52 protein-coding genes, 1 pseudogene and 1 riboswitch (2 of these 54 cut by a window edge) are annotated in these 55,968 nt (G+C 60.3%); of the genes and pseudogenes, 37 read left to right on the forward strand and 16 right to left on the reverse strand.

Annotation, left to right across the window (positions count from 1 at the left end; translation table 11 throughout):
- The 8 genes from ORL50_RS23470 to ORL50_RS23505 form a co-directional block, all read left to right on the forward strand.
- Positions 1 to 1,292, forward strand: the 3' portion of a protein-coding gene (locus ORL50_RS23470) for a 2-oxoglutarate dehydrogenase E1 component (protein ID WP_266018442.1). 1,540 nt of this gene lie to the left of the window's left edge; the window shows 1,292 of its 2,832 coding nt (coding positions 1,541-2,832); its start codon lies off the left edge, out of view; its stop codon occupies positions 1,290 to 1,292.
- A gap of 42 nt (positions 1,293 to 1,334) precedes the next feature.
- Entirely contained in the window at positions 1,335 to 2,558 is a 1,224-nt protein-coding gene (odhB, locus tag ORL50_RS23475) for a 2-oxoglutarate dehydrogenase complex dihydrolipoyllysine-residue succinyltransferase (RefSeq protein ID WP_266018444.1), read from the forward strand.
- Between the two features lie 97 nt (positions 2,559 to 2,655).
- Positions 2,656 to 4,092 (forward strand): dihydrolipoyl dehydrogenase, encoded by a 1,437-nt coding sequence (gene lpdA, locus ORL50_RS23480; RefSeq protein WP_054049464.1) that lies wholly within the window; start codon positions 2,656 to 2,658, stop codon positions 4,090 to 4,092.
- Between the two features lie 199 nt (positions 4,093 to 4,291).
- Complete coding sequence (gene sucC, locus ORL50_RS23485; RefSeq protein WP_045057762.1) at positions 4,292 to 5,458, forward strand: ADP-forming succinate--CoA ligase subunit beta; 1,167 nt, start codon at positions 4,292 to 4,294, stop codon at positions 5,456 to 5,458.
- Entirely contained in the window at positions 5,458 to 6,339 is an 882-nt protein-coding gene (sucD, locus tag ORL50_RS23490; RefSeq protein ID WP_150816155.1) for a succinate--CoA ligase subunit alpha, read from the forward strand. Before sucC ends, sucD begins: the two co-directional genes overlap by 1 nt.
- A 388-nt stretch (positions 6,340 to 6,727) precedes the next feature.
- Complete coding sequence (brnQ, locus tag ORL50_RS23495) at positions 6,728 to 8,041, forward strand: branched-chain amino acid transport system II carrier protein (RefSeq protein WP_205893843.1); 1,314 nt, start codon at positions 6,728 to 6,730, stop codon at positions 8,039 to 8,041.
- Between the two features lie 222 nt (positions 8,042 to 8,263).
- Entirely contained in the window at positions 8,264 to 9,001 is a 738-nt protein-coding gene (locus ORL50_RS23500) for a DUF599 domain-containing protein (RefSeq protein ID WP_266018452.1), read from the forward strand.
- Complete coding sequence (locus ORL50_RS23505) at positions 9,001 to 9,402, forward strand: MAPEG family protein (protein WP_266018455.1); 402 nt, start codon at positions 9,001 to 9,003, stop codon at positions 9,400 to 9,402. The genes ORL50_RS23500 and ORL50_RS23505 overlap by 1 nt, the downstream gene beginning before the upstream one ends.
- 76 nt (positions 9,403 to 9,478) lie before the next feature.
- Here the strand turns inward: ORL50_RS23505 and ORL50_RS23510 are convergent, their stop codons facing one another.
- Positions 9,479 to 9,715, reverse strand: a complete 237-nt coding sequence (locus tag ORL50_RS23510; protein WP_266018457.1) for a hypothetical protein — start codon at positions 9,713 to 9,715, stop codon at positions 9,479 to 9,481.
- Between the two features lie 157 nt (positions 9,716 to 9,872).
- Here ORL50_RS23510 and ORL50_RS23515 point away from each other — a divergent pair, with 157 nt between their 5' ends.
- From ORL50_RS23515 to htpG, 3 genes are all read left to right on the forward strand, one after another.
- On the forward strand, positions 9,873 to 10,349 hold the full coding sequence (locus tag ORL50_RS23515) for a PaaI family thioesterase (RefSeq protein WP_266018459.1): 477 nt from the start codon (positions 9,873 to 9,875) through the stop codon (positions 10,347 to 10,349).
- Entirely contained in the window at positions 10,346 to 10,798 is a 453-nt protein-coding gene (locus ORL50_RS23520; RefSeq protein WP_266018461.1) for a PaaI family thioesterase, read from the forward strand. The genes ORL50_RS23515 and ORL50_RS23520 overlap by 4 nt, the downstream gene beginning before the upstream one ends.
- 81 nt (positions 10,799 to 10,879) lie before the next feature.
- Positions 10,880 to 12,784 carry a molecular chaperone HtpG gene (gene htpG / locus ORL50_RS23525; protein WP_266018463.1) on the forward strand — a complete coding sequence of 635 codons (1,905 nt, stop codon included), beginning with the start codon at positions 10,880 to 10,882 and terminating at the stop codon, positions 12,782 to 12,784.
- A gap of 176 nt (positions 12,785 to 12,960) precedes the next feature.
- On the opposite strand, the gene ORL50_RS23530 is transcribed toward htpG, so the two are convergent.
- Positions 12,961 to 13,821: a pirin family protein gene (locus ORL50_RS23530; RefSeq protein WP_266018465.1), complete on the reverse strand. Its 861-nt coding sequence runs from the start codon at positions 13,819 to 13,821 to the stop codon at positions 12,961 to 12,963.
- Between the two features lie 61 nt (positions 13,822 to 13,882).
- A complete protein-coding gene (locus tag ORL50_RS23535; RefSeq protein WP_266018467.1) occupies positions 13,883 to 14,299 on the reverse strand; it encodes an OsmC family protein in 417 nt (138 codons plus the stop codon).
- Positions 14,300 to 14,452: 153 nt separating this feature from the next.
- Here ORL50_RS23535 and ORL50_RS23540 point away from each other — a divergent pair, with 153 nt between their 5' ends.
- Positions 14,453 to 15,463 carry an amidohydrolase family protein gene (locus tag ORL50_RS23540; RefSeq protein ID WP_416236042.1) on the forward strand — a complete coding sequence of 337 codons (1,011 nt, stop codon included), beginning with the start codon at positions 14,453 to 14,455 and terminating at the stop codon, positions 15,461 to 15,463.
- A 68-nt stretch (positions 15,464 to 15,531) separates the two neighbouring features.
- Here the strand turns inward: ORL50_RS23540 and ORL50_RS23545 are convergent, their stop codons facing one another.
- From ORL50_RS23545 to purM, 3 genes are read right to left on the reverse strand one after another with little or no spacing between them, the layout of a single operon-like run.
- Positions 15,532 to 16,245 carry a DUF3108 domain-containing protein gene (locus ORL50_RS23545; RefSeq protein WP_266018469.1) on the reverse strand — a complete coding sequence of 238 codons (714 nt, stop codon included), beginning with the start codon at positions 16,243 to 16,245 and terminating at the stop codon, positions 15,532 to 15,534.
- 8 nt (positions 16,246 to 16,253) lie between these two features.
- Positions 16,254 to 16,904 (reverse strand): phosphoribosylglycinamide formyltransferase, encoded by a 651-nt coding sequence (gene purN, locus ORL50_RS23550; RefSeq protein WP_008039219.1) that lies wholly within the window; start codon positions 16,902 to 16,904, stop codon positions 16,254 to 16,256.
- Positions 16,904 to 17,962, reverse strand: coding sequence for a phosphoribosylformylglycinamidine cyclo-ligase (gene purM / locus ORL50_RS23555; protein ID WP_266018472.1), 1,059 nt, complete (start codon positions 17,960 to 17,962; stop codon positions 16,904 to 16,906). Before purM ends, purN begins: the two co-directional genes overlap by 1 nt.
- A 382-nt stretch (positions 17,963 to 18,344) precedes the next feature.
- Here purM and ORL50_RS23560 point away from each other — a divergent pair, with 382 nt between their 5' ends.
- From ORL50_RS23560 to ORL50_RS23580, 5 genes are all read left to right on the forward strand, one after another.
- The gene (locus tag ORL50_RS23560) at positions 18,345 to 19,406 is read left to right on the forward strand and encodes a DUF2066 domain-containing protein (protein ID WP_266018474.1); all 1,062 of its coding nucleotides are present in this window, start codon (positions 18,345 to 18,347) and stop codon (positions 19,404 to 19,406) included.
- A gap of 33 nt (positions 19,407 to 19,439) precedes the next feature.
- Positions 19,440 to 20,513: an AI-2E family transporter gene (locus ORL50_RS23565; protein ID WP_266018476.1), complete on the forward strand. Its 1,074-nt coding sequence runs from the start codon at positions 19,440 to 19,442 to the stop codon at positions 20,511 to 20,513.
- A gap of 228 nt (positions 20,514 to 20,741) precedes the next feature.
- A complete protein-coding gene (hda, locus tag ORL50_RS23570; protein ID WP_266018478.1) occupies positions 20,742 to 21,446 on the forward strand; it encodes a DnaA regulatory inactivator Hda in 705 nt (234 codons plus the stop codon).
- 213 nt (positions 21,447 to 21,659) lie between these two features.
- Complete coding sequence (locus ORL50_RS23575) at positions 21,660 to 22,301, forward strand: C40 family peptidase (RefSeq protein ID WP_266018480.1); 642 nt, start codon at positions 21,660 to 21,662, stop codon at positions 22,299 to 22,301.
- A gap of 165 nt (positions 22,302 to 22,466) precedes the next feature.
- Positions 22,467 to 23,009 carry a C40 family peptidase gene (locus ORL50_RS23580; protein WP_266018482.1) on the forward strand — a complete coding sequence of 181 codons (543 nt, stop codon included), beginning with the start codon at positions 22,467 to 22,469 and terminating at the stop codon, positions 23,007 to 23,009.
- Between the two features lie 55 nt (positions 23,010 to 23,064).
- Here ORL50_RS23580 and ORL50_RS23585 read toward each other — a convergent pair whose 3' ends face one another.
- Positions 23,065 to 24,378, reverse strand: a complete 1,314-nt coding sequence (locus ORL50_RS23585; RefSeq protein WP_266018484.1) for a PQQ-dependent sugar dehydrogenase — start codon at positions 24,376 to 24,378, stop codon at positions 23,065 to 23,067.
- A gap of 129 nt (positions 24,379 to 24,507) precedes the next feature.
- A riboswitch (cobalamin riboswitch) is annotated at positions 24,508 to 24,741 on the forward strand.
- 81 nt (positions 24,742 to 24,822) lie between these two features.
- Between ORL50_RS23585 and cobO the strand changes: the two genes are divergently transcribed.
- From cobO to ORL50_RS23655, 14 genes are all read left to right on the forward strand, one after another.
- Positions 24,823 to 25,434, forward strand: a complete 612-nt coding sequence (cobO, locus tag ORL50_RS23590) for a cob(I)yrinic acid a,c-diamide adenosyltransferase (RefSeq protein ID WP_266018486.1) — start codon at positions 24,823 to 24,825, stop codon at positions 25,432 to 25,434.
- Positions 25,431 to 26,831: a cobyrinic acid a,c-diamide synthase CobB gene (locus ORL50_RS23595; RefSeq protein ID WP_266018488.1), complete on the forward strand. Its 1,401-nt coding sequence runs from the start codon at positions 25,431 to 25,433 to the stop codon at positions 26,829 to 26,831. Before cobO ends, ORL50_RS23595 begins: the two co-directional genes overlap by 4 nt.
- On the forward strand, positions 26,828 to 27,478 hold the full coding sequence (bluB, locus tag ORL50_RS23600; RefSeq protein WP_266018490.1) for a 5,6-dimethylbenzimidazole synthase: 651 nt from the start codon (positions 26,828 to 26,830) through the stop codon (positions 27,476 to 27,478). The genes ORL50_RS23595 and bluB overlap by 4 nt, the downstream gene beginning before the upstream one ends.
- Positions 27,475 to 28,383 carry an adenosylcobinamide-phosphate synthase CbiB gene (gene cbiB, locus ORL50_RS23605; RefSeq protein WP_266018491.1) on the forward strand — a complete coding sequence of 303 codons (909 nt, stop codon included), beginning with the start codon at positions 27,475 to 27,477 and terminating at the stop codon, positions 28,381 to 28,383. The genes bluB and cbiB overlap by 4 nt, the downstream gene beginning before the upstream one ends.
- Entirely contained in the window at positions 28,376 to 29,368 is a 993-nt protein-coding gene (gene cobD / locus ORL50_RS23610) for a threonine-phosphate decarboxylase CobD (RefSeq protein WP_266018493.1), read from the forward strand. Before cbiB ends, cobD begins: the two co-directional genes overlap by 8 nt.
- A gap of 8 nt (positions 29,369 to 29,376) precedes the next feature.
- Positions 29,377 to 30,837, forward strand: a complete 1,461-nt coding sequence (locus ORL50_RS23615; protein ID WP_416236043.1) for a cobyric acid synthase — start codon at positions 29,377 to 29,379, stop codon at positions 30,835 to 30,837.
- Between the two features lie 132 nt (positions 30,838 to 30,969).
- The gene (cobU, locus tag ORL50_RS23620) at positions 30,970 to 31,491 is read left to right on the forward strand and encodes a bifunctional adenosylcobinamide kinase/adenosylcobinamide-phosphate guanylyltransferase (RefSeq protein WP_266018495.1); all 522 of its coding nucleotides are present in this window, start codon (positions 30,970 to 30,972) and stop codon (positions 31,489 to 31,491) included.
- A complete protein-coding gene (gene cobT / locus ORL50_RS23625; protein WP_266018497.1) occupies positions 31,488 to 32,543 on the forward strand; it encodes a nicotinate-nucleotide--dimethylbenzimidazole phosphoribosyltransferase in 1,056 nt (351 codons plus the stop codon). Before cobU ends, cobT begins: the two co-directional genes overlap by 4 nt.
- Positions 32,540 to 33,115 carry an alpha-ribazole phosphatase family protein gene (gene cobC / locus ORL50_RS23630; protein ID WP_266018499.1) on the forward strand — a complete coding sequence of 192 codons (576 nt, stop codon included), beginning with the start codon at positions 32,540 to 32,542 and terminating at the stop codon, positions 33,113 to 33,115. Before cobT ends, cobC begins: the two co-directional genes overlap by 4 nt.
- A gap of 2 nt (positions 33,116 to 33,117) precedes the next feature.
- Positions 33,118 to 33,849: an adenosylcobinamide-GDP ribazoletransferase gene (locus ORL50_RS23635; protein ID WP_266018500.1), complete on the forward strand. Its 732-nt coding sequence runs from the start codon at positions 33,118 to 33,120 to the stop codon at positions 33,847 to 33,849.
- A gap of 151 nt (positions 33,850 to 34,000) precedes the next feature.
- Entirely contained in the window at positions 34,001 to 34,405 is a 405-nt protein-coding gene (locus ORL50_RS23640) for a MarR family winged helix-turn-helix transcriptional regulator (RefSeq protein ID WP_247294763.1), read from the forward strand.
- A gap of 52 nt (positions 34,406 to 34,457) precedes the next feature.
- Positions 34,458 to 35,666 carry an MFS transporter gene (locus ORL50_RS23645; protein ID WP_266018502.1) on the forward strand — a complete coding sequence of 403 codons (1,209 nt, stop codon included), beginning with the start codon at positions 34,458 to 34,460 and terminating at the stop codon, positions 35,664 to 35,666.
- Positions 35,663 to 35,785 (forward strand): hypothetical protein, encoded by a 123-nt coding sequence (locus ORL50_RS23650; protein ID WP_266018504.1) that lies wholly within the window; start codon positions 35,663 to 35,665, stop codon positions 35,783 to 35,785. The genes ORL50_RS23645 and ORL50_RS23650 overlap by 4 nt, the downstream gene beginning before the upstream one ends.
- Positions 35,786 to 35,870: 85 nt before the next feature.
- Positions 35,871 to 36,422 carry a glutathione peroxidase gene (locus ORL50_RS23655; protein WP_266018506.1) on the forward strand — a complete coding sequence of 184 codons (552 nt, stop codon included), beginning with the start codon at positions 35,871 to 35,873 and terminating at the stop codon, positions 36,420 to 36,422.
- Positions 36,423 to 36,499: 77 nt separating this feature from the next.
- Here ORL50_RS23655 and ORL50_RS23660 read toward each other — a convergent pair whose 3' ends face one another.
- The 3 genes from ORL50_RS23660 to ORL50_RS23670 form a co-directional block, all read right to left on the reverse strand.
- The gene (locus ORL50_RS23660; RefSeq protein ID WP_266018508.1) at positions 36,500 to 37,771 is read right to left on the reverse strand and encodes an OmpP1/FadL family transporter; all 1,272 of its coding nucleotides are present in this window, start codon (positions 37,769 to 37,771) and stop codon (positions 36,500 to 36,502) included.
- Positions 37,772 to 37,917: 146 nt separating this feature from the next.
- Positions 37,918 to 38,400: a hypothetical protein gene (locus ORL50_RS23665; RefSeq protein WP_045060574.1), complete on the reverse strand. Its 483-nt coding sequence runs from the start codon at positions 38,398 to 38,400 to the stop codon at positions 37,918 to 37,920.
- A gap of 275 nt (positions 38,401 to 38,675) precedes the next feature.
- Positions 38,676 to 38,900: a hypothetical protein gene (locus ORL50_RS23670; protein WP_008031832.1), complete on the reverse strand. Its 225-nt coding sequence runs from the start codon at positions 38,898 to 38,900 to the stop codon at positions 38,676 to 38,678.
- A 969-nt stretch (positions 38,901 to 39,869) separates the two neighbouring features.
- Between ORL50_RS23670 and ORL50_RS23675 the strand changes: the two genes are divergently transcribed.
- Together ORL50_RS23675 and ORL50_RS23680 are read left to right on the forward strand one after the other, a co-directional pair.
- Positions 39,870 to 40,193: an SEL1-like repeat protein gene (locus tag ORL50_RS23675; protein ID WP_266018515.1), complete on the forward strand. Its 324-nt coding sequence runs from the start codon at positions 39,870 to 39,872 to the stop codon at positions 40,191 to 40,193.
- Between the two features lie 175 nt (positions 40,194 to 40,368).
- Positions 40,369 to 41,733, forward strand: a complete 1,365-nt coding sequence (locus ORL50_RS23680) for a DNA recombination protein RmuC (RefSeq protein ID WP_266018537.1) — start codon at positions 40,369 to 40,371, stop codon at positions 41,731 to 41,733.
- Between the two features lie 62 nt (positions 41,734 to 41,795).
- On the opposite strand, the gene ORL50_RS23685 is transcribed toward ORL50_RS23680, so the two are convergent.
- Complete coding sequence (locus tag ORL50_RS23685) at positions 41,796 to 45,266, reverse strand: hybrid sensor histidine kinase/response regulator (RefSeq protein ID WP_266018516.1); 3,471 nt, start codon at positions 45,264 to 45,266, stop codon at positions 41,796 to 41,798.
- Between the two features lie 333 nt (positions 45,267 to 45,599).
- On the opposite strand from ORL50_RS23685, the pseudogene ORL50_RS23690 reads away from it, so the two are divergent.
- Positions 45,600 to 46,682, forward strand: a pseudogene (locus ORL50_RS23690) (TDT family transporter); the annotation flags it as partial.
- Between the two features lie 183 nt (positions 46,683 to 46,865).
- Positions 46,866 to 48,740 (forward strand): MFS transporter, encoded by a 1,875-nt coding sequence (locus ORL50_RS23695; RefSeq protein WP_266018539.1) that lies wholly within the window; start codon positions 46,866 to 46,868, stop codon positions 48,738 to 48,740.
- 45 nt (positions 48,741 to 48,785) lie between these two features.
- On the opposite strand, the gene ORL50_RS23700 is transcribed toward ORL50_RS23695, so the two are convergent.
- The 5 genes from ORL50_RS23700 to ORL50_RS23720 all read right to left on the reverse strand — a co-directional run bounded on the left by ORL50_RS23700 (position 48,786) and on the right by ORL50_RS23720 (position 53,723).
- The gene (locus ORL50_RS23700) at positions 48,786 to 49,712 is read right to left on the reverse strand and encodes a GGDEF domain-containing protein (protein ID WP_266018517.1); all 927 of its coding nucleotides are present in this window, start codon (positions 49,710 to 49,712) and stop codon (positions 48,786 to 48,788) included.
- Between the two features lie 373 nt (positions 49,713 to 50,085).
- Positions 50,086 to 50,826, reverse strand: coding sequence for a YciK family oxidoreductase (locus ORL50_RS23705; protein ID WP_266018519.1), 741 nt, complete (start codon positions 50,824 to 50,826; stop codon positions 50,086 to 50,088).
- Positions 50,827 to 50,956: 130 nt separating this feature from the next.
- Complete coding sequence (gene mupP, locus ORL50_RS23710; RefSeq protein WP_266018520.1) at positions 50,957 to 51,628, reverse strand: N-acetylmuramic acid 6-phosphate phosphatase MupP; 672 nt, start codon at positions 51,626 to 51,628, stop codon at positions 50,957 to 50,959.
- A gap of 4 nt (positions 51,629 to 51,632) precedes the next feature.
- The gene (gene ubiG, locus ORL50_RS23715; RefSeq protein WP_266018523.1) at positions 51,633 to 52,331 is read right to left on the reverse strand and encodes a bifunctional 2-polyprenyl-6-hydroxyphenol methylase/3-demethylubiquinol 3-O-methyltransferase UbiG; all 699 of its coding nucleotides are present in this window, start codon (positions 52,329 to 52,331) and stop codon (positions 51,633 to 51,635) included.
- 57 nt (positions 52,332 to 52,388) lie between these two features.
- On the reverse strand, positions 52,389 to 53,723 hold the full coding sequence (locus ORL50_RS23720) for a TRZ/ATZ family hydrolase (protein WP_266018525.1): 1,335 nt from the start codon (positions 53,721 to 53,723) through the stop codon (positions 52,389 to 52,391).
- Positions 53,724 to 53,830: 107 nt separating this feature from the next.
- Here ORL50_RS23720 and mtnA point away from each other — a divergent pair, with 107 nt between their 5' ends.
- Together mtnA and gyrA are read left to right on the forward strand one after the other, a co-directional pair.
- Positions 53,831 to 54,907 (forward strand): S-methyl-5-thioribose-1-phosphate isomerase, encoded by a 1,077-nt coding sequence (mtnA, locus tag ORL50_RS23725; RefSeq protein ID WP_266018526.1) that lies wholly within the window; start codon positions 53,831 to 53,833, stop codon positions 54,905 to 54,907.
- A 431-nt stretch (positions 54,908 to 55,338) separates the two neighbouring features.
- Positions 55,339 to 55,968 carry the 5' end (the start) of a DNA gyrase subunit A gene (gene gyrA, locus ORL50_RS23730; RefSeq protein WP_266018528.1) on the forward strand. Its footprint extends 2,028 nt past the window's final position, so only the first 630 of its 2,658 coding nucleotides appear in the window; the start codon lies at positions 55,339 to 55,341; its stop codon lies beyond the right edge, outside the window.

Below are 55,968 nucleotides of genomic sequence, written 5' to 3' on the forward strand. Positions count from 1 at the left end.
AATACCGCAACGCGTTGGACAACGGCCTGCATGTAGTAAAAAGCCTGGTCAAAGAGCCGAACAAAGAGTTGTTCGTGGACTGGCGTCCGTATCTGGGACACGCCTGGACCGCGCGTCACGACACTCGTTTCGACCTGAAGACCCTGCAGGAACTGTCCGCCAAGCTGCTGGAAATTCCGGAAGGCTTCGTGGTTCAGCGCCAGGTGTCGAAGATCTACGAAGACCGTCAGAAAATGCAAGCCGGCGGCCTGCCGATCAACTGGGGTTACGCCGAAACCATGGCGTACGCGACCCTGGCGTTCGAAGGTCACCCGATTCGCATGACGGGTCAGGACATCGGTCGCGGTACGTTCTCGCACCGTCACGCTGTCTTGCACAACCAGAAAGACGCGGGCACCTACATCCCGCTGCAGAACCTGTACAACGGCCAGCCACGTTTCGACCTGTACGATTCGTTCCTGTCCGAAGAAGCCGTGCTGGCGTTCGAATACGGTTACTCGACAACCACGCCTGATGCGCTGGTTATCTGGGAAGCCCAGTTCGGCGACTTCGCCAACGGTGCCCAGGTGGTTATCGACCAGTTCATCACCAGTGGCGAGCACAAGTGGGGCCGTCTCTGCGGTCTGACCATGCTGCTGCCGCACGGTTATGAAGGTCAGGGTCCGGAGCACTCTTCGGCTCGTCTGGAGCGTTACCTGCAACTGTGCGCCGAGCACAACATCCAGGTAGCGGTACCGACCACGCCGGCCCAGATCTACCACTTGCTGCGTCGTCAGGTGATCCGTCCGCTGCGCAAGCCGTTGATCGTGCTCACTCCGAAGTCGTTGCTGCGTCACAAACTGGCCGTATCGACCCTGGAAGATCTGGCCGAAGGTTCGTTCCAGACCGTTATCCCGGAAATCGATGCACTGGACCCGTCCAAGGTCGAGCGCGTTGTTCTGTGTAGCGGCAAGGTCTACTACGACCTGCTGGAAAAACGCCGTGCCGAAGGTCGTGACGACATCGCCGTCGTGCGCATCGAGCAGCTGTACCCATTCCCTGAGGACGACTTGAACGAAGTCCTGGCTCCGTATACCAACCTCAAACATATCGTTTGGTGTCAGGAAGAGCCGATGAACCAGGGTGCCTGGTACTGCAGCCAGCACCACATGCGCCGCATCGTTGGCAATCACAACAAGGCACTCGTACTCGAGTACGCCGGTCGTGACGCTTCCGCTGCACCTGCTTGTGGTTATGCATCGATGCACGCCGAGCAGCAGGAAAAACTGCTGCAAGACGCCTTTACTGTTTAACGCCTTCGCGCACCTGAAACCGAATTTAAGGACCCACAGATAATGGCTATCGAAATCAAAGCCCCCACTTTCCCGGAATCGGTTGCCGATGGCACCGTTGCCACCTGGCACAAACAACCGGGCGACGCTGTAAAGCGTGATGACCTGATCGTCGATATCGAAACCGACAAGGTTGTTCTGGAAGTGTTGGCGACTGCTGACGGCGTGCTGGGCGCAATCGTCAAGAACGAAGGCGACACCGTTCTGTCCGACGAAGTCCTGGGCTCTATCGAAGCGGGCGGCGCTGCTGCCGCGCCTGCCGCTGCCGCTGCTGCTCCGGCCGCTGCACAAGCTGCTGCTCCTGCTGCCGAAGGCGAAGACGATCCGGTTGCTGCTCCGGCCGCTCGCAAGCTGGCTGAAGAGAACGGTATCAACATTGCTTCCGTTGCCGGCACCGGCAAAGGCGGTCGTGTGACCAAGGAAGACGTGGTGGCAGCTGTTGCCGCCAAGAAGTCCGCTCCGGCTGCCGCGCCTGCCAAGGCTGCAGCACCTGCTGCCGCTGCTCCAGTGTTCGCTGCTGGCGACCGCATCGAGAAGCGCGTACCGATGACCCGCGTTCGCGCTACCGTGGCCAAGCGCCTGGTAGAAGCTCAGTCGAACATGGCGATGCTGACCACTTTCAACGAAGTCGACATGACAGAAGTCATGGCCCTGCGTTCGAAGTACAAGGACCTGTTCGAGAAGAGCCACAACGGCGTACGCCTGGGCTTCATGTCGTTCTTCGTCAAGGCTGCCACCGAAGCTCTGAAACGCTTCCCGGCTGTCAACGCGTCGATCGACGGTGCCGACATCGTTTACCACGGCTACGCCGACGTTGGTGTAGCGGTTTCCAGCGATCGTGGCCTGGTTGTTCCAGTCCTGCGTAATGCTGAACTGATGAGCCTGGCTGAAATCGAAGGCGGCATCGCCACCTTCGGCAAGAAGGCCCGTGACGGCAAATTGTCCATGGACGAAATGACCGGCGGCACCTTCACCATCACCAACGGTGGTACCTTCGGTTCGATGATGTCGACTCCGATCGTCAACCCGCCGCAAGCGGCCATCCTGGGCATGCACAACATTCTGCAGCGTCCTATGGCGATCAACGGTCAGGTCGTTATCCGTCCGATGATGTACCTGGCTCTGTCCTACGATCACCGCCTGATCGATGGCAAAGAAGCTGTGACCTTCCTGGTTACCATCAAGAACCTGCTGGAAGACCCGGCTCGTTTGCTGCTGGATATCTGATAGAAGCAGCTGCAGGTTTCAGGTTTCAGGGTGCAAGCAATTGCAGCCTGGCCTGAGGCTTGCGGCTTCAAGCTTGTTGCCAAAAGAGGATTTTTGAATGTCGCAGAAATTTGACGTAGTAGTGATCGGCGCGGGCCCTGGCGGCTACGTGGCTGCCATCAAGGCAGCGCAGCTGGGCCTTTCGACTGCCTGCATCGAGAAATACACCGACAAGGAAGGCAAACTGGCTCTGGGCGGTACTTGCCTGAACGTCGGCTGCATTCCATCCAAGGCGCTGCTGGACAGTTCCTGGAAGTACAAGGAAGCCAAAGAAGGCTTCGCGATCCACGGTATCAATCACGCTGGCGTGACCATGGACGTGGCGGCAATGGTTGGCCGTAAAGCCAACATCGTCAAGGGCCTGACCTCTGGCGTTGCGACCCTGTTCAAGGCTAACGGCGTCACTTCCCTGCAAGGCCACGGCAAACTGCTGGCCGGCAAGAAAGTCGAGCTGACCAAGCCAGACGGCACCGTGGAAATCATCGAAGCCGAGAACGTGATCCTGGCATCCGGCTCGCGCCCTATCGACATTCCACCGGCTCCGGTTGACCAGAACGTGATCGTCGATTCGACTGGCGCGCTGGAATTCCAAACCGTACCTAAGCGTCTGGGCGTGATCGGCGCTGGCGTGATCGGTCTGGAACTGGGTTCGGTATGGTCGCGTCTGGGTTCCGAAGTCGTGGTTCTGGAAGCACTGGAGAAGTTCCTGCCAGCCGCTGACGAAGCTGTTTCCAAGGAAGCCTTCAAGACCCTGACCAAACAAGGTCTGGACATCAAGCTGGGCGCTCGCGTCACCGGTTCGAAAGTCAACGGCGACGAAGTCGTGGTGAACTACACCGATGCCAACGGCGAACAGAACATCACGTTCGACAAGCTGATCGTTGCCGTTGGTCGCCGTCCAGTGACCACCGAGCTGCTGGCAGCTGACAGCGGTGTGAACATCGACGAACGTGGCTTCGTTTTCGTTGACGACCAGTGCGCCACCAGCGTACCGGGCGTTTACGCAATCGGCGACGTGGTTCGCGGCATGATGCTGGCGCACAAGGCGTCCGAAGAAGGCATCATGGTGGTTGAGCGCATCAAGGGCCACAAAGCCCAAATCAACTATGACCTGATCCCGTCTGTTATTTATACTCACCCGGAAATCGCGTGGGTTGGCAAAACCGAGCAGACCTTGAAAGCCGAAGGCGTTGAAGTTAACGTCGGCACCTTCCCGTTTGCAGCCTCTGGCCGTGCCATGGCAGCCAACGATACCGGTGGTTTCGTCAAGGTTATCGCTGATGCCAAGACTGACCGCGTATTGGGCGTCCACGTGATTGGCCCGAGCGCTGCAGAACTGGTTCAGCAGGGCGCGATCGGTATGGAATTCGGCACCAGCGCTGAAGACCTGGGCATGATGGTTTTCTCCCATCCGACCCTGTCTGAAGCCTTGCACGAAGCAGCTCTGGCAGTGAATGGCGGCGCCATCCACATTGCCAACCGCAAGAAGCGTTAAGACAAGACAATAAGAAACCACGGCGGAAGGCCCGTCGTGAGCCTTGCGTGCAAGACTCACCGCGGAATGTCCGCCGGACGCAGCCTTGCGTAGTCTCACCGGTTATCCGGAACACCTACGCAAGCAGCAGTCACAGGTGGTGCGGCACTGAACAAGTGCAGCACCGAATGCGCAGTACCTAACGAAGACGGTAATAAGCATGAATCTTCACGAGTATCAGGGTAAGCAGCTGTTCGCTGAATACGGCCTGCCAGTATCCCAGGGTTTCGCCGTAGACACCCCGGAAGCAGCAGCAGAAGCGTGCGACAAAATCGGCGGGACCGAGTGGGTTGTCAAAGCCCAGGTTCACGCAGGTGGTCGCGGTAAAGCGGGCGGCGTAAAGCTGGTTCGCAGCAAAGAAGACGCCAAAGCATTCGCTCAACAGTGGTTGGGCAAGCGTCTGGTGACTTACCAGACTGATGCCAACGGTCAGCCAGTCACCAAGATCCTGGTTGAATCGTGCACTGACATCGCCAAAGAGCTGTACCTGGGCGCTGTTGTTGACCGTTCGAGCCGTCGTATCGTGTTCATGGCTTCCACCGAAGGTGGCGTGGATATCGAGAAAATCGCTCACGATACTCCTGAAAAAATCCTCAAGGCCACTATCGATCCACTGGTTGGCGCTCAGCCATTCCAGGGTCGCGAGCTGGCTTTCCAGCTGGGTCTGGAAGGCAAGCAAGTTGCCCAGTTCGCCAAGATCTTCGTTGGTCTGGCCAAACTGTTCCAGGATCACGATCTGGCCCTGCTGGAAGTGAACCCGCTGGTGATCAAGGCTGACGGCGATCTGCATTGCCTCGACGCCAAGATCAACATCGACGCCAACGCCATGTACCGTCAGCCTAAGCTGAAGACTTTCCACGATCCGTCGCAAGACGATCCGCGCGAAGCGCACGCTGCCAAGTTCGAACTGAACTACGTAGCGCTGGAAGGCAACATCGGTTGCATGGTCAACGGTGCTGGCCTGGCCATGGGTACCATGGACATCGTCAACCTGCATGGCGGCAAACCAGCCAACTTCCTCGACGTGGGCGGCGGTGCTACCAAAGAACGCGTAACCGAAGCGTTCAAGATCATCCTGTCCGACACTAACGTCGCTGCAGTATTGGTCAACATCTTCGGCGGCATCGTTCGTTGCGACATGATTGCCGAAGGCATCATCGGTGCAGTGAAAGAAGTCGGCGTGAAAATCCCGGTTGTTGTTCGCCTTGAAGGCAACAACGCTGAGCTGGGCGCTAAAGTACTGGCAGAAAGCGGTTTGAACATCATCGCTGCTACCAGCCTGACCGACGCTGCTCAACAAGTCGTTAAAGCTGCGGAGGGCAAATAATGAGCGTCCTGATCAATAAAGACACCAAAGTTATCTGCCAGGGTATTACCGGTTCGCAAGGTAGTTTCCACACCCAGCAAGCCATCGAATACGGCACCAAGATGGTTGGCGGCGTAACTCCTGGCAAAGGCGGCACCGAGCACCTGGGTCTGCCAGTGTTCAACACCGTGAAAGACGCTGTAGCTGCCACTGGCGCCACCGCCAGCGTGATCTACGTTCCTGCTCCTTTCTGCAAGGACTCGATCCTGGAAGCTGCTTTCGGCGGCATCAAGCTGATCGTTTGCATCACCGAAGGCATTCCTACCCTGGACATGCTGGACGCTAAAGTTAAGTGCGACGAGCTGGGTGTTACCCTGATCGGCCCTAACTGCCCAGGCGTGATCACCCCAGGCGAATGCAAGATCGGCATCATGCCAGGTCACATTCACTTGCCAGGCAAGGTCGGTATCGTTTCGCGTTCCGGCACCCTGACCTACGAAGCTGTTAAGCAAACTACTGACGCCGGTTTCGGTCAGTCGACTTGCGTCGGCATCGGTGGTGACCCGATCCCGGGTTCGAACTTCATCGACATCCTGAAGCTGTTCCAGGAAGACCCGAAGACCGAAGCGATCGTAATGATCGGTGAGATCGGCGGTTCGGCTGAAGAAGAAGCGGCTGCCTACATCAAGGCACACGTGACCAAGCCGGTTGTTTCCTACATCGCTGGTGTGACTGCCCCTGCGGGCAAGCGCATGGGCCATGCTGGCGCAATCATCTCTGGCGGCAAGGGTACTGCAGACGAGAAGTTTGCTGCCCTGGAAGACGCAGGCGTGAAAACCGTGCGTTCGCTGGCAGATATCGGCAAGGCTCTGTCCGAGCTGACCGGTTGGGCAATCAAGTAAGCCTCGCGCTTAGCTTGTAGCTCTGCTGACAAAGGCCACCTTCGGGTGGCCTTTGTCGTTTCTGAAGATCACAAGATCGCAGCCTCGTTTCACTCGACAGCTCCTACGGGCGATTGCATTCCTACTGTAGGAGCTGCGGAGTAACGAGGTTGCGATCTTTGACCTTTATATATGTAAACGCGACATCATAATGTCGTAGATCGGATAGTTCGCCCCCTAACAGTGCGTTTGCCGCGCGAATTCGTTAGTCTAGCCGCCATTTTGCGTCCGCCGCCCACAAGGCAGCCACGCGCTTAACGGGTCAGTCCCATACGGATCGACAGCATTTCCCTCACCCACAAGGGAAATCCCTCTCTAAATTCCGATTCAGTAGTGTGGTATTTCCTTAATGAAAGTGTTGAAAGGCCAGGACATCCTGGCACTTGGTTTTATGACGTTTGCCCTGTTCGTCGGGGCTGGCAACATCATCTTCCCGCCTATCGTCGGTTTGCAGTCCGGGCCACATGTCTGGATGGCGGCGTTGGGTTTCCTGATCACGGCGGTCGGCCTGCCGGTGATCACCGTGGTCGCGCTGGCCAAGGTCGGCGGAGCAATGGATGCCTTGAGCAGCCCGATCGGTAAAATTGCCGGTGGCCTGCTGGCCGCCGCGTGTTACCTCGCCGTGGGGCCTTTGTTCGCCACGCCGCGCACGGCTACCGTGTCGTTCGAAGTGGGCCTGGCGCCGTTGACCGGCGAGAGCCCGCTGGCGCTGTTCCTCTATAGCTCGGTGTACTTCCTGCTGGTGTTTTTCATCTCGCTGTATCCAGGTCGCCTGCTGGACACGGTCGGACGCTTCCTCGCACCGCTGAAGATCATCGCCCTGGCGGCCCTCGGTATTGCCGCATTCGCGCTGCCGGCCGGCGATATCGGCGTGGCCACCCCGGAGTACGTCGCGGCACCGTTCTCCCAGGGCTTCATCAATGGTTACCTGACCATGGATACCCTCGGCGCGCTGGTGTTTGGCATCGTCATCGTCAATGCCATCCGCTCCCGTGGAGTCGAGTCGCCTGCGTTGATCACCCGCTACGCGATCATCGCCGGGCTGATTGCCGGCGTGGGCCTGGCGCTGGTGTATATCAGCCTGTTCCGCCTGGGTTCGGGCAGCCATGAAGTGGCAGCCGGTGCAACCAATGGCGCGGCGGTATTGCACGCTTACGTCCAGCACACCTTCGGCTCCCTGGGCAGTGGTTTCCTCGCGGTGCTGATTTCGCTGGCTTGCCTGGTGACTGCGGTGGGCCTGACTTGCGCCTGCGCTGAATACTTCAGCCGGGTGCTGCCACTGTCCTACAAGACCCTGGTGATTATCCTCGCCGCGTTCTCGCTGCTGGTGTCCAACCTTGGCCTGACCAACCTGATCGCGTTCTCGATCCCGGTGCTGACAGCGATCTATCCGCCATGCATCGCCCTGGTAGCGCTGAGCTTCTGCAAGGACTTCTGGCATGAGCAGGGCCGCATCGTCGGTCCGGTGATGCTGGTGTCGTTCATCTTCGGCCTGATCGACGCTCTTAAAGGCGCGGGCCTGGCGGACTGGATGCCGACGCAACTGACCCACCTGCCGCTGAGCGAGCAGGGCCTGGCGTGGTTGGTACCGTCGGTGATGACCCTGGTGGTCGCCGTGGTCTGCGACCGTCTGCTGGGCAAGCGCGAAGAAGCGCTGGCCTGAGAGGCTCCCCGGTAGAAAGTCGAAATGCCCCGTATCAATCGATACGGGGCATTTTTTTTGTGGTTGGATTTTCTTGCCGTACGCTGATCAATAATGTGGGAGCGGGCTTGCTCGCGAAGGGGGCTTAACATTCAATAGAGATATTGCCTGGCCGGCCCTCTTCGCGAGCAAGCCCGCTCCCACAGGTTTTCACTTCTGCGCTAACACATCACAAGGACCTGCATGTCGTTCATCCACGCCAACCTGATACACATCCTTGCTGCCGTCTGGTTCGTCATCTGCTGGGGCGGGTACACCCGCTATGCCACTTGGAAGGGCCGCGATACGGCCTGCCTGGCCAGTGTGCTGCACCTGTATCGCGAAGACTGGATGCGCCGGATGCTGCTGCGCGACAACCGGATCGCCGACGCCAGCGTGGTCGGTAACCTGGAGCGCAATGCTTCGTTCTTCGCCTCAAGTACGCTGATTATCCTCGCCGGTATCCTCACAGTACTCGGTGCGTCGGAACGGGCGGTGTCGCTGCTGGCGGATATTCCGATGGTCCAGCAAGCGTCACAGGGCATGTCGGAGATCAAGTTGCTGTGCCTGGCGCTGGTGTTCGTCTACGCCTTCTTCACCTTCAGCTGGTGCATGCGCCAGTACAACTTTGCGGCCATTCTCATTGGTTCGGCACCGATGGTGGGCGAGCGCCACGTTTCCGAGCAGGAGCGCAAGGCCTTCGCCGCGCGTGCGGCGCGAGTCATCTCGATGGCTGCCAACCAGTTCAACTTCGGCCTGCGTTCTTACTATTTCGGCATGACCATGCTGGCCTGGTTTGTCAGCCCCTGGCTGTTCATGTTGATGAGCGCTGGAGTAGTGCTGGTGCTGTATCGCCGCGAGTTTCATTCCGACGTTCTTGACGTGATGGTCTATACCCCTACAGAGGCACCATTGCCTGACGCAAACAAGGAGGCAGTTTGATGAGTATTCCGTTCTGGTGCGTGTTTATCAGTGCGCTACTGATATACGTGGCCCGCATGCCGGTGGCCAAGGCCATGAAAGAGCAGGGCGGCTACAACAATCACTTGCCACGTCAGCAACAGGCGCAACTCACCGGTTTTGGCGCACGGGCTTTGGCGGCGCATCAAAACAGCATCGAGGCGTTCATTTTGTTTGCCGTGGGGGTTTTGATGGCGCATACCACGCAAACGGTGGGATGGCTGATCGACTCGCTGGCGATCATCTTTGTGATTGCCCGGGTGATCTACTTGCTGTGCTATTGGGCAGACCTGGCCTGGCAGCGCAGCCTGGTGTGGCTGGTCGGATTAGTGTGTTCGTTACTGTTGATGATTAGTCCGACTTTTAGAACGATTTTGCTCTAACTAAAGCCTTTGAATAAATGACAGGCAAAAGAAAACCCGCAGTTGGCGGGTTTTCTTTTTCACACCAAAAAGCGAATTATTGCTTCTTGGCAGCTTCTTCTTGTGCAGCCTGATTCGATTCAGCCTGAGCTTTGGCAGCTTCGGCGTTTTCTTTGGCGGCGTCGTTCACTTTATCCTGTGCTTTGTTCATGTCTTGCTGGGCTTGCTCAGCATGTTGGTTAGCATCTTGAGCTTTGTCCTCGGATTTTTTATCGCAAGCTGCGAGACCAAGGGAAGCGGTCAACATCAAGGCAATAGCTAAAGTCTTCTGCATGGGGTGTTTCTCCTTATGGAAAGTATCTACTGGCCTTTCGAGCATGGCCGTCAGCGTTAAGTTCCTCATATCACACAGATATATAAGAATATTCTCACTGGAACTTTTGGCGACATCGCTTGATGCGATTGTTTAACATTTGGAAGGATTTTGATAAATGGCTGAAAACCCCGTTTTTGAGCGCGCAACGCGGTTTCTGTCGGCGCTGCGTCACTGTCATGTGCTTGGACTGAGTGTGCACAGCGCCAGCCAGGACGGACTCACTGTCGTGCTGCCCTACAGCGCCCAGATCGTTGGCAATCCGCAGACTGGGGTCATCCATGGCGGCGCCCTGACTACGCTGATGGACACTGCCTGCGGCATGTCCACGCTTTGTGTGCTGCCCGAATTCGAAGTCTGCCCCACACTCGACCTGCGCATCGACTACATGCATGCCGCTGAGCCGCACAAGGACGTCTACGGCTTCGCACAATGTTACCGGGTGACGACGGATGTGATTTTTGCCCGCGGTTTCGCCTATCAGGACGATCCCGAGCAACCCATTGCCCATGTGGTCGGCACATTCATGCGCATGGGCAAGACGATCAAGGGTACCAAGGGCTTTGGTGGCGCAATTGCCGGAGGTACAAAATGAATGACGCTTTCAAGACACAACTGCAGCAGGCTCACGAGCAAGGTGACTATGCCTCGCTGTTGCACCTGATTCCCTACGCCAAGTTGATCGGAGTCGAATGCTCGAGGGTCGGGGATGAGCTGCTGTTTCGCTTGCCGGCCAACAAGGACAACATTGGTAACCCTTTATTGCCGGCCATCCATGGCGGGGTCATTGCCGGGTTCATGGAGTTATCTGCAGCGCTGCACCTGCTGGTGTTTACCGGCTCGCCGGGCGTGCCGAAAATTATCGACTTCTCCCTGGATTACCTGCGGGCCGGGCAGTTTCGTGATACCTGGGCGCGCTGCCAGGTGTGTCGCCAGGGCCGACGGGTCGCGAATGTCGCCATTACTGCCTGGCAAAGCACCGAAGGCGAGCCCATTGCCACGGCGCGTGCGCATTTCAAAATCGAAGAGCCCTTGAAATCCTGATCCAAGCCCCCAACTTTGATGACAACCCGCCGCCGACCCTGAAGGTCGTGGCCACTGCCATCTGATTGGAGTTTGATGACCATGAGTGTGGAAACTCAAAAGGAAACCCTGGGCTTCCAGACCGAGGTGAAGCAGCTGCTGCACCTCATGATCCATTCGCTGTATTCCAACAAGGAAATTTTCCTTCGCGAATTGATCTCGAACGCCTCTGACGCTGTCGACAAATTACGTTTTGAAGCCCTGGCCAAGCCAGAGCTGCTGGAAGGTGGCGCCGAGCTGAAAATCCGCGTGAGCTTCGACAAGGACGCTAAAACCGTCACTCTCGAAGACAACGGTATCGGCATGAATCGCGAAGACGCGATTACGCACCTGGGCACCATCGCCAAGTCCGGCACTGCCGACTTCATGAAGCACCTGTCGGGTGACCAGAAGAAAGACTCGCACCTGATCGGTCAGTTCGGCGTCGGCTTCTACTCCGCGTTCATCGTTGCCGACAAAGTCGACGTGTACAGCCGTCGTGCCGGCGATGCTGCCAGCGAAGGTGTGCACTGGTCGTCGAAAGGCGAAGGCGACTTCGAAGTGGCAACCATCGAGAAAGCCGAGCGTGGCACTCGCATCGTCCTGCACCTGAAGTCCGGTGAAGACGAATTTGCCGATGGCTGGCGTCTGCGCAACATCATCAAGAAGTACTCCGATCACATCGCCTTGCCGATCGAGCTGCCAAAAGAAGTGACGGCGGCCGAAGGTGAAGAGCAATCAGCCGTTGAGTGGGAAACCGTCAACCGCGCCAGCGCCCTGTGGACCCGTCCGCGCAATGACGTGAAGGACGAGGAATACCAGGAGTTCTACAAGCACATTGCCCACGACTTCGAAAACCCGCTGAGCTGGAGTCACAACAAGGTCGAAGGCAAGCTGGAATACAGCTCGCTGCTCTACGTACCGGCCCGTGCTCCGTTCGACCTGTACCAGCGTGAAGCGCCAAAAGGCCTGAAGCTGTACGTGCAGCGCGTGTTCGTGATGGACCAGGCCGAGTCGTTCCTGCCGCTGTACCTGCGCTTCATCAAGGGCGTGGTCGATTCCAATGACCTGTCGCTGAACGTGTCGCGGGAAATCCTGCAAAAAGACCCGATCATCGACTCGATGAAGTCCGCGCTGACCAAGCGTGTACTCGACATGCTGGAAAAACTGGCGAAGAACGAACCTGAGCAATACAAGGGCTTCTGGAAAAACTTCGGTCAGGTCATGAAAGAAGGCCCGGCAGAAGATTTCGCCAACAAGGAAAAGATTGCCGGCCTGCTGCGCTTCGCGTCCACCCAGGGCGAGGAAGGCGAGCAAGTGGTGTCCCTGGCCGAATACCTGGCTCGTGCCAAGGAAGGTCAGGACAAGATCTATTACCTGACCGGCGAAACCTACGCCCAGGTCAAGAACAGCCCGCATCTGGAAGTCTTCCGCAAGAAAGGCATCGAAGTGCTGCTGCTGACTGACCGTATCGACGAGTGGCTGATGAGCTACCTCAGCGATTTTGACGGCAAGTCGTTTGTCGACGTGGCGCGCGGTGACCTGGATTTGGGTAATCTGGACTCGGAAGAGGACAAGAAGGCCGCTGAAGAAGTCGCCAAGTCCAAAGAGGGCCTGGTTGAGCGTCTGAAAACTGCACTGGGTGATTCGGTTGCCGAGGTGCGGGTTTCCCACCGCCTGACCGACTCTCCGGCGATCCTGGCCATTGGCGAACAGGACCTTGGCTTGCAGATGCGCCAGATCCTCGAAGCCAGTGGGCAGAAGGTGCCGGATTCGAAGCCGATCTTCGAATTCAACCCCGCTCACCCGCTGATCGAGAAGCTCGACAGCGAACAGAGCGACGAGCGCTTTGGCGACCTGTCGCACATCCTGTTCGATCAGGCGGCCCTGGCGGCCGGTGACAGCTTGAAAGACCCGGCGGCCTATGTGCGCCGTCTCAACAAGCTGTTGGTTGAACTGTCGGTTTAACCGAGCTGTAATAAAAAACCCGCTTCGGCGGGTTTTTTATTGCGGTTTTTTTTGCCGTGACCCCTTGTTGTGTTGGTACCGGCCTCTTCGCGAGCAAGCCCGCTCCCACATTGGTGCGCGGTTTAACTGTGGGAGCGGGCTTGCTCGCGAAGGCGGCGGCGCTAACCCCACAAACCTCAAGGCAACTCAATACGCTCGCTTTCCCCCGGCACCGTCGACCAATCCCCAGCCGCCCACCGCCGCCGCGCTTCATCGATCGCCGTCGGGTCACTTGCGACAAAATTCCAGTTGATCCGCCGCGGCCCATCCAGCGGCGCGCCACCCAACAGCACGGCATGACAGTCGCTTTCGGCGAACAATGTCATCTCTGCTCCGGCCGGCAGCACCACCAGCGAATGGGGTTCAACCTGCTCGCCATCGAGTTGCACCTCACCCTCCAGCACATACAGCGCACGCTCTTCATGCTCGGTGGGAATCAGCAAGGTGGTTGCGGTCTGCAGGTGGAGTTCGGCATACAGCGTAGGAGAAAGCACCGGCACCGGCGATTCCAGGCAAAAGCCTGATCCGGCAATCATCCGGATCTGCACCCCGAGATTGTCACTGACCGGAAGGGTGGCGGCGGGATGATGGCTGTAATGCCCCGGACCCTGTTCGTGTTCCCTGGGAGAGGCGAGCCAGACCTGCAGGCCATGCATCGTGAAGCCGCTTTCCTTCAACGCGGCAGGCGTACGCTCCACGTGGGCAATGGCGCTGCCTGCCGTCATCCAGCTGACGTCACCGGGCGCCACGACCTGATCGGAGCCAATGCTGTCCTTGTGTTGCAGCTGACCCTGAAACAGGTAGGTGAGGGTAGAGAGGCCGATGTGCGGGTGTTGGCGGATGTTCATGCCCGTTCCTGCGGCATAACGTGTTTCAAGCATGTGGTCAAAAAAAACGAAGGGCCCGACGCTGCGGCACTTGGCCGACGGCAACGGGCGAAGAATCGGCTGGCCCGCGACATCTTCGATGCGAGGGCGGATCACGAGCGGAGAGTTCATGGTGCATTCCAGGCTGAGCGGGTGACGCCAAGAGCATAACCCGCTTGCACAGCCCTTGCCGCTATTGGCTGAATGCGCCTTCGGACAGGTGGGTTTCGATGCTGACGTCGGTGGTGGTCATCAGCTTGTGGATAGGGCAGCGGTCGGCCACGCGATGCAGTTCGTCACGCTGGGCGTCGGTGAGTACGCCCTTGAGCGTCAGCTTGACGTGCAAGGCATATTTACCTTTCTGCTCTTCAGCGTTATCGCGCTTGACCTCGACGGTGACGCCAGTCAGCGGGATGTCTTTCTTCTTGGCGTACATCTTCAGGGTCAGGGCCTTGCAGGCGCCCAGGGCCGCATCGAAATAGTCATGGGGCTCCGGCGCGGTGCCTTCACCTCCTGAAGTGGTTGGTACATCGGCAAAGAGTTCATGGTCGTCGATTTGTACGCTGTGGCGAAAACCTTCGGCGGAGACGGTATTGACGGTAACTGTCATGGTGCACCTCGCAGGCGGTAGGAAAAATCATTCAATGAAAACGGGTCGTGAAGTTATAGAGCATTCTGACCCGTACGCGTTCCACTTTCCTATCCGGTGAACCCTGATGCGCACCCGAGGGTCTACGCTGTTCCTGACCGCTGGAGATTGCCCGTGCACCCGTTCCGACTCAGCCTTGCCTGCCTGCTGGCCTTATCAAGCGCTGCTGCCAGTGCACGCGAATATGCCTACAGCGATGCGCATCTGCATTACGTAGATTTCTTCCAGGAAACTGCGGGGATGCCCAAGTTGCTCAAGGCCATGACGGACAATCGCATCGAACACGTGATGATCTCCGGTGTTCCAGTGGCGAAAAAATGGCATGAAGATGAGCCCAAGCGGCCGCGTTACTACGCCGGCGATGATGCGGATGCTTATTGGTACAGCGCAACCGACGTCATAGTCGCGGCGGCAGTGAGCAAGCTGACTGCCGAGCAGCGCCACCGCTTTCATCCGTTCCTGTCCGGTTTCAATCCCAACGACAAAAACTCTGCGGCGCATATCCAGCGCATGCTCGATCTGTATCCGGGCCTCTGGCAGGGCATCGGCGAGGTCTTTACCCGGCATGACGACCTGACGGCGTTGACCTCAGGTGACACGCCGAGGGCCAACAACGAGGCCATGACGCGGATTTATCATCTGGCCGCGGAAAACGACCTGCCGGTGATGGTGCATTCCAACATCACCTCCAAGCGTGAGAAAAATCCGCTCTACCTCGCGGAAATCGAAGAGCCATTGCGCAATCACCCGCACACCCAATTCATCTGGGCCCATGCCGGTACCAGTGCGGAAATTCATCGGCACCAGGTTCGGCTGGATTTCCTGTTGCCGACCCTGACCCGGATGCTGGAGGCCTATCCCAACCTATTCATCGACCTGTCCTGGAGCCTGCTGACCCCGTATCTGCTGGATGAGCAAGGCAAGCCGCGCCAGGAGTGGCTGGCATTGGTGGAGCGCTTCCCGGAGAGATTCATGATTGGCTCGGATGTGGTGGGGCGCTTCAACAAGCTAGGAAAGGAAATGCGCAGCTTCGATCCGTTTCTGGATGCGTTGCCGGAGGACGTTGCCAAAAAGGTCGCCCGCGATAATTTTCTCGCAATCCTGCCGCGCACAATCTCGCGTTAATCACGATCTCCCTCACCACTGGGCCAAAAAAAACCCCGCAATTGCGGGGTTTTTTGTAGCGATGCGGATCAGCTGCCTTTGACAGCCTTGCCGTTCACCGTACCGTCGAGGAGCATGATGTTGTACTCCTTGCCGTCGGTTTCAACCTGTTGCAGGCGTACCAGCAGGTAGTCCCAGTCCTTGGCAAACCACAGCACGGTAATGCGCTTGCTTTGAGTCGGATCGCGCACTCGCTCAACCTTGATCGCGTCGATCTGGCCAGCTTTGGTGTCGACTTTTTCTGAACCCAGCACGCGGAAGTCGTAGGTGTCGACTTCGCCGTCATCGACCACCTGGTAGCTCATGCTTTTTTTGCCGGCAGCGACGTCATGCTGCAGCGCAAGCTGGTAGGTGGATTTGTCGACCATGCCGCGGTTCAGCGGGAGCTTGACCGGGTCACCGCGATCGGTGCCGGTGACCATCTTGGTGGTCCAGTCGAAGTCCAGGTCGGCTTTCTTCGCTTTACCCAGGCCACCACGTTCGAAGTGGTAGGACTGCGGCAGCAGGGTGTCCTTGTCCACGGTCAGGGTGCTTTGTTCGGATAGGCTGGCGATCATCATCGACGCCTTGAAGCTGAGTGTCCAAACGCCGTTGGCGCCCTTGGTCAGACTGCGCTCGGCAGTGCCGCTCATAGGCAGCTGTTTCCAGTCGGCGGTATAGCTGGCGGAGAAAGGTTGAAGTTCTGCAGCCTGCGCCAGTGGCAGGGCGAGCAGAGCGCAAGCGAAGAGCAGGGCGCGACGCATAATATCTCCTAGGTTCGAATCAAGTGACCGCTGGCGGCGAGTAACTTCCCGTCCAGTAAAGCACCTTGCTCACCGAGTGATAAGCGGCCTTCGGCAAACCAGCGTACGGCCATCGGGTAGATCAGGTGTTCCTGGGTGTGGACTCGCTGCGCCAGACTCTGCGGCGAATCATGCAACTCTACCGGTATTACTGCCTGTACGACCAGTGGTCCGCCATCGAGTTCCTCGGTGACGAAGTGCACGGAGCAGCCGTGTTCAGTATCGCCGGCCTCCAGCGCGCGCTGATGAGTGTGTAACCCTTTGTATTTGGGCAGCAGCGAGGGATGGATGTTGAGCAGGCGACCCGCATAGTGACGCACGAAATCAGCGCTGAGAATACGCATGAATCCGGCCAGTACCACGAGTTTGGGGTTGAAGGCGTCGATCAGTTCGATCAGCGCGGCATCGAAGGCTTCGCGGCCCTCGAAAGCCTTGTGATCCAGGGAGCGGGTGTCGATACCCGCGTCCCTGGCGCGTTGCAGGCCGTAAGCGTCGGCGCGGTTGGAAATCACCGCAGCGATGCGGACCGGGCTGTCGCCGGTCCGCGTGCTGTCGATCAAGGCCTGCAAGTTACTGCCGGTGCCGGACAACAGCACCACCACATCACAGGTGACGGACATTAATGCGCCTTAAGGTTCTTCAGCTCAACCTGAGCTGCGCCTTCGGCAGCGGTAGCGATCTGGCCGAGGACCCAAGGCTGCTCGCCAGCTTCACGCAGGACGTTCAGGGCGGTTTCAACGTGCTCTTGAGCTACGCAGATAACCATGCCAACGCCGCAGTTCAGCACGCGGTGCATTTCGTTTTCGTCGACGTTGCCTTGCGCTTGCAGCCAGTCGAACACCGCAGGGCGAGTCCAGCTTGCTACGTCAACTACCGCTTGAGCGCCTTTTGGCAGCACGCGCGGGATGTTGTCCAGCAGGCCACCACCGGTGATGTGAGCCATGGCCTTGACGGCGCCGGTGTCCTTGATCAGCTTGAGCAGCGGCTTCACGTAGATGCGGGTCGGGGCCATCAGCAGGTCGGTCAGCGGTTTGCCGTCGAGCTGGATGTTTTCGATGTCGGCGCCGGACACTTCGATGATCTTGCGGATCAGCGAGTAGCCGTTGGAGTGCGGGCCGGAAGACGGCAGGGCGAGCAGGGCATCGCCGGCAGCGACTTTGGAACCGTCGATGATTTCGGATTTTTCCACGACGCCGACGCAGAAGCCGGCCAGGTCGTAGTCTTCGCCTTCGTACATGCCAGGCATTTCAGCGGTTTCGCCGCCCACCAGGGAGCAGCCGGACAGTTCGCAGCCAGCGCCGATGCCGGTCACGACTTGGGTCGCGGTCTCGACGTTGAGTTTGCCGGTGGCGTAGTAGTCGAGGAAGAACAGCGGCTCAGCGCCGCAAACCACCAGGTCATTCACGCACATGGCCACCAGGTCGATGCCGATGCTGTCGTGTTTGTTCAGGTTCAAGGCCAGGCGCAGCTTGGTGCCGACGCCGTCGGTGCCGGAAACCAGGACAGGCTGCTTGTAGCCGGCCGGGATTTCGCAGAGGGCGCCGAAACCGCCCAGGCCGCCCATGACTTCCGGGCGCGCAGTGCGCTTGGCGACGCTCTTGATGCGTTCGACCAATGCTTCACCGGCGTCGATGTCTACACCGGCGTCCTTGTAGCTCAGGGAGGGTTGCTTGCTCATGATCCAGGCCTTTAGGGGGGATTCAGGGGTAACGACCGAGTCCAGCGGGACCGCAGGAACAGACGAGGGCGGGTGCCATGCGCGAATTCCAAGGTGCCCGGCTGTTGCCGGTCTGCGAAGGCGCGCGATTTTATCAGGCTTGGAGGGCAGCGGCCATCCTCAGGCCGACAGCAGGGGGCATATCGGCCGAAAAAAATCGTCATAGGCCGTATTGGTCGTCTGGCTCATGCCTGTATAAGGTAGCGCCATTAACCGTCTATCGTTATGACAGTGCAAAAACATGCCTGGGCCGGGTGAATGATTTGCCGAGGGGTGTGGTCACAGCCATGCTCGTCCGGTTAACGCGGCCTGTTCCAGCCGCTCCAATATTCAGGAATCTTTCATGGGTTTTTTTCCGAAATGTTTGTTTGTGGGCTGCTTGTCGTTGTTCAGCCTGGTCGGTCATGCCGAAACGGTTAAGAGTCTGTACCAGGTGCGTCAACCTGTGAGCGGCCAGTCGCCGGAGATTCGCGACCAGGCGACCCAGCAAGCGCTGGATACCCTGGTGTTGCGCCTGACCGGCGATGCCAAGGCTGCGCAAAACCCCGGCCTGGCCGCCATTCGCAAGGACCCGCAGCAGATCATCAGCCAATACGGCTTTGAAGCGGGGCCACCGCAAGTATTAAAAGTCGATTTTGACCCTGCCACCACAGAGCAGGCATTGCGTCGTGCCGGGTTGTCCCTGTGGGGCGCCAATCGGCCGTCGATCCTCGGATGGTGGTTGAACGACTCCACCGAAGGTTCAAGCCTGGTCGGCGATGGTCAGGCCAGTGCAACGCCGCTGCGTCGGGCGGCTCAGCATCGCGGGCTGCCATTGCGCTTGCCGCTGGCGGATTTGAGCGAACAGCTGGTGGCGACCGGGCCGACCCTGGAAGGCGGTGATGCGGCCCCGCTGCGCAGCGCTTCGGAACGCTACAACGCCGATGCCCTGCTCGCCGTGCACGCCAAGGAGGAGGGCGGCCAGTGGCTGGCGACCTGGAACCTGTGGCTGGGCGACAAGAAAGAAGCGGGCAGCGTACAGGGCGCCGATCAGGCGGCTGTAGCGGATGCGGTGATGCTGGCGGTCAGCGAGCGACTGGCGCCACGTTTTGTGGTCAAGCCAGGCGCCTCGGGCGAACAGCTGCTTGAGGTCCAGGGCATGAACCTGGAGCGTTATGCCGCCCTCGGGCGTTTGCTCGAACCCTTTGGCATGCGCTTGCAGAGCGTCAACGGCGACCGGATTCTCTATCGGGTTCGCGGCAGCACCGAGCAATTAAAAGCGCAGTTGGCCCTGGCCAAATTGCAGGAGTTGCCCGCAGGGGAGGCGCCTGCACCGGTGGCCCCGGTACAGCCTGCAGTCGATGGTGCGGCGCCCGCTGTAGTACCAACCCCAGCCCCGGTCCCGCAGTTACGTTTTCGCTGGTAGTTTTTTCCCCTTATATAAAAGCAGGAGTGGTTCATGGCCGATACGCGGCGTTGGTTCTGGTTGGGTGGGGTAGTCCTGCTCTGCGCGTTTGTCTGGCTGTTGCATCCGATCCTGACGCCGTTCCTGGTGGCGTTGCTGTTGGCCTATCTGTTCGATCCCCTGGTGGATCGGCTGGAGAGGGCCGGCCTGTCCCGAACCTGGGGCGTGATTGCGGTGTTCGCGCTGTTCACCTTAATAGTGACGGCGCTGCTGCTGGTACTGGTGCCGATGCTGGCCAAGCAAATGTTCCGTTTGTATGAGCTGGCGCCGCAGATGCTTGATTGGTTGCAGCACACCGCGTTGCCGTGGGCCCAGTCGAAGTTCGGGTTGTCGGACGGCTTCTGGAAGTTCGACAAGCTCAAGGCGGCGATCAGCGAGCACATGGGCCAGACCACTGACATCGTCGGAGTGGTGCTGAGCCAGGCCACCGCTTCCAGCCTGGCGGTGATCGGCTGGCTGGCCAACCTGGTGCTGATTCCGGTAGTGAGCTTCTACCTGCTGCGGGATTGGGACCTGATGATGGCCAAGATCCGTAGCCTGCTGCCACGGGATCGTGAAGAGCGTGTGGTCAGCCTGGCAGGCGAGTGCCATGAAGTACTGGGCGCCTTCGTGCGTGGGCAATTGCTGGTGATGGTGGCGCTGGGCTTTATCTATGCAGCGGGCTTGATGCTGGTCGGCCTGGAGCTTGGCTTATTGATCGGCCTGATCGCAGGCCTGGCGGCCATCGTGCCGTACATGGGCTTTGTGATCGGTATCGGAGCTGCGTTGATTGCCGGGCTGTTCCAGTTTGGCGGCGACCTGTACCCAATGATCGGCATCGTTGCCGTCTTCATGGTGGGGCAGGCGCTGGAAGGTATGGTGCTGACGCCGTTGCTGGTGGGTGACCGGATCGGCCTGCACCCGGTAGCCGTGATATTTGCGATCCTTGCGGGCGGGGAGCTGTTCGGCTTCACCGGCATTCTGCTGGCCTTGCCGGTTGCTGCGGTGATCATGGTGCTGGTGCGGCACATGCATGATTTGTATAAGGATTCGGACATCTACAGCGGCGAGGACGAGCCCGAACTTTAGGCTGCGTCATCGAGGCGCTCTACCTGCCCGGTCCTGTACCTGGCGGTGGGTGGCGGGTGTACAACACCCGCCCCCAGCGCCAGAGAATCCGTCACTAAACCGGCAAGTTAACGCAAACCTTTGATTTTGCTTGTGGTCTGTCGCATTGTGCGGTCAGCCTCACGGGTATAAACTTCGCAAACTTTACACAGAGGCCACTAACGGTTCCGTCGGAACTGTTCAGTCAGCATGAAACCGATTCAGCTGCCCCTAGGTGTGCGTCTGCGTGATGACGCCACCTTTATCAACTATTACCCAGGCGCCAATGCCGCTGCACTCGGCTATGTCGAGCGACTCTGCGAAGCCGACGCCGGCTGGACCGAAAGCTTGATTTACCTGTGGGGCAAGGACGGCGTCGGGCGTACGCACTTGCTGCAAGCCGCCTGCCTGCGCTTCGAGCAGCTGGGCGAGCCGGCGGTGTATCTGCCGTTGGCCGAGCTGCTGGACCGCGGAATCGGAATTCTCGATAACCTCGAACAATACGAACTGGTCTGCCTGGATGATCTTCAGGCGGTGGCTGGACGTGCGGATTGGGAAGAGGCGCTGTTCCATCTGTTCAACCGCCTGCGCGACAGTGGACGACGCCTGTTGATCGCCGCATCGACCTCCCCGCGGGAGCTGCCAGTGAAGCTGGCGGACCTCAAATCGCGATTGACCCTGGCCCTGATATTCCAGATGCGTCCCCTGTCCGACGAAGACAAGTTGCGCGCTTTGCAATTGCGCGCATCACGGCGCGGCTTGCACCTCACCGATGAGGTCGGGCACTTCATCCTCACTCGCGGCACCCGCAGCATGAGTGCATTGTTCGAGTTGCTTGAGCAGCTGGATCAGGCGTCCCTGCAGGCGCAGCGCAAGCTGACCATTCCGTTTCTGAAAGAGACATTGGGCTGGTAAAACCCAAGCCCTACAGGCCTTTTGCTGCTTTTCAGACGTGAAAAAATCCGCTTTCCTACAAGGTGTAGGCCGCGCGGGTGTCTAAATGGGGCATTAGCGCTTAGATGAAATCGCGAAACCGAAAAGTCACATAAAGTTCGATTGAATTTGCAAATGAGGATGATAGCGGGCATAGTCTCGGCTTCTTTACAACTATCAGCCACGGTCGTGCCCATGCTAAATCGCTTCGCACCCCTCGTGCCTCTCGCACTCGTTACCCTGTTGTTCGGCTGCGCCGCTCACTCTCCAGTTTCCGAGCCAGCGCCCCAGCAACCGGTTAAATCTGCCGTTACTGCCCAATCCTCTTCCGTTCGTTATCTGGAAACTCCATTCCAGGAAGAGTCGGCGACCGAAAATCAGCTCGCCAGCTTCGCTGACGGCAAGTCGTACCAGCTGCCAGTCCTGGCAGACAGCATCCTCGAACGCGGCATGTCCCTCATCGGTACTCGTTACCGTTTCGGCGGTACCTCTGAAGCCGGCTTCGACTGCAGTGGCTTCATCGGCTATCTGTTCCGTGAAGAGGCCGGCATGAACCTGCCGCGCTCGACCCGGGAAATGATCAACGTGGATGCGCCGCTGGTTTCGCGCAGCAACCTCAAGCCGGGTGACCTGCTGTTCTTCGCTACCAATGGTCGTCGCGGCCGCGTCAGCCATGCCGGCATCTACCTCGGCGATGATCAGTTCATCCACTCCAGCAGCCGCCGTAGTGGTGGGGTTCGGGTTGATAGCTTGGGCGACAGCTACTGGAGCAAGACCTTCATCGAGGCCAAGCGCGCACTCGCGATGGCACCCACCATCGTCACCGCTCGCAAGTAAGCCTACAGTTTGTAAGGCGAACTTAAAGTCTTACTTGAAGTTTGCTGTATAGCGTCTAGAATCCTGATCTATTATTGATGGCTAACCGCCTGCGCACTGCGCCGGCGGTTTTCTTTTCTGCCGTCCCGGTAGAAGTAGCCCCAGCCAGATCAGGGTGTTCTGTAAATGAAGACGTCGGCCCGCCTTGTACTCTTGATCACCGCAGCGCTGCTCAGCGCCTGCGCCAGCCGCACTCCGCCGCCCGCTCCGGCGCCGGTCGTTCGCGCTCCTCTGGTTTTTGGTCCTGCCCAACCGTTTTCGCCTGAAGCCGAAGATGTGCTGTTTCGCGCGCTGGGTTTGGTCGGCACGCCTTATCGCTGGGGTGGCAACACTCCGGATTCGGGGTTTGATTGCAGTGGGTTGATTGGCTACGTCTACCGCGATGTCGCCGGGATCATGCTGCCGCGTACGACTCGCGAGATGATCGGCATGCAGGCGGCCAGTGTCGGCAAGGAAGGGTTGCAAACCGGCGACCTGATTTTCTTTGCCACCAATGGTGGCTCGCAGGTCAGTCATGCCGGGATTTATGTCGGCGAAGGGCGCTTTGTGCACGCGCCGGCTACGGGCGGTACGGTCAAGCTGGATAGTCTTTCCAAGGCTTATTGGCAGAAAGCTTATCTGAGTGCCAAGCGAGTGTTGCAGCCGGAGCATTTGGCGCGTAATCCCTGACTGACCCGACAAACTGTGGGAGCAAAGATTGCTCCCACACAGATCACCGCTGGGCTTATTTAGAAGCCGAAACCCGCCACACCTTGTTCCCTACATCATCGGCCACCAGCAAATCACCCTGCTGATCAATCACCACGCCCACCGGCCGGCCCATGGCTTTTTCGTCTTCATTGAGGAAGCCAGTCAGCACATCAATCGGCTGCCCGGTCGGTTTGCCGGCGCTGAACGGCACGAAGATCACCTTGTAGCCACTGTGCGGTTTGCGGTTCCATGAGCCATGCTGGCCGATGAATACGCCTTCTTTGAATTGCGCCGGCAAAGTGTTGCCTTCTGCGAAGGTCAGCCCGAGCGATGCGGTGTGCGGGCCCACTGCGTAATCCGGGGCGATGGCCTTGGCCACCAGGTCGGGGTTCTGTGGCTCGACGCGGACATCCACGTGCTGGCCGTAGTAGCTGAAAGGCCAGCCGTAGAACGCTCCGTCCTTGACCGAGGTGATGTAGTCGGGCACCAGGTCGCTGCCGATTTCGTCACGCTCGTTGACGGCAGTCCACAGGGCGCCGGTCTGCGGCTCCCAGGCCATGCCGTTGGGATTACGCAGGCCGGAAGCGAAGATCCGGTGATTGCCGGTGGCGCGGTCCACTTCCCAGATGGCGGCGCGGCCTTCTTCCTGGTCCATGCCGTTTTCCGCAACGTTGCTATTCGAACCCACAGTGACGTACAGCTTGCTGCCGTCCTTGCTGGCAATCACGTTTTTCGTCCAGTGATGATTCAGGGTGCCGCCCGGCAGGTCGACGACCTTTATCGGTTGCGACTTGATCGCGGTATCGCCGCTTTCATAATGGAAGCGCAACAGCCGATCGGTGTCAGCGACATACAAGTCGTTGCCCACCAGGGTCATGCCAAACGGTGAGTTGAGGTTTTCCAAAAACACAGTGCGGGTCTCGGCGATGCCGTCGTGATCCTTGTCCCGCAGCAGCGTGATGCGGTTCGGGCTGGGAACGCCAGCACCGGCGCGGCCCATGACTTTTTTCATGACCCAGCCCTTGATGCCTTTGCCGTCGTCCGGTTTGGGCGGGGCATTGGTTTCAGCCACCAGCACATCACCGTTGGGCAGCACGTAGAGCCAACGCGGGTGGTCGAGGCCTTCGGCGAAGGCGGCCACTTGCGTGCCAGCCGCGGCGGTAGGCTTGGCACCGTCCGGCCAGCCGACTGCAGGGGCGATGTTCACTGTGGGCATCAGGGTCTTGTTCGGTTCCGGCAATTTGGGTGACGGGCCGGTGCCGTCGGAGACTTGCAGGCTGGAGGTTTCACCGCAGGCGGCGAGTCCTCCGGCGAGCGCGATGACAAAAACTAGCTGGGGCTTGCGCATGCTGACCTTCCCTATGAATGCATTGACCTGATTAGTAGAGAAGCGCAAATGCGCGATGGTTCAACGGGGGGCAATCAATTGCGCCCGCCAGGCCTGACTTTAATTGACGCTCCCCCCCCAACCCTCTAACCTTCGCCGCTTGTTTCAGGTGCCCTGTGACGTGGTCGACAGGGTGAAACAGGGAAGCCGGTGAGTGATCACTCCATAACAGGAATGAGCATGATCCCGGCGCTGCCCCCGCAACGGTAAATGAGTAAAGACTGCGCCTTGTGCCACTGTGTCGAGCCATCGGCATGGGAAGGCGCGCAGTCAGGCCAATAGCCGCTCATGAGCCCGGAGACCGGCCTGATTCATCCAGCGGCATCACGGTGGGCGATGCCAGGCTTCTTGCCGTCTATTCTTGTGCCTGCCCGCCGTTATCCAGCCCCAACGGAGAGCTTCCCCATGACTGATACCCCCGACCGTGACGAACGCCACCTGGCGCGCATGTTGCGCAAAAAAGCCGTGATCGACGAGCGCATCGCCAACTCCCCAAATGAATGTGGCTTGCTGCTGGTGCTCACCGGCAACGGCAAGGGCAAAAGCAGCTCGGCGTTCGGCATGCTCGCGCGTTCCATGGGCCATGGCATGCAGTGCGGCGTGGTGCAGTTCATCAAGGGCCGTAACAGTACCGGTGAAGAGCTGTTCTTCCGGCGTTTCCCGGAGCAGGTGCGGTTTCATGTGATGGGCGAAGGTTTCACTTGGGAAACCCAGGATCGCCAGCGCGATATCGCTGCTGCCGAAGCGGCGTGGGCGGTGTCCCGCGAGTTGCTGCAAGACCCGTCGATCGGCCTGGTGGTGCTGGATGAATTGAATATCGCGCTCAAGCACGGTTACCTCGATCTCGATCAGGTTCTCAGTGATCTGCAGGCCCGTCCGCCAATGCAGCACGTAGTGGTGACCGGCCGCGGTGCCAAGCCCGAGATGATTGAGCTGGCCGACACCGTGACCGAGATGGGCGTGATCAAGCACGCGTTCCAGGCCGGGATCAAGGCGCAAAAAGGCGTCGAATTGTGAGTCAGCCTCGTCATTGCCCGGCGGTATTGATTGCCGCTCCGGCTTCCGGCCAGGGCAAGACCACCGTGACTGCCGCGCTGGCCAGGTTGCATCGCAATCAGGGACGCAAGGTACGGGTGTTCAAGTGCGGCCCGGACTTTCTCGACCCGATGATTCTCGAGCGCGCCAGCGGTGCGCCGGTCTATCAACTGGACATGTGGATGGTCGGCGAGCAGGACAGTCGTCGCCTGTTGTGGGAAGCCGCGGGCGAGGCGGACCTGATCCTCATTGAAGGGGTGATGGGCTTGTTTGACGGCACACCTTCCAGCGCCGACCTCGCGCGGCATTTTGGCGTACCGGTGCTGGCAGTGATCGACGGCACCGCCATGGCGCAGACTTTTGGCGCCCTGGCCCTGGGGCTGGCGCGCTATCAAGCGGATTTGCCGTTCGCTGGCGTGCTGGCCAATCGGGTGGGCACCTTGCGTCATGCGCAGTTGCTTGAAGGCAGCCTGACTGAGGGGTTGCGCTGGTATGGCGCGTTGTCCCGGGAGACCGGGATCGAGCTGCCCAGTCGTCACCTCGGGCTGGTGCAGGCCAGCGAATTGAACGACCTCGACCTGCGACTGGATGCCGCCGCGAACGCCTTGGCCGGTAGTTGTGAAGTGGCATTGCCGCCTGCAGTGGAATTTGCCGCGCCTGATGTGATTGTTGCCGAACCTTTGCTCGCCGGCGTGCGCATCGCCGTGGCCCGTGATGAGGCCTTCGCATTTACTTATGGTGCGAGCCTGGATTTGTTGCGGGCGATGGGCGCCGAGTTGCGGTTTTTCTCGCCGATTCGTGATGCCTTGTTGCCCGAGGCGGACAGCCTTTACCTGCCAGGCGGTTACCCTGAATTGCACCATGCGGCGTTGGCTGCAAACACCTCGATGCTGGCGGCGATCCGCGCGCACCATGGCGCGGGCAAACCGCTGCTGGCGGAGTGCGGCGGGATGCTTTATCTGCTCGATTCGTTGACCGACGTCGACGGCACGCGTGCCGAGCTGGTGGGGTTGCTGGCGGGAGACGCGGTGATGCAAAAGCGTCTGGCTGCATTGGCCTTGCAGGAGGTGGAACTGCCTGAGGGGGCATTACGTGGGCACACCTACCATCACTCGCTGACCAGCACCGAGCTGGCACCGATTGCCCGTGGGCTGAGCCCGAATGGCGGACGTGGCGCGGAGGCGGTTTATCGTGAGGGGCGGATGACGGCTTCTTATGTGCACTTCTATTTTCCGTCGAATCCGGTGGCAGTGGCTGCGCTTTTTGCGCCTGACCTTGAGGCCGTTATCGCGAGCAAGCCCGCTCCCACAGAAGACGATGTGATGCCTGAAGAAATGCGATCGAAAGTGGGAGCGGGCTTGCTCGCGAAGAGGCCATGACGGACACCGCATTCACCCAGGCCGAACGCGACGCAATCTACCGCGCCATCGCCGAACGCCGCGACATGCGCCACTTCAGCGGCGGCACCGTCGAGCCCGAGCTCCTGCGGCGCCTGCTCGAAGCCGCGCACCAGGCCCCCAGTGTCGGCCTGATGCAACCATGGCGCTTTATCCGCATCAGCGATCGCAGCTTGCGCAGCCAGATCCAGTCCTTGGTTGAACAAGAGCGAATCCGCACCGCCGAAGCCCTGGGCGAGCGTACCGACGAGTTCATGAAGCTCAAGGTCGAAGGCATCAACGACTGTGCTGAAGTCCTGGTCGCCGCGCTGATGGACGATCGCGAACGCCACATCTTCGGCCGGCGCACCCTGCCGGAAATGGACATCGCCTCGTTGTCCTGCGCGATCCAGAATCTGTGGCTGGCATCCCGTGCGGAAGGATTGGGCATGGGCTGGGTCTCGCTGTTCGAGCCGCAAGCCCTGGCTGATCTGCTCGGCATGCCGCCGGGCGCCAAACCGATGGCCGTGCTGTGCCTGGGACCGGTGCAAGAATTTTATCCAGCGCCGATGCTGGTACTCGAAGGCTGGGCGCAGGCGCGGCCGCTGGGTGAATTGCTGTATGAAAATCTCTGGGGAGTGAATCAATGAGTGTGGCGTTGTTGAGTGTCGCCGCAGTGGCGCTGGATGCGCTGCTGGGCGAACCCAAACGCTGGCATCCGCTGGTGGCGTTCGGCCGCTTTGCCGATCGCATCGAACAACGCTTCAATAGTGGCGGCAGGGGCTGGCGTAGCCATGGCGTGACCGCCTGGGTGCTTGCCGTGCTGCCGTTGACGTTGCTGGCGACAGCGCTGTCCTGGGCGCCATTGGTGGGCTGGATCGTCGAAATCCTCGCGCTCTATTGCGCATTGGGCATGCGCAGCCTCGGCGAGCATGTCGCACCGGTGGCCAGAGCCTTGCGCAGCGATGACCTGGACGAGGCGCGGACCCGCGTCGGTTATCTGGTCAGCCGCCAGACCAGCAAACTGGATAAAACCGAAGTCGCCCGCGCCGCCACCGAATCAGTCCTGGAGAACGGTAGCGACGCAGTGTTCGCCGCACTGTTCTGGTTTGTCGTCGCCGGTGCGCCGGGGGTAGTGCTCTATCGCCTGAGCAACACACTTGATGCCATGTGGGGTTATCGCAACGAACGCTTCGAGCGCTTTGGCTGGGCGGCAGCGAAAATCGACGACGTGCTCAACTATATTCCTGCGCGGCTGGTGGCATTGACCTACGCCGTCCTGGGCAAAACTCGACTGGCGCTCAAATGCTGGCGGACCCAGGGGCCGACCTGGGACAGTCCGAATGCCGGTCCGGTCATGGCCGCAGGCGCCGGTGCGCTTGGGGTGGAGCTGGGCGGCGCGGCGATCTACCACGGCGAGTTGCACCAGCGCCCGCAGCTGGGCGAGGGCGCTCCCGCGGATGCGGACTCCATCGACCGTGGCTGGCAATTGGTCCAACGCGGGGTATGGTTGTGGCTGCTGATTATCTGCGTGGGGACAGAATTTTATGCTTGAGCATGGCGGGCGCTTACGCAAGGCGGCACTCGAATATGGGATCGCCGAGGCCGACTGGCTCGACCTGTCCACTGGCCTGGCACCCTGGCCATTTCCTGTTCCGGACATTCCGTTGAGAGCCTGGGCGCGGCTGCCGGAAAACGATGACGGCCTGGAACAGGCTGCCTGCGATTATTACGCTGCTGCCCAGGTGCTGCCAGTGGCCGGTTCGCAAATGGCGATCCAGCTCCTGCCGCGTTTGCGCCGTGCCGGCAAGGTCGGCGTGCTGTCGCCTTGTTACGCCGAACACGCCGAAGCCTGGCGCCGCAACGGTTATATCGTGCGGGAAGTGCTGGAGCAGGAGGTGGATTTTTTCATCGATAACCTCGACGTGCTGGTGGTAGTCAATCCGAACAACCCTACGGGCCTGAGCCTGACCCCCAATCGCCTGCTCGACTGGCATGCGCGACTGGCCCAGCGTGGCGGCTGGCTGGTGGTGGACGAGGCGTTCATGGACAACACCCCGCAATTGAGCGTCGCGTCTTATGCGCACCAGGTCGGCTTGATCGTGTTGCGCTCATTCGGCAAATTTTTCGGCCTGGCCGGCGTGCGCCTGGGGTTTGTGCTGGCCGAGCGCAGACTGCTCAAATTGCTCGCCGAGCAAGTCGGGCCCTGGGCAGTCAGCGGGCCGACCCGGGTACTGGGGCAGGCCTGTCTGCTGGATACCCAGGGGCAGGTCAAGCAGCGTTTGCGCACCCAGGCGGCCAGCGAACGCCTGGCGCTGTTGCTCGAGCAATACGGCTTGCAGCCGCAGGGTGGCTGCGCGTTGTTCCAGTGGCTGATGACCGAATACGCCGAAACCCTGCATGTGTTCATGGCGCGGCGCGGCATTCTGTTGCGCCTGTTTACCCACAACAGCAGCCTGCGGTTTGGCCTGCCGGCCGAGGAAGCGGACTGGACGCGGCTTGCGTCGGCACTTGAAGCTTTTTTTGGGGAAAGGCAATGACTACTTTGATGGTGCAAGGCGCAACTCTCATGGTGCAGGGCACGACTTCCGACGCCGGCAAGAGCACGCTGGTGACGGCGTTGTGTCGTTGGGTGGTGCGCCAGGGCGTCAGCGTGGTGCCGTTCAAGCCGCAGAACATGGCGCTGAACAGTGCGGTGACCGCCGACGGCGGCGAAATAGGCCGAGCACAGGCGGTGCAGGCCCAGGCGGCCAATCTCGAACCGCACACCGACATGAATCCTGTGCTGCTCAAGCCCAACAGCGACACCGGCGCCCAGGTGATTATCCATGGGCGCGCGGTGACCACCATGAACGCCGTGGCCTATCACGACTACAAGGCCATCGCGATGCAGGCGGTGCTCGCTTCCCATCGACGTTTGAGCGCAGCGTATCCGGTGGTGATGGTCGAAGGCGCGGGTTCCCCAGCGGAGATCAATCTGCGCGCCGGCGACATCGCCAACATGGGTTTTGCCGAGGCGGTCGATTGTCCGGTGGTGTTGATTGCCGACATTAACCGCGGCGGGGTGTTCGCGCATCTGGTCGGCACCCTGGAGTTGCTGTCCGCCAGTGAGCAGGCACGTGTCAAAGGTTTCATCATCAATCGTTTTCGCGGCGATATCGCCTTGCTGCAACCTGGCCTGGACTGGCTGGAGGAGCGCACCGGCAAGCCGGTGATCGGCGTGCTGCCGTACGTGATGGACTTGCATCTGGAGGCTGAGGACGGCATCGATCAGCGTCAGACTGACAAGGCGGAACAGGTGCTCAAGGTGGTGGTGCCGGTCCTGCCGCGCATCAGCAATCACACGGATTTCGATCCGCTGCGCCTGCACCCGCAAGTGGACTTGCAGTTCATCGGTCCCGGGCAGGCGATTCCTGCGGCGGACTTGATCATTCTGCCGGGCTCGAAAAGCGTGCGCAGCGATCTTGCGTACCTCAAGGCCAATGGCTGGGACGCGGCGATTTCTCGTCACCTGCGCTATGGCGGCAAGCTGCTGGGGATTTGTGGCGGCCTGCAGATGCTCGGCGCACAGGTGCATGATCCGCTGGGTCTGGAAGGGGTGCCGGGTTCCAGCACAGGGCTGGGCCTGCTGGCGTTTGAAACCCGCCTTGAAGCAGAGAAACAGCTGCGTAATGTGCGAGGTCGCCTGGCCCTGGAAGACGCAGAGGTCAGCGGTTACGAAATTCACGCAGGCGTGACCACCGGCCCTGCGCTGGAGAGGACGGCAGTGCTGCTCGATGATGGTCGCTGTGATGGAGCGCAGAGCGTTGACGGGCAGATTTTCGCCACCTACCTGCATGGTCTGTTCGAGTCGCCGGCGGCGTGCAGCGCGCTGTTGCGCTGGGCCGGTTTGCAGGAGGTGCAGGAGGTGGATTATCACGGGTTGCGCGAGCGCGATATCGAGCGGTTGGCGGATCTGGTGGAGGAACACCTGGATACCCGGTTGTTGCGTGAACTCTGTGGGATTTGAGGTGATCTTGCGGGCCTCATCGCGAGCAGGCTCACTCCTACATGGGGGCTGCGGTGTTCACGAAACATCTGTAGGAGCGAGCCTGCTCGCGATGACGGCCTACGCTCCACCGAAGATCTTAAGGAATCAACCATGCTGCAACTAATCCTCGGCGGCGCCCGCTCCGGCAAAAGCCGCCTGGCCGAAAGACTCGCCTCTGACAGTCAGCTGGCAGTCACTTACATCGCCACCAGCCAACCCCTGGACGGGGGGATGAGCGACCGGGTGGCCCATCATCGTGCCCGTCGTCCGGCCGAATGGGCATTGATCGAAGAACCTCTGGAATTGGCGCGCGTACTGCGTGAAAACGCCAGGGCCGATCGCTGCCTGCTGGTGGATTGCCTGACCTTGTGGCTCACCAACCTGCTGATGCTCGATAACGCCGAGCGCCTGGCGGTCGAACGCGAGGCTTTGCTCGACTGCCTGGCGAACTTGCCAGGTGAAATCATTTTTGTCAGCAACGAGACCGGCATGGGCGTGGTGCCGCTGGGCGAGCTGACCCGGCGCTATGTCGATGAGGCCGGCTGGCTGCATCAGGCCCTGGCCGAGCGTTGCCAGCGAGTCGTCCTCACCGTTGCCGGCCTGCCCCTGACTCTGAAAGGAACTGCGTTATGACCCAACCTTGGTGGCTCAACCCGTGCCAACCGATTGATACCCTGGTCGTCGAAGCGGCTGAGGCACGCCAGCAGCAACTGACCAAGCCCGCCGGGTCGCTGGGACGGCTTGAATCTATCGCGGTGCAATTGGCCGGACTGCAAGGGCAACTGAAGCCGAGGCTGGATCAGGTGTGGATCGCCATCTTTGCCGGCGACCACGGCGTGGTTGCCGAGGGGGTGTCGGCGTTTCCCCAGGAAGTGACCGGGCAGATGTTGCTCAACTTTGTCAGCGGCGGAGCGGCGATCAGCGTGCTGGCACGTCAGCTGGGCGCTAACCTGGAAGTGGTGGATCTGGGCACGGTTAACCCGGCCCTTGATCTCCAGGGTGTGCGGCACCTGAACATCGGCCCGGGCACGGCGAATTTCGCCGTGACCGCAGCGATGACCGCGGCACAGGGCGCACTGGCGTTGCAGGCGGGTCGCGACAGCGTGCACCGCGCGCTTGCTGGCGGCGCGCAGCTGTTTATCGGCGGTGAAATGGGCATCGGCAATACCACCGCAGCCAGCGCCCTGGCCTGTGCACTGCTCGATTGTCCGGTGGCGCATCTGACCGGGCCAGGCACCGGGTTGAACGCGGCGGGGGTCAGCCATAAAGCGCGGGTCATTGAGCGCGCGCTGGCGCTGCACAGTGCCCAGCGGGGCGATCCGTTGGAGTCGCTGTTCAATCTTGGCGGCTTTGAAATTGCCGCGCTGGTCGGCGCCTATCTGGCCTGTGCCCAGGAAGGCGTGGCGGTGCTGGTGGACGGTTTTATCTGCAGCGTCGCCGCGCTGGTGGCAGTGCAGCTCAATCCCCAATGCCGCCAATGGCTGTTGTTCGCGCACTCTGGCGCCGAGCCGGGCCATCGCCATGTGCTCGAAACACTCGGCGCCGAACCTTTGCTCGAACTCGGCCTGCGTCTGGGCGAGGGCAGCGGTGCCGCGCTGGCCGTGCCATTGCTGCGCCTGGCGTGCGATCTTCACGGGCAGATGGCGACCTTTGCCGAAGCCGCCGTCGCGGACCGTCCGGCATGACCCTGCGCCTGGACCTGTTGCGCCACGGCGAAACCGAACTCGGCGGCGGCCTGCGCGGCAGCATTGACGACGCGCTGACCGAAACGGGTTGGGCGCAGATGCGAGCGGCAGTGGCGCAACAGGGCCCCTGGGACCGTCTGATCAGTTCACCGCTGCAGCGCTGTGCGCGTTTTGCCGAGGAACTCGGCGAGCGCCTGAACGTGCCGGTGCATCACGACAAAGATTTGCAGGAGCTGCACTTCGGCGTCTGGGAAGGGCAGAGCGCTGCTGCGTTGATGGAAACCGATGCCCAGGATCTGGGCCGGTTCTGGGCCGATCCCTATGCGTTTACCCCGCCTGAGGGTGAGCCGGTCGCAGATTTCTCCGCACGGGTGCTGGGTGCAGTCGAGCGTTTGCACGCTGCCTATGCAGGCGAGCGGGTGTTGCTGGTCAGCCACGGCGGCGTGATGCGCCTGTTGCTGGCGCGGGCCCGGGGGTTACCCCGTGAACAGTTGCTGAATGTCGAAGTCGGCCACGGTGCGCTATTTGCGCTGGCCGTTGAATCGGGCGGATTGTTACGGGAAGCGAGCTGAGCATGCTGCCATTCTGGATCGCCCTGCAATTCCTCAGCAGCCTGCCAATTCGTCTGCCAGGTATGCCGGAGCCTCGGGAGCTCGGGCGCTCGCTGCTGTTTTATCCGCTGGTGGGGCTGCTGTTCGGGTTGATTCTGTGGGGCCTTAACGGGGCGCTGCACGGCGCTCCGCTATTGCTACACGCGGCGCTGCTGCTGCCGGTGTGGGTGTTGCTCAGTGGCGCCTTGCACCTCGATGGCCTGGCGGACAGCGCTGATGCGTGGCTCGGTGGTTTCGGCGATCGCGAGCGCACCCTGACCATCATGAAGGACCCGCGCAGCGGACCGATCGCGGTGGTCACGCTGATCCTGGTATTGCTGCTCAAGTTTGCCGCGTTACTGGCGTTGATCGAGCAGCAACAGAGTGTTTATTTGCTGATTGTGCCGCTGCTGGGTCGTGGGGCCTTGCTGGCATTGTTCCTGACCACGCCTTACGTGCGTGCCGGCGGACTCGGGCAGGCCCTGGCTGATCATCTGCCGCGCCGGGCTGGCCAGCAGGTATTGGCCGTCAGTGCGCTGGCCTGTGTTGTGCTGGCGGGGTGGCCAGGTGTGTTTGCGCTGGTACTGGCGGGGTTGGCGTTTGCCTGGCTGCGGCAGGTGATGCTGCGGCGATTGGGTGGTACCACCGGCGATACGGCGGGGGCGATGCTGGAGTTGCTGGAGGTAACGGTGTTGGTTGGGTTGGTGTTGGTCTGATTTGCGTAGGATTTTGCGGCCCTATCGCGAGCAGGCTCACTCCTACATTGCTGAAGATCCCCCTGGAGGAGTGAGCCTGCTCGCGATAGGGCCCTACCAGTAAACCCAAAAATTCGTTGATTTAACTGACTCGCGGGTATATACACGCATCATGCTCGACTCCCAATGTTTATGTATCAACCTGCGTCGCGCCGCCCGTGGCGTCAGCAGGCATTACGACGGCGCTCTCGACGGCTTCGGGATTAACGTTGCCCAGTATTCTTTGCTGTGCAACCTGCAACGCCTGGACCAACCGAGTATCTCCACCCTGGCCGAGGCAATGGGCCTGGACCGCAGCACGCTGGGGCGCAACCTGCGGGTGCTGGAGGGGGAAGGGCTGGTGATGCTGGTCGAGGGCGAGGACATGCGTAATCGCATCGTCAAGCTCACCGATGCCGGCGCTGAACGCCTGGCAGCCGCCTTGCCCGCCTGGGAAGCTGCACAACAGCGTCTGGTTGACCGCCTGGGCGCCGAGAAACGCGAAATCTTGCTCAAACTGCTGGACGAGCTGGCTTGAGGCCGGTTTGTTCGATCATAAGCGGGTATATACCCGCTACCGGAGAATAACCATGACATCGATGTGGCGTACGTGCGGTTGGGTATTGCTGGGCAGTGCGCTGATCCTTGCGCTGTCGCTGGGCGTTCGCCATGGCTTTGGCCTGTTCCTGGCGCCGATGAGTGCCGAGTTCGGCTGGGGCCGCGAAACGTTCGCCTTTGCCATCGCCCTGCAAAACCTGATCTGGGGGCTGGCGCAACCTTTCACCGGCGCCCTCGCGGATCGCTTCGGAGCGGCCAAAGTCGTGCTGATCGGCGGTGTTCTGTATGCGGCAGGCCTGGTGTGCATGGGGCTCTCAGATTCAGCAGTGACCTTGTCCCTGAGTGCCGGCCTATTGATCGGCATCGGGCTGTCGGGCACTTCGTTCTCGGTGATTCTCGGCGTAGTCGGACGCGCGGTACCGCCGGAAAAACGCAGCATGGGCATGGGCATCGCCAGTGCGGCCGGATCGTTTGGACAGTTCGCCATGCTGCCAGGCACCCTGGGGCTGATCGGTTGGCTGGGCTGGTCGGCAGCCTTGCTGGTGCTGGGGCTGCTGGTGGCCTTGATCGTGCCCCTGGTCAGCATGCTCAAGGACAAGCCCCTGCCGTCTCTGGGTCATGAGCAGACGTTGTCTGAAGCGTTGCGCGAAGCCTGTTCTCATTCGGGTTTCTGGCTGCTGGCGTTCGGCTTTTTCGTCTGCGGGTTTCAGGTGGTGTTCATCGGCGTACACCTGCCGGCTTACCTGGTGGACCAGCATCTGCCGGCTACCGTCGGCACCACGGTGCTGGCGCTGATCGGCCTGTTCAACATCTTCGGTACCTACACCGCCGGCTGGCTCGGCGGGCGCATGTCCAAGCCGCGACTGTTGACCGGCTTGTACCTGCTGCGCGCAGTGGTCATCGGTCTGTTTCTGTGGCTGCCGGTCACCACCACCAGTGCTTACCTGTTCGGCATGGCCATGGGGTTCCTGTGGCTGTCCACGGTGCCATTGACCAACGGCACCGTCGCCACCTTGTTTGGCGTACGAAATCTGTCCATGCTCGGTGGGATTGTATTCCTGTTTCACCAGCTGGGTTCGTTCCTGGGAGGCTGGTTGGGCGGGGTGGTGTACGACCGAACCGGGAGCTATGACTTGATCTGGCAAGTGGCGATTCTCCTCAGTTTGCTGGCGGCGGCTCTGAACTGGCCGGTGCGTGAGCGGCCGGTGGCGCGGTTGCAGACTCAATTGAGTGCGTCATGAACAGTCTTTGGCCGCGGTTTGCCCTGGTGGCTGCTGGCGCCTTGCTGCTGGCTTTGGTGTGGTGGGGCTGGCAGCGGGGTGGGCTGGCCTTGATGCAGTTGGGCATGGCTGTTTGTTAGCGAGCTTTATGCTGGATAGCCGCTTGCTAGAGGCAGGCGTGCGCGAGTAACTTCGTGTAGACGACCTTCTCAAGGATGCACCGATATGCTCATGCGCTGGCTTGCAGTTCCCGCGTTACTGGTAGCGTTTTCCGGACTGGCCCAGGCAGCCGAATGCCCGGAATTGTTGCAGGGCTCGCTGCCGAAGTTGCGCGCCAAGGAATCGATCGATCTGTGCCAGCGCTTCGCCGGCAAGCCGCTGGTGGTGGTCAATACCGCCAGCTTCTGTGGGTTCGCCCCGCAGTTCGAAGGCCTGGAGGCGCTCAATCAGAAGTACAAGTCCCAGGGCCTGGAAGTGATCGGAGTGCCCTCCAATGACTTCAAGCAGGAGTCCAAGGACGGGGCCGAGACGGCCAAGGTCTGCTACGTCAATTACGGTGTGACGTTCACTATGACCGAGCCGCAGAAAGTTCGCGGCGCCGATGCGACTCATCTGTTCAAGGTGCTCGCCGAGCAGACCGGCGCGCCGAAGTGGAATTTCTACAAATACGTGGTCGATCGCCAGGGCAAGGTGATCGCCAATTTCTCCAGCCTGACCAAGCCGGACGATCCTGAATTCCTCGCGGCCGTCGAGAAGGCAATCGCGTCGCAACCTTGAGCGACGCCCATTAAAAAGCCCCGCCTGTGTCGCACAGAGCGGGGCTTTTTCGATTCAGGCGCGCGAGGCGTCTTTCATCAGAAGCGGTAGGTCGCGCCCACACCAAAACCGTTCGCCCAGTTTTCATACTTGGCGTTGTAGGTCTGGCCACGGTCGTTGCTGTTGTTGACCTTGACTGCCTCTTCGCGCAGGTACGAATACGCTACGTCGATGGTCAGGTCGTCGGTCGGGCTCCAACCGGCGCCCAGGCTGAAAATCTTGCGATCGCCAGTCGGGATGCGTGGGGAGCGGTCGGCGTTGTTGGTCGGCGCCTGGTCGAAGGACAGGCCGGTACGCAGGACCCATTGCTTGTTCAGCTGGTAGGAGGCGCCGATGGCGTGAGCCCAGGTGTCGTGCCAGTTCTGGTCTTCGGTGATGCTGCCGAATTGGCCGTTGAGCACACCAGGTACACCGCTGTTTTCCACGGTGATTTCTTTCAGGCGGCTCCAGCGAGTCCAGGTGCTGCCGGCGTACAGGGTCCACTGATCATCGAGCTGGTGGGTAACCGAAAAGTCGACCGACTCAGGAGTCGTCAGGTCCAGGGACGCGTCGTACTTCTGGCTCGGGTTCTGACCGATCAGGCCCAGCACGTTGTAGTTGACCTTGGTGTTGCCTTCCAGCTTGTACTTCACTTTCGAGTGGTACGTCAGGCCGAGGCGGGTGCTGTCGGTGGCTTGCACCAGCACGCCGATGTTGTAGCCCAGCGCGGTGTCGTCACCCTTGATCTTGACTTCGCCATCGCCGGCGGCCTGGGTAATCGACAGGTTCGACTCCAGCTTGCCGTCGATACGGTTGATGGTCGGACCGAAGCCGATCGACACTTTGTCGTTGAAGGCGTAGCTGACGGTTGGCTGCAGGGTCACGACTTTAACGTCGCTCTTGCTGCCGAAGTAGCGGCCGGCGAAGTTGTTTTCGTAGTCGGTCACCAGGCCGAAGGGTGCGTAGACGCCCACGCCCACTGCCCACTTGTCGTCGATTGGCTTGACGTAGTAGCCCATCGGCACGGCGATGAACGGCACCATGTCGCCGTGGTTGGTTCCGCTGTTCGGGCTGGAGCTGGCGTGGCTGATATCGGTGTGTGCGTCGAGCATTGCAGCACCGCCGGTGACTTGTTCACGCTTGATGCGCGACATGCCGGCAGGGTTGCCAAAAATAGTACTTGCGTCATCGGCAGAGGAAGATCGCCCGGCAAAACCTGTACCCATCCCGCTGATACTTTGTTCGTTGATGGCAAAGCCAGCTGCAAAGATCTGGGTGGATGCCAAGGTAACGGCGAGGCTAAGGGTGGTTTTGAGCATTACTTTTTTCATTATTAGAACTCCTGGTGATCACCGGGGCGAAAATTACCAACATTTTCGTCCCAGCGCTATAGGCTGTAATGCTTGAGTTAGAGCGGTTTTGTAGGACAATCCGACCGAATTCGCCGCTTATTGGGCGATCTTGTGAAGTGGGCGGATCAGCAGGCTACCTGATTCAGCGTTGAAACACAGGTGTGCCAGGCGTAGGTGAAATCACGCAGACGGCCTTGGGGCTGGAAGGTCTGGCGCCAGATGCGGGCCATTCCCAGCAGATCGTCGGCTTCGGGGAGCGAGGTGTTTTGTTCTTCTACCAGCAGCCAGGCGATGGCAGTGGCGTAGCGCAGGTTGACGGTTAATTCCAGGTGCGGACTGCTCAGAAAAGCGTGCTGGCTTGCCAGGCCGCGCACCAGGCTGGCACGCTCGGGGTCGAGTGCCAGGTAATGATCCCAGAGCGCCTGGTGGCGCGGTTCGGCGATTCGGTACAGGCCGTGGCCGCGGCGGTCGTGCAGGGCGGAGCCGAGGGCTGACTGGCTGGCGGCGATGCCCAGCAGCAGGGATTCGGCAGTTGCGCTATGGCGTCCGAGGTAGAGCAAGGTCGGACGGATCACATAACGGCACAGTTCGCTGGCAGCGATACCCATAAAACCCTCGGAGCGTAAGTAGGCGGCGAAACCTGAAAGGGGGCCTTGGCAGCGGTGGATCGGTTCAGGCTCGCCGGAAGCGGATCAAGCCGCTTGAGTTGAAGTGTAGTGTCATATTCGCGACGTAAAGGCCTGTTTTTAAAATATTTCCAGCTGCCAGTTATAACCGTTATATCGGTTGGTGCTTAGCCCGTGTCGGCGCGCGGGGAAATATCAGGCAATAAAAAGCCCCGCGTTTTAAGCGAGGCTTCTGATGTTTCAGTCTTTCTGGCGTATCAGGCAACCAGTGCCTGACGAGTACGCTCGATCACGGCCTGCAGCGGCTCGGCGCTGGAGTACTGATCAGGGTAGAGGCGTTCGCTGTGACGTGCGATGCCGTGCTCGTTGACCAGAGTGAAACTGAAGCAGCCTTTGCGAGCAGCCATGATCAGGCAGTTCATTGGTGCAAAAGCGTTGGTTAGGGTGCGGATAGCATCCTGGGTGTGGATTTGAGTAGTCATTATTGGGTGTTCCTACAAGCGACACGGATAAGAGCCGTGCAAAATTAAAACGTTCCAGCGACGACGACCACCGTTGGTCGAACGAAGAACCCGACTGGAACAAAGCAGCCAGTTTGAAGCGCTAATAATTGGCGCGCTTGGGCTGGCAGGTAGGTACTTAGGAGGGCAGGCAACACATCAAGGGCAAAGGTTCTGGGCCCGGGGTGAAGATCCTGATCAATTTGCAGGCTGGTTCGGTCAGAGTAAGTGTGCCTGGCAATACCCTTTGCTTTCGATCAAAGGCTGTATTGACGCAAGGTTTACCTGTAAACCATCGAGGTGGTCGATCCCGCTTGTTCGGACTGGCTTCGTTTGCGAAGGCTGTTCGGGGGGATTGTTCGACCAGAATTGACTTTCAGCTTGGTACTAACGCTGCGGATACTAACAAAAGGCTTCAGGCAATGGAAGTGGCATAAGCAAAAAAATCCAGGAAGGCTGGAATGAAGCAAATTCGCGAGGCGCCGTTGGTCGGTCCAGCTGAGCAGTAGCACGGAATCCGACCGCTGGTTGAGCGTGTATGAATTGCATGGACCAGGGGTTTTGACCGGCTTATCCCCAGGCTTGTTAAGCAAAAAGCGCCGAAATGGGGCGTCGATATAACCGTGGCGAAGGTACTTGTGCACATTAGTTGCGCAGACTGTCACGGCACTGTCATCTGCCTTACAGACGCAGTGGCTGCCTGTAACCAAAATTTAAGTCAATGAAAAACATCGCTTTTTTTTACTGGTGAAAAAATCGTCAGTTTGACTGCGAGCCCCATTCCACAGGGGTTTGCGAGAGTTCAAGGTGGGTTGTCCACTGAGTTATCCACAGCTTCTGTGGATTGTCCCGAGCGCTTGCTCTAGGACGGGCGTGCCGGGTTTTTTAAGCTTTACCTGTAGGAAAAAAAGAGTAGAGTGGCGCGCCTTCCGATCTGCCCTACAGTGTTTTATGAAGTTTCGTTCAGTATCAGTCTCCGTAACCTCTTCACCCACCGCCGCGATCCCACCCAAGCGCTTTTCCATGCGTGTGGCCGAGTGGTTGTTGGACAGCCCGCGCCTGGGCGAAAACCCTAATGTGAAGCATTTTGCCGGACGTCTGCTCAAGCAGCCGGCACGTGAAGGTGTGGTGGCCGCGCAAAGCCGCCTCGGCCAGCTGATGTGTCGCGAGTGTGGCAACGCCCGGGATCGGCGCATCGGCCAGGACCTGCTGCGCCAAGCGGCGCGGGCAGGGGACGTGCGTGCCCAGCGCGAACTGGGCCTGGTCGAAGACTGAGCTGTGCAAGACCTGACGCCTTGGTTAACCTTCACGCTTTAACGAATAGGCAGGAGTGGTTATGGCTATGGACTTGACCAGCATCTTGCTAGGTCTTGCGGGGGCTGCACTGCCGTTATTGGTACTAGCCTGGCAGCTGCAACGCCGCGCCAGCGCGACGCAGGCCGAAGTTGCGTTGCTGCAGGAGCGTTTGGCGATGTCCTTGCTGGCGCAGGACGGGTTGAATGCCCAGCTGGAAACCAGTCGCGATGAAATCGCTGACCTTAGCCAGATCAACACCACCAGGCAGGCCGAGCTTGCTGCACTGCGTCGCGAAGTCGAGCTGCTGCAGATCGAGCGCGACGACGCCCGGGATGCCGCACACGCCTGGAACATCGAGCGCGCTGGCAAAGAGGCTGAGTTGCGCCGTCTCGACGCCCATGCGGCGTCCCTTAACGCCGAGCTGCGCGAGCAACAGGAAAGCCATCAGCAACGACTCAGTGACCTGCAGGGCTCGCGGGACGAGTTGCGCGCCCAGTTCGCTGAACTGGCGGGCAAGATCTTCGACGAGCGCGAGCAGCGCTTCGCCGAGACCAGCCAGCAGCAGCTGGGACAGTTGCTTGACCCACTGAAAGAGCGCATCCAGTCGTTCGAGAAACGCGTTGAAGAAAGCTACCAGGCGGAAGCCCGTGAGCGATTTTCCCTGGCCAAGGAGCTGGAGCGCCTGCAGCAGTTGAATCTGCGCTTGAGCGACGAGGCCACCAACCTGACCCGTGCACTTAAAGGGCAGAAAACCCAGGGCAACTGGGGTGAGCTGATCCTGGAGCGGGTACTGGAACACGCAGGCCTGGAAAAGGGCCGCGAGTACCAGACCCAGGTCACCCTCAAAGGGCCCGACGGCGAGCGTTTTCAGCCGGACGTCATTATCTATCTGCCGGGCGACAAGCAGGTGGTGGTCGATTCCAAGGTCAGCCTTACTGCCTACCAGCAGTACGTGGCGGCCGACGATAACGCCATCGGCCAGATTGCCCTCAAGCAACATGTGCTGTCCCTGCGCACCCACGTCAAAGGCTTGTCCGGCAAGGACTACAAGCGCCTCGACGGCTTGCACAGCCTGGATTTCGTGTTGCTGTTCGTGCCGATCGAAGCGGCTTTCTCGGCCGCGCTGCAAGCGGAGCCGACACTGTTTCAGGAAGCGTTCGACCGCAACATCGTGATTGTCAGCCCGACCACGCTGCTGGCGACCCTGCGAGTGATCGACAGCCTGTGGAAACAGGAGCGCCAGAGCCAGAACGCCCGGGAAATTGCCGAGCGGGCCGGCTGGCTGTATGACAAGTTCGTGTTGTTCATCCAGGATCTGGATGAGGTGGGCAATCGCCTGCAGCAGCTGGACAAGGCCTACAGTTCAGCGCGGAACAAGCTGACGGAAGGCCGTGGCAACCTGGTCAGCCGCAGTGAACAGCTGAAGTTGCTCGGAGCGCGGGCGAGCAAGAGCCTGCCGGCGGATCTGCTGGAGCGGGCGATGACGGATGTGGACGGGTTGGCGGAATTGCCGGAGTAGGACCAATCCCTGTAGGAGCCCGACTTGCCGGCGATGGCGGCACCTACAAGGCCGCCTTCTGGTTACAGCGGCAAATGCTTACTCAACATCGCCCTGAGCGCCGCCGGTTTCACCGGTTTGGCCAAATACCCCAGCCCCGCTGCATGCACCTGCGCGACCATCTCTGGCCGACCATCAGCGCTGATCACCACTCCGGGCACCGGCTCGCCCAAACGGGTGCGCAGCCAGGCCATCAACTCGGTTCCGGTTTCGCCATCGTCCAGGTGGTAATCAACCAAGGCCAGTTGCGGGCGCATGCCTTCGCTGAGTAATGCCGCGCACTCATCGCGATTGCGCGCCGTCCACACCTGGCATCCCCAGCGCGTCAGCAGGCTGTTCATGCCAATCAGGATGCTGTCCTCATTGTCGACACAGAGTACCTGGGCGCCACTCAACAGCTTGCCGTTCAACTCGGCCGTCTTGACCGGCAACACTGCCTGCGCTCGGGCCAGCGGCACGCACACGCTGAAGACACTGCCGCGCCCCGGCCATGAGCGCACTTGCAGGCGATGACCGAGGACTCGGCACAGGCCGTCGGCAATCGCCAAGCCCAGGCCCAAGCCTTTTTCGGCGCGAGTCTGATGGCTGTCGAGGCGTTTGAATTCTTCAAAAATGACCTTTCGCTTGTCCTCCGGGATGCCCGGCCCACGGTCCCAGACCTCCAGGCACACCTCGCCCTGGCGTCGGCGCACGCCCAACAATACCGGGCCTTTGGCGTAGCGGAACGCGTTGGTAAGGAAGTTCTGCAGTATGCGCCGCAGCAATTTGATGTCGCTTTCCACTCGCAACTGGCTGCCGCGTACGCGGAATTTCAGGCCCTGATCCGTGGCCAGCGCCTTGAACTCCGCGCCCAGTACATCGAACAGTTCATTGAGCTCGAACGGCTTCGAATCAGGGTTGATCTTGCCGTTTTCCAGGCGGGAAATATCCAGCAGATCGCTGATCAGGTCTTCGGCCGAGCGCAACGAGGTGTCGAGGTGCTGCACCAGTTTCTGCGCGTCGCTGGACAGGCCGTCATCCTGATGGGAGAGGGCGGCAGAAAACAGCCGCGCCGCGTTCAGCGGCTGCATCAGGTCGTGACTGACCGCAGCGAGGAAGCGCGTCTTCGACTGATTGGCAGACTCGGCTGTTCCTTTGGCCTCGGTCAGGGCGACGTTCAGTTGCGACAGCTCGTGGGTACGTTCGGTTACCCGGCGTTCCAGGCCCTCGTTGGCTTCGGTCAGCGCCTGCTCAGCCTCACGGAACGCGGTGATGTCGGTGAAACTCATGACGAAGCCGCCGCCGGGCATCGGGTTGCCAATCAGCTCAATGACCCGGCCGTTGGGAAACAGCCGCTCGGAAGTGTGCGCGCGGCCTTGGCGCATCCAGTGCAGACGGCGGGCGACGTGCACTTCTGCCTCGCCCGGGCCGCACAGGCCGCGCTCAGCGTTGTGACGGATGATGTCGGCAATCGGCCGGCCGACACTGATCAGGCCATCCGGGTAATTGAACAATTCCAGGTAGCGCCGATTCCAGGCCACCAGCTTCAGCGACTGATCCACCACGCTGATGCCCTGGGTAATGTTTTCAATCGCACCTTGCAGCAGGGCACGGTTGAATTGCAGGACTTCGGAGGCTTCGTCGGCGATTCGTACGACATCTTCGAGCTGCATCTCGCGGCCTTCAATGGCTGCCTTCACCACTGCGCGAGTCGACGAGGCACCCAATACACCTGCCAGCAAGCGCTCGGTGTGGGCGATCCATTCGCCATCGGCGTTCTGGTTCGGGTTGAAACCTTTACCCTGGCGATAAGCGAAGCGGATGAAGCTCTGGCGCGCGCGTTCCTCACCGACGAAGCGCGCCGCGAGTTGCAGCAGATCGTCAATCTGCACCGCCAGCATCGAGCGCGCACTGGGGCGAGCGCTGATTTCCTGCCCAATGAATCGACCGGCCTGCCAGTGCTCGGACACCCGCGTGCGCGACAGCACCGAGACCCAGGCGAACAACGTGAAGTTGCCCACCAGCGACAACACTACCCCTTGAGTCAGTGGGGTGATCGGCAGGTTCAGTGGGTTGCCCTGCAGCCAGGCCAGGCCAGGGAAAGTATGCAGCGACCAGCCCAGGCTGTGCGCCGCGATCGGCAGGATCAGGGTGTAGAACCAGAGGAAGGTCCCGGCGGCCAGGCCGGCGAAGACTCCGCGGCGGTTCGCCTGCTTCCAGTACAACGCGCCGAGCATGGCCGGGGCCAGTTGGGTCACCGCGGCGAATGCGATCTGGCCGATGGTGGCCAGGCTGGCGGTGGAGCCCAGCAGGCGGTAACTGACGTACGCCAGCAGCAGAATCACCACGATGCTGACCCGGCGCACCGACAGCATCCACTGGCGGAACACTTCGAACGGACGCTCGGCGTTATTGCGCCGCAGCAACCATGGCAACAGCATGTCGTTGGAGACCATGGTCGACAGCGCGACGCTCGCCACGATCACCATGCCGGTCGCCGCCGACGCACCGCCGATAAAGGCCAGCAGCGCCAGGGCCGGGTGCGCCTGGGCCAGCGGCAGACTGATGACGAACGAGTCCGGGAGCACCGAGCTGGGCAGCAGCATCTGCCCAGCCAGGGCGATTGGCACCACAAACAGTGCGGCCAGGGCCAGGTAAGCGGGGAATACCCATTTGGCCAGGCGCAGATCCTGCGGGTCGATGTTTTCCACCACGGTCACGTGGAACTGCCGGGGCAGGCAGATGATCGCCATCATCGCCACCCCGGTCTGCACGATCATCGATGGCCAGTTGATGGTTTCCTTCCAATACTGTTCCAGGCGCGGAGCCAGCATGGCCTGGTCGAACAGGTCGTCGAACCCGTCGTACAGGCCGTAGGTCACGAACGCACCCACGGCGAGGAACGCGAACAGCTTGACCAGCGATTCAAAGGCAATGGCCAGCACCATGCCGCGGTGGTGTTCCGTGGCGTCGAGGTTGCGGGTGCCGAACACGATGGTGAACAGTGCCAGCACCAGCGACACGATCAGCGCCGTGTCCTGGGCGCGCACGCCCATGGCGTCGGCACCAGCGCCGATCAGCAGGTTCACGCCAAGCACGATGCCTTTCAGCTGCAAGGCGATGTAGGGCAGCACTCCAACCAGGCAGATCAGCGCCACCACCACTGCCAGGGACTGCGACTTGCCGTAGCGTGCGGCGATGAAGTCGGCGATGGAGGTGATGTTCTCCTGTTTGCTGATCATCACCATCTTCTGCAGCACCCACGGCGCGCATACCAGCAGCAGGATCGGCCCGAGGTAGATCGGCAGGAATGACCAGAGCTGTTCGGCGGCTTGGCCGACCGCACCGAAGAATGTCCAGCTGGTGCAATAGACCGCCAGCGACAGGCTATAGACCCAGGCACGTACCCGCGGCGGCAGCGGCGTGGCGCGACGGTCGCCGTAGAAGGCGATGGCGAACATGATGGCCATATAGGCCAGGGCGACGGCGGCGATCAGCCCGCTGGACAGCGACATGAGAACTCCAGGGCAAAGACATCCGGGACTCCAGCCCGGTCAGACAGTCTCGCACGATGCACGGGGTTAGTCAGTGTCGACCAAGGTCGTGGCGTGGCGGGGTGTCGCATGCGCAGGGGCTGGTGCATTCAGCGGCCTCATCGCGAGCAGGCTCATTATGCGAACACAACGATTGAGGGCGCCTAAGCCAAATGTAGGAGTGAGCCTGCTCGCGATGGCGTCAGCATGGGCTATATCTGCTAAGCCGATAACAGTTAGAGATATTACCCGTTATATAGATATTCGATTCGGTTCTACCATGAATTCCACCTCACCAGAGGACAGGAGTTCGCCATGACATGCACAGCCTCAACCGCCAAACTTGGTTTCAAACCCTTCAGCCATTTGCAGCATCCGCGGGAAGTCATTCGCCAGTTCACCCCGAACTGGTTTGCCGCCACCATGGGCACCGGCGTCCTGGCGCTGGCCCTCGCTCAACTGCCCTTGAACATTCCCGGCCTGCACGCTGCAGCCGAAGCGCTGTGGCTGTTCAACATCCTGTTGTTCTCGTTATTCACAGTGCTATACGCCGCGCGCTGGACTCTGTTCTTTCATGAGGCGCGCCGGATTTTCGGGCATTCCACAGTATCGATGTTCTTCGGCACCATCCCCATGGGCCTGGCGACCATCATCAACGGCTTTCTGGTATTCGGCCTGCCGCGCTGGGGCGATGGCGTGATTCAACTGGCCGAAGCGCTGTGGTGGCTGGACGTAATGATGGCACTGGCCTGCGGAGTGTTGATTCCCTACATGATGTTCACCCGACAAGCGCACAGCATCGACCAGATGACCGCCGTGTGGCTGTTGCCGGTGGTGGCGGCGGAGGTCGCGGCGGCCAGCGGTGGCTTGCTCGCACCGCACCTGGCCGATGCGCATTCGCAGCTGGTGATGCTGGTGACCAGCTATGTACTGTGGGCGTTCTCGCTGCCGGTGGCCTTCAGCATTCTGACTATCCTGATGCTGCGCATGGCCTTGCATAAACTCCCTCACGAAAACATGGCCGCTTCCAGCTGGTTGGCGCTGGGGCCTATCGGCACTGGAGCACTTGGCATGCTGCTGCTGGGCGGCGATGCACCGGCGATATTTGCCGCCAATGGCATGAGTGGCATCGGTGAAATAGCCGCCGGCCTGGGCCTGATCGCCGGCATCACCCTGTGGGGCTTCGGCCTGTGGTGGATGCTGATCGCACTGCTGATCACTGTGCGCTACCTGCGCGCGGGCATTCCGTTCAACCTCGGCTGGTGGGGCTTCACCTTTCCCCTTGGCGTGTATGCGCTGGCCACGCTAAAACTGGCCAGCGTGCTGGACCTGATGTTTTTCAGCCTGTGCGGCTGCCTGCTGGTGGCCATGCTCGCGGTGATGTGGTTGATCGTCGGCAAACGTACACTGCAGGGGGCATGGCGCGGCGAGCTGTTTGTCTCGCCTTGCATTGCAGGTTTAAGGAAATCAACGGCGAACACGGGTAATTTGTGGCCTGGAGCAGGATTGGTCGTTCCAAGTACTGTATGCACTGATTGCAAGCCACTCATTACCCAACATCAAAACGGGAACACACGGAAGATGAGTCATCCCTCACAGTTCACCTTGCTGCGCACCCGGCGCTTCCTGCCGTTTTTCGTGACGCAGTCGCTTGGGGCATTCAACGACAACATATTCAAGCAGTCGCTGATCCTCGCCATCCTGTACAAGCTGACCATCGATGGCGATCGCTCGATCTGGGTCAACCTGTGTGCGTTGCTGTTTATCCTGCCGTTCTTCCTGTTCTCGGCCCTGGCCGGGCAGTTTGGCGAGAAGTTCGCCAAAGACGCGCTGATTCGCCTGATCAAGCTCGGAGAAATTGCCATCATGGCGGTCGGCGCGGTCGGTTTCATGTTCGACCACCTGTGGCTGATGCTGCTGGCCCTGTTTGCCATGGGCACGCACTCGGCGCTATTCGGGCCGGTGAAATACTCGATCCTGCCCCAGGCGTTGCACGAAGAGGAGCTGGTCGGCGGCAACGGCCTGGTGGAAATGGGCACCTTCCTGGCGATTCTCGCGGGGACCATCGGCGCCGGCATCATGATGTCGTCCAGTCATTACGCACCCATCGTCTCCACCGCGATCATCGGCATCGCCGTCCTCGGTTATCTGGCCAGCCGCAGTATCCCGCGGGCCGCCGCTTCCTCGCCGCAGATGCGGCTGAACTGGAATATCTTCAGCCAGTCCTGGGCGACCTTGAAACTGGGGCTGGGGCAGACTCCGGCGGTGTCGCGTTCGATTGTCGGCAACTCGTGGTTCTGGTTTGTCGGGGCGATCTACCTGACGCAGATTCCGGCCTATGCCAAGGAGTGGATGCACGGCGACGAAACCGTGGTGACGCTGATCCTTACCGTGTTTTCGGTGGGCATCGCGCTCGGCTCGATGCTCTGCGAAAAACTCTCGGGGCGTAAAGTCGAGATTGGCCTGGTGCCCTTCGGTTCCTTCGGCCTCACAGTGTTTGGCCTGCTGTTGTGGTGGCATTCCGGGGGCATTCCGGACAGCCTGACTGGCCACGGCTGGATCGAAGTGCTGGGCTTTGCCCATACCTGGCTGGTGTTGATCGACATCCTCGGTCTCGGCGTCTTTGGCGGTTTCTACATCGTGCCGCTGTACGCACTGATCCAGTCGCGCACCGCCGAAAACGAGCGGGCGCGAGTGATCGCTGCCAACAACATCCTCAATGCGCTGTTCATGGTGGTATCGGCGATTGTTTCGATCGTACTGCTGAGCGTGTTCGAGCTGTCGATTCCACAACTGTTCCTGGTGGTGTCGCTGCTGAACATTGGCGTCAACGCCTACATTTTCAGCATTGTTCCCGAGTTCAGCATGCGCTTCATGATCTGGCTGCTCAGCCATTCCTTGTACCGCGTCGAGCATCGCAACCTGGAACAGATTCCTGATGAAGGCGCGGCATTGCTGGTGTGCAACCACGTGTCCTTCGTCGACGCCTTGCTGATTGGCGGGGCGGTGCGGCGGCCGATTCGCTTCGTGATGTACTACAAAATCTACAACTTGCCGGTGCTGAATTTCATTTTTCGCACAGCCGGGACGATCCCGATCGCCGGGCGGCAGGAAGATATCCAGATCTACGAGAAAGCCTTCAAGCGCATTGCCCAGTACCTGAAGGATGGCGAGCTCGTATGCATCTTTCCGGAGGGCAAACTGACGGCCGATGGCGAGATCAACGAGTTCAGGGGCGGCTTGACGCGCATTCTCGAAGAAACTCCGGTGCCGGTGATTCCGCTGGCATTGCAGGGGTTGTGGGGAAGTTTTTTCAGTCGCGACCCAGGCAAGGGCCTGTTTCGTCGATTGTGGTCGAGGGTGACCCTGGTCGCCGGGCCTGCGGTGCCGGTGGAAGCGGCCGAGCCGGCCAGCCTGCAAAGCCTGGTGGGCGAGCTGCGCGGCGCGGTGCGCTGAGCCAGTTCCCGGCGGGCCGCCTGAGAAGCGAGCCCGCTGGGCAACTCAGCCAGCCATGGCCAGGCGGTTGCGGCCCTCGCGCTTGGCCACATAGAGCGCGCTGTCGGCACGGCGCAACAGGCTTTCGGCGGATTCGCCGGGCAGCAGGGTCGAGCAGCCAAGACTGACGGTCAGTTCAACGGATTTGCCATCGGCAAGGTATTCCTGAGACTGGGTGGCAACACGCAGGCGCTCGCCGATCATCGCTGCCGCTTCACGGCCGGTGTTGGACAGCAGAATCAGAAATTCTTCGCCGCCAAAGCGGAACACCATGTCCACATTGCGCAACTGGCCCTTGATCGAGGCGGCTACCGCCTTGAGCACGTCGTCACCGGCACTGTGCCCATGACTGTCGTTGATACGCTTGAAGTGGTCGATGTCCAGCATCAATAACGACAGCGGCTGCAGGTGCCTTCGCGACATGTCGATTTCCCGCTGCAGTGTCTGGTCCATGGCGACACGGTTGCCGGTGTCCGTCAGCGGATCGCGCAAGGCGCTCTGCGTGGCCACGCGGTAGAGCAGGGCGTTGCGCATGGGAAACAGCAGCGCCGACAGCAGTGATTCGAGGTTGCCCTGTTCCTGTTCAGTGAAGCGCTGATTGCGGCGGAACGTCAGCTCGCCCAGGTGTTCGCCTTCATGGCTGAGGCTATAGCTGATCGAATGATGGCCGCGCAGGCCGAATTCCAGGCGCAAGTCGCTGGCCTTGTGCTGATAGCTCAAGGCGTCGAGCGGTACGAGTCGCTGAATCTCGCGGAAAAACAGCCCGAGTATGCGCTGTGGCTCCAGGCTGGTTTGCAGTTGCAGAACCAGTTGCTGGCGAACCTGCGCAAGACTGATGGGCCTTTCCAGAATCCGGGGCTGTTGACCAAAGCCCAGGCGCTGCAATTTGGCGCTGTCGAAGTCAATTGCGTTGGTCTGGGAAGGTGATTTCATATGGCATGCGCCCCTGAGCAGTAAGACTGTCTTACAAGCTGGGTGAGAGCGGCTTTTGGGCTGCGCGTCATACTGGTCCGTCAGTCCCGTAGGACATCTGTGCCAAGTCTAGTCCGCTTTGCCGACGATTAGTAACCTATCGACTGGAGCCCTGCCCCTATCTGCTATCACTCGCGTGTCTGAGCAAATTAGAGCGAAACTCATGCCATTCGGTTCATTCGAATAAAAGTACTTTTAAATCAACAGGTTGATTTGGAGTAAAGGAGTTTTTCTGAAAATCGGCGGCGGATGTTTGACTTAATACACCCACAGTTGGAGCGCCCAATGCGTGCCGCGGCGTAAAGCCGACGCGGCTCGCAGGCGACGTGCGGTGTTATTGGGCGTTGAAAGCCTGCCCGTTGACGCCGGAACTGTCCGGGCCCATGAGGTAGAGATAGACCGGCATGATCTCTTCAGGGGTTGGATTGTTCAGCGGGTTTTCCCCGGGGTATGCCTGGGCGCGCATGCTGGTGCGGGTCGCGCCGGGGTTGATGCTGTTGGAGCGAACCGGTGCCACGGTATCCACCTCGTCGGCCAGCGTTTGCATCAGGCCTTCGGTGGCGAATTTGGAAACGCCATACGCGCCCCAATACGCCCGACCCTTGCGCCCGACGCTGCTGGAGGTAAACACCACCGAGGCATCCTGGGACAGCTTGAGCAGTGGCAGCAAGGTGCTGGTGAGCATAAACATGGCATTGACGTTGACTTGCATGACTCGCATGAAGTTTTCGCCGGACAACTGTTCGATCGGCGTGCGTGGGCCAATGATCGATGCATTGTGCAACAAGCCATCGAGGTGGCCGAATTCGGTTTCGATCATCGCCGCCAGCTCATCGTATTGATGGGGCAGGGCGGTTTCCAGGTTGAACGGAATGACGGCCGGTTGCGGGTGGCCTGCGGCTTCGATTTCGTCGTAGACCTGGGTCAGGTTGGCTTCGGTCTTGCCCAGCAGCAATACGGTGGCGCCGTGGGCGGCGTAGGTTTTGGCAGCGGCGGCACCGATGCCACGGCCGGCACCGGTGACCAGGATGACCCGGCCGTTAAGCAAGTCGGGGCGGGCGGAGTAATCAAACATAAAGACCTCAACAAATAAATATCTTGGGCGTTGGCATGCTCTTGTAGGAGCCCGGCTTGCCGGCGATGGCTTCTGTGAAATCGCTATCGCCGGCAAGCCGGGCTCCTACGGGGCGCGTTCGCCATTAAGATCAGCAGCCGCAAAGGGCGCTATCGAGCACCTTGCGCAACTCCAGCGGATGATCCACCACCACATCCGCGCCCCAGTGCCGTGGGTTGTCGTCCGGATGAATGTAGCCATAGGTGACCGCTGCCGTCCGCGTCCCGGCGTCGCGGCCGGACTCGATATCACGCAGGTCATCGCCCACGAACAACACGCTGGCCGGGTCCAGGTCGAGCATCTTGCACGCGAGGATCAACGGCTCCGGGTCGGGTTTGCTGTTCTTCACGTGATCCGGGCAGATCAGCAGCGCCGAACGCTCGGCCAGGCCCAGTTGCTGCATGATCGGCTCGGCGAAACGCACCGGCTTGTTGGTCACCACGCCCCAGATCAGGTTGGCTTTCTCGATGTCGGCCAGCAATTCGCCCATGCCGTCGAACAGCTTGCTGTGCACCGCGCAGCCCTTGAGGTAGCGCTCGAGGAATTCCAGGCGCAGCTCTTCGAAACCGGGAGATTCCGGGTCCATGGCGAAGGTCGCTGCGACCATCGCCTTGGCGCCACCGGAGATCTCATCGCGAATGTACTTGTCATTGATGGCCGGCAAGCCGCGCTCGGCAAGCATGGCCTGGCAAATGGCAATGAAGTCCGGCGCGGTGTCGAGCAGCGTGCCATCCATGTCGAAAAGAACCGCTCTGATACGCATCGGCTTACTCCTCGCGCAGGGTCTGGATCATGTAGTTGACGTCCACGTCGGAGGCCAGTTTGTAGTGCTTGGTCAGCGGGTTGTACGTCAGGCCAATGATGTCCTTGACCGTCAGGCCGGCCATGCGGCTCCAGGCGCCCAACTCGGAGGGGCGAATGAATTTCTTGAAGTCATGGGTGCCACGGGGCAGCAGCTTCATGATGTATTCGGCGCCGACGATGGCAAACAGGTAGGCCTTCGGATTGCGGTTGATGGTCGAGAAGAACACCTGGCCGCCCGGCTTGACCATGCGGTAGCAGGCGCGGATCACCGAGGACGGGTCCGGAACGTGCTCGAGCATCTCGAGGCAGGTAACGACGTCGAACTGCTCGGGCATTTCTTCGGCCAGGGCTTCGGCGGTGACCTGCCGGTATTCAACGGTGACCCCGGATTCCAGTTGGTGCAGCTGCGCAACCGCCAATGGCGCCTCGCCCATGTCGATGCCCATGACCGTCGCGCCGCGTTGCGCCATGGCCTCGCTGAGGATGCCGCCGCCGCAACCGACGTCGAGGACCTTCTTGCCGACCAGGTTGACACGTTCGTCAATCCAGTTGACTCGCAGCGGGTTGATGTCGTGCAGCGGTTTGAACTCGCTCTCGCGGTCCCACCAGCGATGGGCCAGGGCTTCGAATTTGGCGATTTCGGCGTAGTCGACGTTGCTCATGGTTCATTCCTCTAAAACTTGAAAAATCCTGTAGCCCCGGAATCTGTTCCGGGGGACTTACAATTCGGTACGGCCGCTGATGCGCTGGCCCCAGGCCTTGGCAGTGGCGCACAGCTGTTCTTCGTCAAGACGGGTCAGGCGGCGGTCATCGAGCAATTGCTTGCCGGCGACCCAGAGGTGCTTCACGCAGTCGCGACCGGTGGCATATATAAGCTGCGAAACCGGATCATAGACGGGCTGTTGCGCCAGCCCGGAAAGATCGAAGGCGACTATGTCCGCAGCCTTGCCGACCTCCAGCGAACCCACCTCGGCATCGATCCCCAGCGCCCGGGCGCCGTTGAGCGTGGCCATGCGCAGCGCGCGATGCGCATCAAGGGCGGTGGCTGAGCCGGCGACGGCCTTGGCCAGCAACGCAGCGGTGCGGGTTTCGCCGAGCAGATCGAGATCGTTGTTGCTGGCAGCGCCATCGGTGCCCACGGCGACATTGACCCCGGCCTGCCACAAACGCTCAACCGGGCAGAATCCGCTGGCCAGCTTGAGGTTCGACTCCGGGCAGTGAATAACGTTGGTATTGCTTTCTACCAGCAACTGCAGGTCTTCTTCGCTGATCTGGGTCATGTGCACCGCCTGGAAGCGCGGCCCCAGCAGGCCCAGGCGAGCGAGCCGGGCCAGCGGGCGTTCGCCGCGCTGCTCTACTGACTGCTGCACTTCAAAGGCAGTTTCATGCACATGCATGTGAATCGAGGCGTCGAGCTCTTCGGCGATCACCCGGATTTTCTCCAGATTGTCGTCGCCCACGGTGTAGGGTGCGTGGGGGCCGAAGGTGATCCTGATGCGCTCATGGTGCTTGAGGTCGCCAAACAGCTCCACGCCCTGACGAATGGCTTCGTCCGCCGTGCTGGCGCCGGGAATGGGGAAGTCGAGGATCGGAATGGCGATTTGCGCGCGAATACCGCTGTTATGCACCCGCTCGCTGGCAACCTTCGGGAAGAAATACATGTCAGAGAAGCAGGTAATGCCGCCTTTGATCTGTTCGGCAATGGCCAGGTCGGTGCCGTCACGCACGAACTCCTCATCGACCCACTTGGCCTCGGCCGGCCAGATGTGGTTTTCCAGCCAGGTCATCAGCGGCAGGTCATCGGCCAGGCCACGGAACAGCGTCATCGCCGCATGGCCGTGGGCATTGATCAGCCCGGGGCTGAGCAGCATGTCCGGCAATTCCCGGACTTCGCCGGCTTCAAGCTTCAATGCCGCGGCGCGCGGGCCGATAAAGACGATGCGTCCGTCGCGGATGCCGATGGCATGCTCCTTGAGCACTACACCAGCGGGTTCGACGGGTACCAGCCAGGTCGGCAGCAATAACAGGTCGAGCGCAGCGGCAGTGTTCGGCATCGAGGATCGGTTCCAGAGCTTTTGTAAAGGATGGCGAAGTATACCCGAGCGTCTTGGCGGGGGGATCGCTATAATCGGCGGCTTTGTTTCTGAGTGCGGGGTGAATAATGCGCGATCGACTGTTGGCTGCGGAGAAAGTGAAGGCCATCGATTGGCGTGATGGCGCCCTGTACCTGCTGGATCAGCGCGTTCTGCCGTTCGAGGAAACCTGGATCGCCTACACCAACGCGGCAGGTGTCGCCGAGGCCATTCGCTCGATGGTGGTGCGTGGCGCCCCGGCAATCGGCATCAGTGCGGCCTACGGCATTGTGCTCGCGGCCCGCGCCCGCATGGCCGAGGGTGGCGACTGGTATGCAGCGCTGGAAGAAGATTTCGCCTTGCTGGCCGACTCGCGTCCCACTGCGGTCAATCTGTTCTGGGCCCTGGGGCGCATGCATGACCGGCTGGATCGCCTGAAAAGTCAGGCTGATCCGCTGGCGGCGTTGGAAGCCGAAGCCATTGCCATTCATGAAAGTGATCGCGAAGCCAACCTGACCATGGCCCAGCTAGGCGTGGACTTGATCCGCAAGCACCAGGGCAACGCCCAGGCGATTCTCACTCATTGCAATACCGGCGCGCTGGCCACCGGCGGGTTTGGCACGGCGCTGGGGGTGATTCGCGGCGCTTTCATCGAGGGTATGGTCGAGCGCGTCTATGCCGACGAAACCCGGCCTTGGCTGCAGGGTTCGCGCCTGACGGCCTGGGAACTGGCCAATGAAGGCATACCGGTGACAGTCAACGCCGACTCGGCGGCGGCGCACATCATGAAAACCAAGGGCATCACCTGGGTGATCGTCGGCGCTGACCGGATTACCGCCAATGGTGATGTGGCGAACAAGATCGGCACTTATCAACTGGCGGTCAATGCCATGCACCACGGAGTGCGCTTCATGGTGGTGGCGCCGAGCTCGACGATCGACATGCAACTGGCCAGTGGCGACGATATACCGATCGAGGAGCGCGACGGGCGCGAATTGCTCGAAGTCGGCGGCAAGCGGGTCGGGGCGGATGTCGATGCGTTCAATCCGGTGTTTGATGTGACGCCAGCGGACCTGATCGATGCAATCGTGACCGAGAAGGGCATTGTCGAGCGCCCGGACACTGCGAAGATGGCGCAGTTGATGTGCCGTAAGCGTCTGCATTGAAGATTTGTTGGGCCTGGTAGATAGCTATCGCGAGCAGGCTCACTCCTACAGATGTGATTTGAGAGCCGCGCATGTCCGGTGTAGAAGTGAGTCTGCTCGCGATAAGGCCCTCAAAGTCAACAAATCCCTTCGAACCTGGACGAATTTTTACATTCGGCGCGGCTCTGAGCTTCTCTCGTCCCCTTCAAGCCCGCCACCAGTCAACTAACTACACTCCATGCGCATCAGGGGGATAGGTGCGTGGCGGCTCTTGTGATAACATTCGGCGGTTTCCAAGGTAGCCCGATGTGGCTGCCTTTACTGCGCAGATCCATGGCATAACTCGTTGATTTGTCGTAAGTCGGTGCATGGCACTCAGCCTGCAGCGGCGAGCTTCGTTCGTCCCATATGGATGTGACGAGGTTTCACCAGAAAAAGGAATCAGGCTTCTCATGGGCGAACTGGCCAAAGAAATCCTCCCGGTCAATATCGAAGACGAGCTGAAGCAGTCCTACCTCGACTACGCAATGAGCGTAATTGTCGGGCGGGCACTGCCGGATGCGCGCGATGGCTTGAAGCCCGTGCACCGGCGTGTGCTGTTCGCGATGAGCGAGCTGGGCAACGACTTCAACAAGCCGTACAAGAAATCTGCCCGTGTTGTCGGTGACGTGATCGGTAAGTATCACCCGCACGGTGATACCGCGGTGTACGACACCATCGTTCGGATGGCGCAGCCATTCTCGCTGCGTTACCTGCTGGTCGACGGCCAGGGCAACTTCGGTTCCGTGGACGGCGATAACGCCGCAGCCATGCGATACACCGAAGTGCGCATGACCAAGCTGGCGCACGAGCTGCTGGCTGACCTGCACAAAGAAACCGTGGACTGGGTGCCGAACTACGACGGCACCGAAATGATCCCGGCGGTCATGCCGACCCGTATTCCCAACCTGCTGGTCAACGGCTCCAGCGGTATCGCCGTGGGCATGGCGACCAACATCCCGCCGCACAACCTCGGTGAAGTGATCGATGGTTGCCTGGCCCTCATCGACAACCCCGAGTTGACCATCGATGAGCTGATGCAA

The organism is Pseudomonas sp. RIT-562 (assembly GCF_026241895.1).
Taxonomy (GTDB): domain Bacteria; phylum Pseudomonadota; class Gammaproteobacteria; order Pseudomonadales; family Pseudomonadaceae; genus Aquipseudomonas; species Aquipseudomonas mandelii_F.

Bases quoted from the DNA above. Each gene is read 5' to 3' on its own strand.
- odhB (WP_266018444.1), top strand. From the start codon at position 1,335: ATGGCTATCGAAATCAAAGCCCCCACTTTCCCGGAATCGGTTGCCGAT.
- lpdA (WP_054049464.1), top strand. From the start codon at position 2,656: ATGTCGCAGAAATTTGACGTAGTAGTGATCGGCGCGGGCCCTGGCGGC.
- sucC (WP_045057762.1), top strand. From the start codon at position 4,292: ATGAATCTTCACGAGTATCAGGGTAAGCAGCTGTTCGCTGAATACGGC.
- sucD (WP_150816155.1), top strand. From the start codon at position 5,458: ATGAGCGTCCTGATCAATAAAGACACCAAAGTTATCTGCCAGGGTATT.
- brnQ (WP_205893843.1), top strand. From the start codon at position 6,728: ATGAAAGTGTTGAAAGGCCAGGACATCCTGGCACTTGGTTTTATGACG.
- ORL50_RS23500 (WP_266018452.1), top strand. From the start codon at position 8,264: ATGTCGTTCATCCACGCCAACCTGATACACATCCTTGCTGCCGTCTGG.
- ORL50_RS23505 (WP_266018455.1), top strand. From the start codon at position 9,001: ATGAGTATTCCGTTCTGGTGCGTGTTTATCAGTGCGCTACTGATATAC.
- ORL50_RS23510 (WP_266018457.1), bottom strand. From the start codon at position 9,715: ATGCAGAAGACTTTAGCTATTGCCTTGATGTTGACCGCTTCCCTTGGT.
- ORL50_RS23515 (WP_266018459.1), top strand. From the start codon at position 9,873: ATGGCTGAAAACCCCGTTTTTGAGCGCGCAACGCGGTTTCTGTCGGCG.
- ORL50_RS23520 (WP_266018461.1), top strand. From the start codon at position 10,346: ATGAATGACGCTTTCAAGACACAACTGCAGCAGGCTCACGAGCAAGGT.
- htpG (WP_266018463.1), top strand. From the start codon at position 10,880: ATGAGTGTGGAAACTCAAAAGGAAACCCTGGGCTTCCAGACCGAGGTG.
- ORL50_RS23530 (WP_266018465.1), bottom strand. From the start codon at position 13,821: ATGAACTCTCCGCTCGTGATCCGCCCTCGCATCGAAGATGTCGCGGGC.
- ORL50_RS23535 (WP_266018467.1), bottom strand. From the start codon at position 14,299: ATGACAGTTACCGTCAATACCGTCTCCGCCGAAGGTTTTCGCCACAGC.
- ORL50_RS23545 (WP_266018469.1), bottom strand. From the start codon at position 16,245: ATGCGTCGCGCCCTGCTCTTCGCTTGCGCTCTGCTCGCCCTGCCACTG.
- purN (WP_008039219.1), bottom strand. From the start codon at position 16,904: ATGTCCGTCACCTGTGATGTGGTGGTGCTGTTGTCCGGCACCGGCAGT.
- purM (WP_266018472.1), bottom strand. From the start codon at position 17,962: ATGAGCAAGCAACCCTCCCTGAGCTACAAGGACGCCGGTGTAGACATC.
- ORL50_RS23560 (WP_266018474.1), top strand. From the start codon at position 18,345: ATGGGTTTTTTTCCGAAATGTTTGTTTGTGGGCTGCTTGTCGTTGTTC.
- ORL50_RS23565 (WP_266018476.1), top strand. From the start codon at position 19,440: ATGGCCGATACGCGGCGTTGGTTCTGGTTGGGTGGGGTAGTCCTGCTC.
- hda (WP_266018478.1), top strand. From the start codon at position 20,742: ATGAAACCGATTCAGCTGCCCCTAGGTGTGCGTCTGCGTGATGACGCC.
- ORL50_RS23575 (WP_266018480.1), top strand. From the start codon at position 21,660: ATGCTAAATCGCTTCGCACCCCTCGTGCCTCTCGCACTCGTTACCCTG.
- ORL50_RS23580 (WP_266018482.1), top strand. From the start codon at position 22,467: ATGAAGACGTCGGCCCGCCTTGTACTCTTGATCACCGCAGCGCTGCTC.
- ORL50_RS23585 (WP_266018484.1), bottom strand. From the start codon at position 24,378: ATGCGCAAGCCCCAGCTAGTTTTTGTCATCGCGCTCGCCGGAGGACTC.
- cobO (WP_266018486.1), top strand. From the start codon at position 24,823: ATGACTGATACCCCCGACCGTGACGAACGCCACCTGGCGCGCATGTTG.
- bluB (WP_266018490.1), top strand. From the start codon at position 26,828: ATGACGGACACCGCATTCACCCAGGCCGAACGCGACGCAATCTACCGC.
- cbiB (WP_266018491.1), top strand. From the start codon at position 27,475: ATGAGTGTGGCGTTGTTGAGTGTCGCCGCAGTGGCGCTGGATGCGCTG.
- cobD (WP_266018493.1), top strand. From the start codon at position 28,376: ATGCTTGAGCATGGCGGGCGCTTACGCAAGGCGGCACTCGAATATGGG.
- ORL50_RS23615 (WP_416236043.1), top strand. From the start codon at position 29,377: ATGGTGCAAGGCGCAACTCTCATGGTGCAGGGCACGACTTCCGACGCC.
- cobU (WP_266018495.1), top strand. From the start codon at position 30,970: ATGCTGCAACTAATCCTCGGCGGCGCCCGCTCCGGCAAAAGCCGCCTG.
- cobT (WP_266018497.1), top strand. From the start codon at position 31,488: ATGACCCAACCTTGGTGGCTCAACCCGTGCCAACCGATTGATACCCTG.
- cobC (WP_266018499.1), top strand. From the start codon at position 32,540: ATGACCCTGCGCCTGGACCTGTTGCGCCACGGCGAAACCGAACTCGGC.
- ORL50_RS23635 (WP_266018500.1), top strand. From the start codon at position 33,118: ATGCTGCCATTCTGGATCGCCCTGCAATTCCTCAGCAGCCTGCCAATT.
- ORL50_RS23640 (WP_247294763.1), top strand. From the start codon at position 34,001: ATGCTCGACTCCCAATGTTTATGTATCAACCTGCGTCGCGCCGCCCGT.
- ORL50_RS23645 (WP_266018502.1), top strand. From the start codon at position 34,458: ATGACATCGATGTGGCGTACGTGCGGTTGGGTATTGCTGGGCAGTGCG.
- ORL50_RS23650 (WP_266018504.1), top strand. From the start codon at position 35,663: ATGAACAGTCTTTGGCCGCGGTTTGCCCTGGTGGCTGCTGGCGCCTTG.
- ORL50_RS23655 (WP_266018506.1), top strand. From the start codon at position 35,871: ATGCTCATGCGCTGGCTTGCAGTTCCCGCGTTACTGGTAGCGTTTTCC.
- ORL50_RS23660 (WP_266018508.1), bottom strand. From the start codon at position 37,771: ATGAAAAAAGTAATGCTCAAAACCACCCTTAGCCTCGCCGTTACCTTG.
- ORL50_RS23665 (WP_045060574.1), bottom strand. From the start codon at position 38,400: ATGGGTATCGCTGCCAGCGAACTGTGCCGTTATGTGATCCGTCCGACC.
- ORL50_RS23670 (WP_008031832.1), bottom strand. From the start codon at position 38,900: ATGACTACTCAAATCCACACCCAGGATGCTATCCGCACCCTAACCAAC.
- ORL50_RS23675 (WP_266018515.1), top strand. From the start codon at position 39,870: ATGAAGTTTCGTTCAGTATCAGTCTCCGTAACCTCTTCACCCACCGCC.
- ORL50_RS23685 (WP_266018516.1), bottom strand. From the start codon at position 45,266: ATGTCGCTGTCCAGCGGGCTGATCGCCGCCGTCGCCCTGGCCTATATG.
- ORL50_RS23695 (WP_266018539.1), top strand. From the start codon at position 46,866: ATGAGTCATCCCTCACAGTTCACCTTGCTGCGCACCCGGCGCTTCCTG.
- ORL50_RS23700 (WP_266018517.1), bottom strand. From the start codon at position 49,712: ATGAAATCACCTTCCCAGACCAACGCAATTGACTTCGACAGCGCCAAA.
- ORL50_RS23705 (WP_266018519.1), bottom strand. From the start codon at position 50,826: ATGTTTGATTACTCCGCCCGCCCCGACTTGCTTAACGGCCGGGTCATC.
- mupP (WP_266018520.1), bottom strand. From the start codon at position 51,628: ATGCGTATCAGAGCGGTTCTTTTCGACATGGATGGCACGCTGCTCGAC.
- ubiG (WP_266018523.1), bottom strand. From the start codon at position 52,331: ATGAGCAACGTCGACTACGCCGAAATCGCCAAATTCGAAGCCCTGGCC.
- ORL50_RS23720 (WP_266018525.1), bottom strand. From the start codon at position 53,723: ATGCCGAACACTGCCGCTGCGCTCGACCTGTTATTGCTGCCGACCTGG.
- mtnA (WP_266018526.1), top strand. From the start codon at position 53,831: ATGCGCGATCGACTGTTGGCTGCGGAGAAAGTGAAGGCCATCGATTGG.